Here is a 47,541-nt window from a genome sequence, read left to right as displayed (position 1 = left end):
TTCGGACGAAGGGCCATGGGGAGTGGCCCTCCGGGGGAAGGAATGAATGCCATGAACCGCAATATGATTCGCGGGGAGCGGCGCCACGATCCGTATCTGGGACCCTCGTGTCGGCGACCGCCCGATCGACGCGATCGACACCGGCGCGACAGGCACCATCACCGCACTGGCCGCGTTCGTGGCCGGTGACGAACCTACCGTCCTGGCCGTGGCCCACGACAATGCTCCGGTCCAGTTGTGGGAACTGACCGCCACGGGCGCGGCCGCGCGAACGCTTCCCGAATCCAGCCGCGCGGTAACGGCACTCACTACGGTGCCACACACCGAAGCGCCGCTGCTGGCCAGCGTGAACCATCACGAACAGGCGATCCGCTTGTGGGACATCGCCACCGCGACACTCGTCGGAGTCATACCTACCGGTGAAATCGCCTACCTCACCGCGGTCACGTCGGTCGCAGTCGACGACGAGCGGGTCCTGTTGGCTACCGGCGGATCCGACGCGGTCGTACGCCTGTGGGAACCGCGCGGTCGAGTCCGTCCCGGCCACGATGCACAGCCTCGCGAGGTCGAACGTGACTCCGCGCAGGCCGCCGTCGCCGTGACGACTGTCTTCACCACCGGCGACCGCACGATGTTGGCGTCCGCAGGGTATGACGCCACGGTAAGACTCTGGGACACCGAAACCGGAGAATTGATCGGTCCACCATTGACCGGCCACTACGGGACCGTCACCAGCATCATCAGCCTCGACTCGGGGGGTGGACGCAGTCTGCTGGTCACCGCCGGCAACGATCGCAGCATCCGACTCTGGGATCCTTCCGCTCAGATCCCCGGACGGCAGATATGCCCGCCGCCGCCGTGCCACAGCGGATCGGTCACCGCGCTCGAACGGCTCCAGACCCCGACGGGCGCGCCCTACTGGCCACCGGTGGTGACGATCGCAGCGTGCAACTGTGGGACCCGTTCACCGGTGACCAGTACGGGCCACCGCTGGAAGGGCACACCGGCGCGGTGCGGATGATCACCTCCCTCACATGCGCAGACGGCCCGATTGTGCTCGCCGCGGTCGGGCATGCTGACCACAAAATCCACGTGTGGCAGCCATTGTCGCCACGACCGCGCCGCACTCCCCTGCAAGGCCACCGCGGTACCGTGACCGCAATGGCCGCGGTACCGACCTCCGACGGGCGAATCCTGCTCGTCGCCGCCGGCAACGATCGCACTGTGCGCGTGTGGGACCCCCGCGAGGGCCGTCCGCTGAAGGTCCGTCTCGACACGGCCACCAGCGGCGTGGTGACTGCCGTGACCACGTGGCGATCGCCTGATGGCGCCTCGATTGTGGCCACCGGCGGTGCGGATGGATTCGTGCGACTGTGGACGATACCCACCGGCGAGTTGCTGCAGGTCATCCCCATCGGCACGCTGATCCGTAGCCTGCACACGGCAGGCCCGGCCACCGTGATTGCCCACCTCGGCGACGGATTTCTCAGCCTACAAATGAACTGACTACAGCCCGACATACATGGCTGAGCGAAATGTGCAGTCGGCGTTCGCATATCGGCACCGGGCGCAGGATCTTCCGAGCGCCACATCGTCGTGACAAGCGAACTGGGTACTCCCCCGAATCTCAGACCGCTCAGCCGCGCGATCATCATCGAAGGGAACCTCCCCCCGACAACTAGAGGAACACCACTAACCTAAACCCCACCAGTCACTCTGGTAACACCGGCAACTTCAGTCACACCGACGCTGCTGGGTTCGAACACCGACCAGTCGCCATATTCGCAGGTCAAGGGCACGCAGCCAACACTGCTGCGATATATCAAGAGAAGCCGCAGGTCGCTGACCTGCGGCTTCTTCTAAGGTGGACCTGGCTGGGCGTTATTCCAAACGGGCTGACCTGCAGAAACTCGAGTCCACCTGCGCCAAGATCGGCATCGGACAGCGCTCCGCACGCCCCCGCCGACGTCAGAAGCCTCGCGCGGACCGCCCTCACCAGCCACGCAGAATCGAGCGGCGCCTCAGCCCTGCAACGGTCGAAGAGCTCATCAACGCCTACCGCGCAGGCACCGCCACCGCTCGACTCGCCTCACGCTTCGGCATCTCCAAGACCGCCGTCCTCACGCTGCTGAACAACCGTGAGGTCCCAAGACGCTTTCAGTCGATACCCAGGGACGACATCGACAACGCCGAACGGCTCTACCTTGCTGGCCACTCGCTCGCCAGCTGCAGCCGCCTCACGGGGTTTCCTGCCAGCACCATCCGCGATGCACTGCGCGAACGCGGCACACCCATGCGCGCGCCAGGCGGTCGGCACCGGGGACCGCGTTAGCGCGCTCACTGGTCCGGCGTGTCGACACGCCAAGTCATGAATCAAATTTCTCGCCGTAGCAATCGAACGGCAATCACCTACCGACGGTTCATCGCCACTCGACCACGTCCGAGGACCTCACTATGCCCATCCACACCGATTTCCAGGACAGTCCGACGCAACTGCCCGCCTCCGATCACACCGCGACGACCAGTCCGGGCGGTACCGCGCAGACGAGCCCGCGTGCGCACGCCTACTTCTGGTGGGAACTCGCTACCGCCGCAGCCATCAGCATTACTGGCAACGCCACCCATGCCGCCCTACACGCGCAGGCACTCCCCTTGCTGGCCGCGGCCGTCGCCATCGTGCCACCGATCGCGTTGCTCGCGGCCGTCCACGCCGTCACGATCCTGCTGCGTGCGCACGCCCACACCCGTCTGATCCATGCACTCGCAATCCTGATGACCGTGCTGATCGCAGCCGGCGCATTCAGCCTGTCGTTCACCGCATTACGCGACCTCGCCGGAACAACCGGTGTTCCGGCCACGGAGGCGTGGCTGTGGCCGCTGATCATCGAGGGATCCATGACACAGGCCAGTGTCGCGGTACTCGCCCTCGCCCGTTCACCGCAACCAGAGACATGCACAACGTCCGCTCTGCACACCGCGTCCGCACGGAGCACGCTGTCCACCCCGGAATTGCACCGTGGCGCGGACGTCGAAGTAGTTCGTACGCACCCAAATAGCGGGCCCGGCCATACGATTGCTACGCCCGAAGCTCCGTGCGCGCCCCACGGCAGTCGTCCATGGGCCGTCGGTTGGGCTGAGGTCGCCGCGGCGATCTGTGACCGAGACCCCGCCCGCCGCCGCGACCCTGCCGAGGTCGCCGTCGTCCTGTCGAAGCACTTCGACCAAGGCCTGACCCCCACCCAGATCTCCCACGAGATCCGACGCAGCCGATCCACCATCAGCAGGATCATCAGCGACGCCGCTCCACTGTGTACTCCACACAGTTCTGAATGAGCTTGCCGGACAACGAGTACCGATCTCGCTCCTGGCCAGCGACAATTCGGGAGACAGGACCGTCCTGGTCCAATATGGTGGCGCTCGTGTACTTCAAGGGCGATCCGGGCGACCCGCTCTCACCTTTGACACCCATGTCTCAGGAAGAGATGGAGCAGTCCTACTGTGCCGACGCCGACGAGAGCCCTTCCAGCCTCGCGGACCTCTACGTCGATTTCCATGATTTCGATGACCCCAGGTTCTTGGAGTTCACCAGTAGACTCGGCGCCGCCATCTTCCTCTTTCGAACGATCGGCAAAGCCTCCAAGCACCAGCTCGATCACCTCAGAGCGGTGAAAGACAGTGGGTCGCACCGCGTTCGCGGTTGGGAAGGCGAAAGCGACATGGCGATCGACGAAGACACGTACGCGATCAGCGACGCTGAGATCATCGGGTACGGCGCGGTTACTGTCGCGGCCGTCGCAGCGCTCGAAGCGTTGGCCGAAGACTTGATCACCGTGGATCGCCCGTCGGGTTCCAGCGGCCTGCAGCAGAAGTTCGAGAGACTTCTCTCCACTCTGACGATGAACTCCGACGAGAAGGCTGAGCTACAAGGCGAGGTCAAAAAGCTCGCCAACCGACGAAACAGCTTCGCGCATTCAGTTACAGGTCATCCCTGGCATACCTGGAGAGACCCGGACAAGCCCCCAAAGGAAAAACCGGTCTTTGATACAGAATCCGTCACGGACACCCTCTTCACGGTCGGATCTATCGCAGTGACCATCGACTTGGCTACGTTGGCCAAATTGAACCAGGCGTTGGCCAGCTCCCGGTACATGCCGCGACTGAAGTAGATGCCCGCGGCGTGCATGAAGTACCCCTCAGCCACGTCCGCGTCACCGGATTCAGCCAGCGCCGCACCGTATACGGTGCAGAATTCGGCGTACTCCCATGTCTGCTCGGTGCCGGAGTACGCGCGGCGCAGTGTGTGCAGCAAACGGGCCGCCGCTGCGGACTGCCCGCTGTTGTACACCTTGTCCGCCTGCTGCAGCAAGCGCAGACGTTTCGCGCGTCTCACGGGGTACCGCCCCGGTCGCCGCCAGCTTCACGTCCCCCTTGATGAATGCCCAACCGTTGAGCCTGGTGCATGATCATCCCTCCTGCAGTACGAACGGATTGTCCGCCGTAACCGCCTCCGCCCCTTGAGATCACACAAATTGGGCGCTCCCGAACCGCAGCGCGACTCGATGGCCAGGCTGCAGGAGGCGGGTGCGGACGACCAGGTGGACGTACTCTCCGACCGGCCGCTGCCTGTCCAGCTCGGTGCGGCGGTATGCCCGGCGCACCGCCCTCTTGCAACGCCTGCTGTGTGCGGTCGCGCTGGCCTTGGGTGGTCGTCCGGGCGCCCGGATGACACGGCACCTGGCAGCCACGGTCAGCCGGATGACGCTGCTGCGGCAGATCCGCGCGCTGCCCGATCCGGATCGGGGGACCCCGCGTGTGATCGGCGTCGACGACTTCGCCCTGCGTCGCGGGCACCACTACGCAACGATCCTGATCGACATCGAGACCCGGCGACCCGTCGACGTCCTCGGCGACCGGACCGCCGCAACCCTGGCCGCCTGGCTGCGTGCGCATCCCGGCGGCGAGATCGTCTGTCGCGACCGCGCCGGCGCCTACGCCGAGGGCGTCTCGGACGGAGCGCCCGACGCTGTGCAGGTCGCGGACCGCTGGCACATCTGGCACAACCTCGGCGAGGCGGTCGAGCGCGTCGTGGCCCGATACCGAAAATGCCTCGACACCGAACGCGACACCGATCCAGCGGGCACCGACCGCCAGGAGATCCCGGTCATTCCCGAAGTGGTTGCGCCACCGGCGGACCGGACGGACAAGTGGGCCGTGCGGACCCGCGAACGTTACGCCGCGGTCCACACACTTCTTGCCGACGGCGTGAGCATGCGGTCGGTCGGCGCCCAGCTCGGGCTTGCCCGGGGAACCGTTCGGCGCTTCGCGCGCGCCGCCAACGTCGAGGAGTTGCTGGTCAACACCGGCACCGGGCAGCGCCGGAGTCTGCTCGAGGAGTTCAAGCTCTACTTGCATCAGAGATGGAACGAGGGCTGCACCAACGCCACCGAGCTGTTCCACGAGATCAAGATCGCTGGCCACCGGCACTGGACGGTGGCGCTTCGGCGACGGCCACGGTCATCGGTGCCGCGGCAGGCACTGCCGCGATGGTTTTCGCTCCCACGGTTAGTGGGGGTCGCGGGCGAGGTGGGTGCGGGATCGGCGGGGTCAGAGCGGGGTGGGCGCCGCGGTGGCGGGCGGATCCGTCGCTCAGTCGGTCTCGAACGCTCTGGCCGCTTGCCGCTCCAGGTCGGAGTAGGTCTCCTTGCCGACACTGATGGTGACGCTGTCGATGGTGCCGCCGGTGAAGGTCCCCGGGCTCGGGTATTGCTTGGAGACGTTGTCACCGCTGTCGTAGCCGACGCACAGGCCGTCGCCGGCGAGGGTGAAGGTGCCGGACTGGGCGCGCATCGGTCCAGTGGCGACGGGGTTGTCATCGATGTAGAGCGTGGTGGTGCCGAGCGATTCTCCGTATTGGCCGGCCTTCTCCCGGGTGAATTCCATGCCCAAGGTGTGTTTGCCCGGCGTCAACGGCGGTGAGACGAAGTCCTGCTCGGGTGGAATGCCGAGGAAGTTGTAGGCGTAGTGCAGTGTGCCGTCCTTGATGAACAGCACGTGGCCGCCGAATCTGGAGCCGTGCGCGAAGATCACCCCCTGCGCTTGGGCGGTGAGGTCGACGTTGGCGATGATCTTGTAGGACTTGCCACGGATGTTGACCGCGACCGCCTCGGGGACGGGTGCCGCGTCCGGGAAATAGACGTAGGTGTCCCGTGGCGGCTCGGGATTCGGCCTCTCGACGGCCATTAGCTCGGGTGCCGTGCGGTCGTCGAGGGGAAGCACGAAGTTGTCCTTGGCCTCCTCGTTCCAGGCATCGATGAGCTCTTTCAGCTTGTCCGGATGTTGATCGGCGAGGTTCTTCGATTCCGACCGGTCCTCGTCGACGTGGTACAGCTCCCACTTGTCCTGGTCGAAGTGCCCCTTGTCGCTGATCGGCGCGTGCAGCGCCGAGGCCCTCCAACCGTTCTCCCAGATACCGCGGGTGCCCAGCATCTCGTAGTACTGGCGCTTGCGGGTGGTGGGTGCGTCGGCATTGTCGAAGGTGTAGCGCATCGATACGCCGTTGAGCGGGTACTGCTTGACGCCGCGGTACTCCTTCGGCATCTCCAGCCCGATGATGTCGAGGATGGTGGGCGTGATGTCGATCGCGTGATGGTACTGGTGCCGGATCTGGCCCTTGGCCTTGATTCCCTTGGGCCAGTGGATGATCAGTGGGTCGCAAGTGCCGCCGGAGTACTCCGAATAGCGCTTGAACATCTTGAACGGGGTGGAGAAAGCCACCGCCCAGCCGGTCGGGTAGTGGTTGTAGGTGGCCGGGGTGCCCAGTTGGTCGAGCAGCGCCATGTTCTCGGCGAGGTCGTCGGGATAGCCGTTGAAGAACTTGTTCTCGTTGACCGAGCCGTTCGGGGAGCCCTCACCGGAGGCGCCGTTGTCGGCGCAGTAGAAGATGACGGTGTTGTCCATCTGACCGGTCTTCTCCAGATGGTCGATGATGCGCCCGATCTGCTCGTCGGTGTATTCGGAGAATCCGGCGAAGACCTCGGCCATCCGGGAGAACAGCTGCTTCTCGTCGGCGTTGAGGGAGTTCCACGGCCGCATCGCGTCCGCGGGCACCGCCACGTCCCCGGGCAGCGGGTTGATCGGGGTCAGGGCGGTGCCCTTGGGCATGATGCCCTTGTCGATCATGCGGGCCAGCACCCAGTCGCGGTAGGCCTCGTAGCCGTCGTCGAACTGCCCCTTGTATTTGTCGGCGTATTCGGTCGGGACCTGGTGTGGCGCGTGATTCGCGCCCGGGCAGAACCACATGTACCAGGGCTTGGACGGATTGCTCGACTTCTGGTCACGCAGCATCTTGATGGCGTTGTCGGCCAAGTCCTTCGACAGGTGATAGCCCTGTTCCGGGCTGTAGGGCTGGTCGATGAACCGGTTGTCCTCGACCAGGTCCGGATACCATTGGTTGGTCTCGCCACCGAGGAAGCCGTAGAACCGGTCGTACCCTTTCTGCAGCGGCCATTCCGATCTGCTGCCACCGCTGGAGACGTCCTCCACGGGCACGTTGTGTTCCTTGCCGAGCCAGAAGGTGCTGTAGCCGTTGTCCTGCAGCACTTGCCCGACTGTGGCGCACTGGGCCGGCAGGCGCGCGGCCGAGCCTGGGAATCCGGTGGAGCCCTCGGTGATCGACGCGAAACGGTTGACGTGATGGTTGCGGCCGGTCAGAAAGCAGGACCGGGTGGGTGAGCACAGCGCGGTGGTGTGCCACTGGGTGTAGGTCAGACCGTTGTCGGCCAGCTTCTGCAAGGTCGGCATATTGATCCGTCCGCCGTAGGGCGACCAGGACGCCAGACCGGTGTCGTCGTAGAGGATCACAAGGATGTTGGGTGCGCCATCAGGGGCCTTCTTCAGCTCGAACGGCTTCCAGTCCTGTTTGGAGTCGCGGACGTCGAGTTCGATCTTGCCGTCGAAGCCGTCGTTGATCCCGGTCCCGTATCCGGGTGGCCCGTCGCTGTTCGAGTTGCCGCACGCGGCGAGCAGCGGGCCCGAGACCGCCCCGGCCGCCGCGATGCCGCGCAGCATCCCGCGCCTCGACAGCTTTCCGGTCGGCGCATCGGGATCGGAGCCGGGTCGTTCCGGGGAGTTCTGATCGTCTGCGGTCGCCGTCATAGCCGCAGGTTAGAGCCGAATCGGCGAAACTGTGGGGTGCCACACCGATCGGTCGAACGTATCGGTCGCGGTTTCGGAACCGTCAGTCAATCGCGACGCAGCGGAACCCGAGATGACAGGTGGCGGTGTCCTCGGTCTGGCTCTGGCGCGCCGCCGGCCGGTAGCGCAGGCAGTAGTTCGGCGCGCACAGATACGAACCGCCCTTGATGACGCGGCGTGGGAACCGTTCCCCGGTCGCTGCGCAGTCGTTGCCGGGTGTGCAGCAGTTCCCGGCGGGTTTTGTGTGGTCCGGGCGGAACGGTTCGCGGGTCCACTCCCACACGTTGCCGGCCATATCGAACAGTCCGTAGCCGTTGGGCGGATACGTTCCGACCTTCGTGGTGCCGGGTCGTGCGGCCTGGCCGCGGCCGGGCAAGAACTCCCACGGGAACCGGCCCAGCCAGGTGTTGGCCATCCGGCGTCCGCGCGGGGTGAACTCGTTCCCCCAGGTGAAGGTCGCCTGCTCGAGCCCGCCCCGGGCGGCGAACTCCCACTGCGCCTCCGTGGGCAACTGCTTACCTGCCCACTCGGCGTACGAGACGGCGTCCTCGTACGCCACCTGGGTCACCGGATGATGGCTCCGGCCTTCCAGATTCGTATCCGGCCCGCCAGGATGACGCCAGCTTGTACCCGGAACGTAGGACCACCAGCGTTGCCAGTCGTCCAACGGAACCGGTGCGGTGGGCGGGGTGAAGACCAGCGCGCCCGGGACCAGGGCCGCCGGGGCAGCGCCGGGATAGTCCGCCGGGTCCAGCGGCCGCTCGGCGACGGTCACGTACCCGGTGTCGCGGACGAACCGTTGGAAGGCCACGGTGGTCACCGGGTGAGTGTCGATCCAGAACGGCTCGACCGTCGACGTGTGCACCGGTTGTTCCTCGGGAAAGAAATCCCGGGACCCCATAGCGAACTCCCCGCCGGGCATCCGCGCCATGCTCTTGTGAGATGTCGTGGTACTCGCCGCCACCGGGTCTCCTGTCTGCTCGACCAGATGCGCCCCGCCCAGTTCAGCGCCGGGCCACCGTACTACGCGGTCGCCCGCGGTCCCGGTGCGACGCTGCCTATTCGCGTTGTCGAGGGCTGTGTGCCGCCGTGTTGTTCAGTCCTTGGCGGCCTTGAGGAGGTTCTCGACGCTGGTGAACTTCACGCGCGGGCGGCCCGCGGACTTGCCCGCGGTTTTCTCGGCGACGTCGATGGCCTTCCAGCCGTCCCGGCCGATCTGGTCGGGCTGGCGCTCGGAGAGCAGGGCCTCCAGCGCGGATTCTCGCCCAGCTGTTCTTTGCCTTCTGGAAAGTGGATACATCGATCCTTTCGGCGCGCCGGATGCGGTGACCGCTGCCCGGGCCGCGGGCCCGCGGCCGCACACCCGGTACCGACCCGGATCGTCCCTGTGCACCGGCCACGGTGCGGCGGGTGCGGGTAGCAGGCGTCGGTGAACCGGATCCGATGGTCATCGCAGCCGTGGCGGCGGAGGCGAGGTCGGTGGCCCGCTGGTACCGCTGGTCGGGGTGCTTGGCCATGGCCCGGGCGATCACCGCGTCGATACCGGTCCCGACCTCGGGCCGCAGGAGGCCGAGCCGGGGAGGCGGTTGGGTCAGATGGGAGGCGATCTGCAGTTCGGGACCGGCCACCTGGAACGGAGGACGACCGGCCAGGAGTTCGAACAGCACACGCGCAGGGCATACACATCCGCGTCAGAAGTGATCTGAATCACAGAATTGGACGGTGATCTCGGTTACCAAAACCACCCTTGGCTACCATCCAGCTCCCAACTACTGGACACTCGACTAGGACGCTTCACAAGCGCGTCCCTGCCCGGGAATGGGAATTATGCGTGCAAGAAGGCCAAAAGCCATGCAGTTCAGCAAACTCGTCGTCACCTCGGCCCTCGGCATCACTGCCGGCACCGTGCACGCCGATCCGGCCCCTGCCCCGGCTCCCGGCGTTCTCCGCGGTCGTCGAGCAGCACGGAGGAGCCCAGTTCCGCACCGATCCGACGGGGCGGGCGGCCAGGGCGGCGGCGTCGGTGTTGACCCCTGTTTATGGGGGAGAGGAAGCGCTGGCCGAGACCGAGCGTCTACGCGCGGCGCACAAGAACCTCCGGGCTGGTCGTGACCGTGGCCATGATGGTCGCCCACGGCATCCTCACAGTCCTGAACCACGATGTCAGTCCCGCTATCTCGGGTATCGCCGGACTCGGCCACATCCTGTTGTCCGTCGGTTTCGCCATGTTCTTCCTGTGCCTGTGCGGCCCGATAACAACCACGGCCCGAGTCCGGTGATGCGCGGCAAAACGCGGAGCACGCGGTCGAGCGCTGAGGGGTTGCCGAGCCGCGATCCCTCGCCTTCGCAGGGAGCGCGATACTCACATTCGCGGCACAGATGCGGCTATTCGTGGCGCGCGCTGAAGACTACGGACAGCACGCGCAGCGCGCTGACCCGAATCAGGTTGTACCCGAACATTTCGTGCAAAGTGAGGGTGTCTGTGACCCGAGCGCCGCCCGGGTTTGCCAGCAGCACCACATGATTCCGACGATGCCCGCCAAGGAGCGCCAGCAGCACCAGCAGACCCGTGACCACCGAGCGATCCCGATGATCGGCGAACAGGCTGACGTTGATCGTCACCCGGCCCGCAAATCACTGTCGAGAGGAAGAAAACCGAATGACCCCTACGTCCGTGCCGCAGACCGTCTCGGTTCCGGCGATCCACGCTCGCTCCTGGCTTCTGGTTCCGGGTTCGCGCCCTGATCGGTTCGATGGTGCCATGAATTCGGCAGCCGATGCCGTAATTTTCGATCTCGAGGACGGTGTGATCCCGTCCGCGAAAGTTGCAGCCCGCGAGCATGTCACCGAATACCTCGCGACCGGCGGCGTCGGGTGGGTGCGCATCAACGACGCCACCACTGCGGACTGGAGCATCGATCTCGCGGCGCTCGGCAATGCTGCTGGCCTGAGCGGCGTGATGCTCGCCATGACCGAGTCCGCAGAGCAGGTCGATCGCACAGCCGCCGAACTCCCCGGCGTCCCGGTACTCGCCCTGGTTGAGTCGGCACGGGGCATCGAGTTCGCCTTTGAAATCGCTTCGGCCGATGCCACGATCCGATTGGCCTTCGGCACATGCGAGCGATCGGACTTCCCGCCGGCGGGCCCGGTAGGCGGCCTGCCGGTGCGCGGGCCGACAGTAGCGACGGACCCCGGCCCGATCACTCGGCAGCCGGGCACCGCACCATCCGCAGGTTGTGGGCATGCCGTCACCCATATCCGGACGATACGCCCGTCCTGGCATGGCGGGATCTGGGGCCGGTGTCTTCGAGATTCACCGATGTTCTGTCTCTAAAACGATCGCTTTCGAGATCCGTTGTGCGGCAGACAGCTTCGCTGGATGGATCGGTCTTGGAACCCCGTCTCCGAATCAACGTTTCCAGTGCCCGGGCTGCGGGCCACGCCTCTACGGTCAGCTTCCGGTGAAGCCTGTTCCGGGAGCGTTCGGAAATCGATGGTCAGCCGCCCTTCCTCGCGTATTCGGCGGCGGTGAGCAGGCGGTCGGTAGAGGCGCCCGCCGCCAGCCTGATCTTGAACAGCCATGTGCCGTACGCGTCGGAGTTCACTACCCCGGGAGTGTCGACGGCGTCGGCGTTTGTCGCGATGACCTCACCGGTCACCGGGCTGTAGATCTCGGCGGTGACCTTGACCGATTCCACGACGCCGATGGCCTCACCGGCCATGACCTGCTTGCCCACCGGGGCCAGCTCCAGGAACACGATGTCCGCGAGCGTGTTCTGGGCGGGGTCGGTGATGCCGATCGTCAGCGTGCCGTCTGCCTCGGTGCGTACCCACGCGTGGTCGTCGGTGTACAGGAGGTCGGCAGGAACATTCGACATCGCAAAGCCCCCTCAGGTCTGCAGTGGGATCACTCGGCAACACCATGCCATGGCGGAGCATCCGAGCGTCAGGGCCAGTGGATCCGCAGCCGCGCCGGCACGTCCTCGATCCGGATGTGGTTCACCGACGTGGACGCGCTCAGCGGTGTTGCCCGGCAGCGGCTTTCCCACCAGTAGATCGCCGCGACCGTCGCGTAGGCGGCGGCCACCGCCACCACGGGTGTGAGGATCGCGATTGTCACCAGCAGGGTCGTCGACATGGGCTGCTCCCGCCGCAGAAGGGTCCCCGCCACACTGCGGCCGATATTGCACCCGCGTGACCCCGAATGGTCTGTGCCCCAACACATCCCGAGCCACCGAGCGTGTGGCTCGTCTCACACGATCGGCGGTCGGGGTGTGGCCTGGACGCTCCAGTACGTCCAGGCCACTTCAGCCCCTCGGATGCGTGCCTGCCCAGGTGCGCCGGGGCGCGCCGGCGCGCGGGTGCCGGTCACCGGTCGGGGTATGCGTGTCGCCGCCGGTGACAAGGGGTGCAGCAGTTCCGCGCGGCAGCCGAGCCTTGGCCTGCACCACACGAGCCGGGCTGACACCGGCGCCGGGTAAGACGCCGGTAGGCAAGATTGTGAAACACCGGTCGCCGCTACGCATCCCGAACAATGTCGGCAAGCACGGACGGTCGCCGATCCGGCAGAGGCGGTCTGTGGCCCCGCCCGGCCTGCGAGAGAAGAACCGGGCGGGGGTGGGTATGCACTCCTGGGTATCCCACTCCACAGATGGCCACCAGAGGGGAGGTGACCGAGAAATAGCGTAGGCGCGACGGCCTGATCAGGCCTTTCGCCACGCCGCTGCGGAGTGGCGGCCTGCCTCGAGCCGGGTTGGGACAACGATGGCCGACCGCCCGCGCACGGTCTCGACCGCGATCCGACGCCATCGTCCATGGGCCAGACGTACACGCCGGTCGACACGGCCGGGAACGCCACGGTGTCCGCGCCGAGTTCGTCTGCCACGCACAAGGATCCGCGGTAGCAGGAAGCCAGCGCCCAATAGGTTGCCCCCAGTCGGAGCCGTTCAGGTGGGGATCTGCGCGCTCGGCGCGAGGTAGCCCGCACCCCACCGACAGATCACAAAGCCCCCGGCGAAGGACCACACTCACCCCGCCACCACGGCTGTGGGCCCTGCCTTTCACGCGGTGTGCAGGGCCGCGGTCACCTTGCGAGTCATGTCGTTGACGACGGGGCCGGGCTGACCGTTGTGGCTCGCCTGGGCGGCCGCCTCGACCGCGACCAGCACGGTGGTGCGGAAGTTGTCGGCCTCGGCGGGATCCTGCCGCTCGAGCAGGGCTGTCGCGGCGGACAGGGCCGGGAGAACCTGGTCGGCGAGGTCGGCGACGGTCTTGCCGGACAGGTGAATGTCCTTGGACTTCGCGCCCAGTACGTGTCCGATCTGACCGGTGGCCGACGACAGCGCGAGGGAACCGGCGGTGGCGGCCTTGTGGGGCTTGTCGGAGGCGGCGGCGAGCAGGGAGACGGCACCGTAGGCGGCAGAGCGGATGGTGGCCTTGTCCTGGTCGGTCAGGGTGAGTGCGGCAGACATGGTGTGCTCCTTCGAAATCTGTTGTGGCAGTGGCCCGGATCCGGTGTCGGGTCCGGGCCCGTTCTGTTCGATGCGCCTACTTTGTCCGGCGCGGCTGACACCGCCCTGATGGCGACCTGACACGGTCGCTGACGGAAGGGATTTCTCGACACAACTCAGGGCAAGGGGTGCCATCCCAACAGCATCAAGGCGTTCGGAAAACGATCGATGCGAGCAATCCGCTGGCACAGCGGCGTCGAACTATCGAACGGTGACATGCGTTATCGGTCGAGGGGGAGTGCCCGAGTGCAGTGTTCATCAGCGGCCGGGTCAGCCGCTGCGGTGGTGAGGCCCACGTCGTCATCGGCGCACCGCGCCCGGTCACCGGGTCCGCCCACGGTGACAAGGTCTGCCACGTCGAAATCCGCTGGGCCGACACCATTGTGCGGCTGCACCCGCGACCGGGGTCCACGCGGGCGGCACTGGACAACGCGCTGGGTGAGGTCACCCGGCATCTGGGCATCGACCTACCGGGGTTGCTCGCACACGTCGCGATCGGGCCCGCGGTGCACGAGCCCCAGATCTGGTAGCCGCGATACACCTTCGGTTGCGTCGTTCGCGGCAGAGCCTCGAATCCGCCCTCAATTCGGCGAGTTCTGCGGGAACCCTCAATTCGGGGATTTCTACGACCTTTCGTGCCTGAGCACTCTCGGTTCGTGCCACCTGCACGTTGTCCGGGTCCGAAGTAGCCTTCGTGCACAACGTGGCGTGTTCCCCTGGCGCGGTGACGACGTATCAGACAATCAAGACAGCGAAAACCCAACGGTACGGGCATCTGGAACTCGGCTTCACCACTGAGGTGTCCATGCCGGAGGGCAAGCTTTACTGGCTCCACCCGGACCTGTGGAATCCGGTCCCGCCGGATCCCTCGGGTGAGTGGCGGTCGCTGGGCACCATGTTCTGCTTCAGCACCGGTGAAGAGCCCCTCCTCATGGTCAAAGACCACTCCCCACAACGTGACCTGCTGGTCCCGCCCGCGCGCTTCGAACTCCTGGCCACTGTCGAGCACGCATTCATGCGGTACAAGGTGTGGCGGCCGGTGCCGCCGTCAGACGAGTACGTCGCCCTCGGGATCTACGTCACCGGGCCCGACGCCACCCCCTCGACCAATGCGGTCGTGTGTGTGAAGAAGAACCACAGCGGCCGCACTTACGCCGCGGGGAACTGAGCCAACCCGTCTGGCCTCACCCCCTCTACGACGGATTGCGCTTCAACCTGACACCGCTGTATCCGCACGGCGACACCGAAGAACACCTGATCCTGCCTGCCGGCACGGTGTCGTACACGCCCGTCGCCGATCCCTCACCGACCGCCACCACCTGGGTCCTGGATCTCCCGGCGGTGGTGGAGAAATTCGAGGGTCCCGACACCCCGGACCTGGAGAACTACAACCCGCCGCCGGAGACGACGGTGATCACCGACCGGGTGGTGACGGTGCCGTTCGCCTGCCGTGGTGTCGTCGAACGGCTTGGCCCCGGTCAGCAACTCCCACAGCACCACGCCGAGGGAGTAGATGTCGGCGCGGGTGTCCAGATCCTGGGCGGCTCGGTCGAAGCCGGGATGGCAGGCCTCCAACTGTTCCGGTGACATGTACGGCAGCGAGCCACCGAAGTAGGCGACCGGGTTGGCACCGGCCACTGTGCGGCTGAAACTGATGTTGAAATCGGCGAGTTTCGGCACACCCTCAGCGGTGAGCAGCACATTGGCAGGCTTGACGTCGCGGTGTAGCACGCCGTGCGCATCGGCGTAGGCGAGCGCCTCGGCGAGTCTGCGCCCCAGCCAGGCGACGGTCTCTGGCCACGACAGCGCGGCGATCTCCGCCCGCACGCTGGAATCGGTCGGCCGGATCTCGCCCTTCTCCTCCATCGCCGCGTCTACCGCGTCGAGCAGCAGCTGACCGCTGCGCTGTTCGGGCGGGGTGACCCGCACCCCGCGCAACACGCCCAGCAGCGTCCCGCCCGGCAGGAACTGCATGTAGAGCAAGCGCAGGCGGCGACCACCGGGCGCCTCCAACGCCGGCTCGTCGAGCAGCCGCTGATCGAAGACCCGCACGATGTAGTCGTGGTCGAGCTGCGCCAGCGTTTGTGGTTCGGTGCCGCGGTCGGCGGAAATCTTGACCGCCACCAGCCGCTGCAACGACCGTTGCCAGGCCAGGAACACTCGCGCGAACGCCCCGTCGCCCAGCTCGGTGAGCAGCTCGAAATCGTCGATCCGCTCACCGATTGCGATGCGGTCCAGGCCGGCGGACCCGGTATCTGCGCTGGTGCGGGTCGCCTTCCCAGACCGGGTGATCGAGTCGACGGAGGTCGCGGCGGTAAGTTGCGGGCTGCCCCGCCGCATGCTCTGATCCTCGTCGTCGGCGTCGAGCAGCTCGCGCAGCTCCGCCGCCTGCTCGGGATACTCCCGCAGGGATTCGCGCAGATCCACCTGTTCGCCACTCTGGCGGCGGATTACGAACTCCTCGTACACCAGGCTGGCCGGAATCCGCTCCGGCCGCAGTTCCGGGAATTCGGAACAGTATTCGCGCAGTCGTTTGCCCGTGGGCACGGCGTCGGAGCCGCCGGGGCGGGTCCCTGCCGGTGTGCGCAGCCACCGATGCCGCAGATCGATTCGGATCAGTTCGATCAGCGCACCCAGGCGCACGCCCGGCAGATAGTCCGCGATGACCGGCGGTCGGGCGTCGGCTTCCCACGCCGCAGCGAAAGCGGTCACCGCACCGAGTTCGATTCCGGCCGTTGGCCGCATGAACCATCCCCTCAGTCGGAGCTGTAGCTCATATCCGCACCTATCCGACCCGGACCCCGCGCCGGTCGGCCGCTGGGTCAGGCGGATGCAGTGCGCCGCACCCGGCACCATCATCCCGGATGAGATGCCAGAAACTGCTCAGCGGCGCACGCGTGTGGGCGTGAGGAATGACCTGGTAAGGACCGCGCAGCCGATAGTGGCTACCCGCCGGTACCTTTGGAAACCACCCACAACCCGCGGCAGTCGAATAGGCGAACTCGCCATTCTCACCCCCTCGTCAGCGGCGCAGGAGCAGCCGGTTCGCGCCGGGCCCGGGAAGTACCTCGCGGGGTACACCCTCACCCAGCACCGTGCACCGCCGGGCTGTGGCTCGCAGGTAGATGGCACGGTTTCCGCGGTGTCAGGCGCCGCCGGTATCGGTGTGGGCGGCGGTGGTTGCTCTTGTGGTCAGGGCTATCGCGGCGGCGAGGGCTGCCAGGAGTGCGCCGAGGGTGAGCAGGCCAGTGTTGAGTGTGGCGGCGGTGGCGATGATTCCGACGAGAAGCGGGCCGCCGGCGTCGCCTAGTTCGCGGCCGAGTTCGGCGGCTCCCGTGGTCTGGCCGATCCGTTCAGGTGGGCTCGTCGCGGCCAGGTGCGCGAATCCGAGGGGGGTGATGAGTCCGGTACCGGCCCCGATGATGACCGCAGCGCACACCGTCCCCGCTGTTGCGGGCAGGGCCGTGGCGATGGCGATCCCGATCGCGGCCAGGAGCAGCCCGGCTGCCATGCCGGATCGATCCTGTAGCCGTCCGGTGTCGCGGGCGCGCCCGGCGCGTGGTTGAACGAGCGCGGCGGTGGCGGCGAGCAGCGACACGACAGCGCCGGTGGCCAGCGGTCCCAGGCCGTGGCGGGCACCGATCGCGGGCAGGAATCCGACCCCGACCGCGAGCGCGGCGGTGGCTCCGGCCAGGGCGGCCGTCGGGCGCAGGAACGGGCCGCTGGTGAGGCGGCGGGCCAGATCCAGCACGGTCTGACGGGTTTTCGGCAGCACCTCGACAGCAGGCACGGCGAGCGCCGCCCACACCGCGACCGCGACCGCGAGCACCGCGAGGGCGGTGAACAGCAGGCCGTAGCCGCCCGCGGCGACGAGGATGCCGCCCAGCAGTGGGCCGAGGGTGTAGCCCAGGCCCTTCCATGCGCCGTAGCTGCCGAACGCGTGCCCGTGTCCGCCGGCCGGGGTGAGCCGGGCGACCATCGCCCCGGCCGCTGGAGAGAACGCGGCCGCGGCCGCGCCTTGACCGAACCGCGCGACCCCGACCAGGCCTGGATTGCCGACTAGCACGAACGCCGCGGACGCGACCGCGAACGCCACCAGCCCGCCGAGTAGCACCCGCCGTGCCCCGACGCGGTCGGACAACGTTCCGAAGACGGGTTTGAGCAGCACCTCCGCGCCGTCGTAGACGGCCAGCAGCAGCCCCAGGGTGAGCAGGCTCGCGTGCTGTTCGCCGGTGTATCCGGCGAGGCTGGCTGCGATGCTGTGCGCGCCGAACGCGGTCACGAACCCGGCCGCGTACAGCGGCAGCAGCCGTGCCCGGCCGGTATCGGTTCGGCTGCCCGGGATCGCGGTCATCGCGATTGTTGCTGCGCGGCAGCGGGTTCGGCTGCGGTGTCGGTGAGCAGTATGCGCAGTGGAGTACGAGCGAGGAGGGCCAGCAGCCGTGTCGTGAGTGGTCGTGTCAGGTAGAACCCGACCAGGCTGACCGTGGCCCCGAGGGCGAGGCCCGCGAGGACGTCTTGGGGGTAGTGCGCGGCGATGTACACCCGGGCGAACGCCATCACGACCGCAGCCACTGTGGCGAGCACCGCGAGTCGCCGGTGCACCAGCCACAGCCCGGCCGCGGCCGCGCCGGCCATGACCGCGTGGTCGCTGGGGAACCCGGCATCGGTGTTGCAGTGCAGGATCACGATGTCGTGCAACGCATTACACGGGCGGGTCTCGTCGACTGCGGCGGCGATCGGCTGGTTGATCACCAGCGCGATCGACATGCCCAGCGGCGCCCACACCGCCGCCACCATCGCAGCGGGATCGGCGTCGCGGCGGGCGATCCACCATCCGGCCAGCAGCAGCACCGCGAAAAGCACGACACCGTCATTGGCGTAGCCGGACACGATCGGATGCAACCACGGGGTATCGCGGGCAAAGTCGTTGATGTCGTAGAAGATTCGTGTGTCCACGCTCATCGGGGTTCCCTCGGGTCCAGCGGTCGGTTACATCTGGTGCAGGGCCTGGAAAACCCGCTCGGTGTAGTCGGCCAACCGATCGGCGCAGTGCTCGAGCCGCTGCCCGGCCTCGGCGGCCGCGGGGGCACCGAACACGTCGCGGGCCTTGATGTCGCGATGCCAGCGCCGCAGCCGTTCCAGGCTCTGCTCCTCTTCCTCGAGCTCAGCCATCGTGAACTTGGCCTTGGCGATCTCCTTGTCGATCTCGGCATCGAACCCGCCGCAATCAGCCAGGAACTCCGCCCACTCCTCGCTCCGCTCGGCGGTGAACATCGCCTCCAACCGCATGGTGTCGGTCTCGGCGTGGCCCGATGCATCGAGCACCAGCACCTCACCCTCGCCGCGTCGAGCCAGCTCGATCACCCGCGCGACCCCGTCGGCGAACACCGGGACATCGGGCACCACCCACACACCCTGGCCGACCTGCAAAGCACCCACACGGCGCAGTTCACGCCACACGGCCACCCGATACCGCGACGGCTCGGTCGGCACCCGGACCAACAGCACCAGCCACCGCGCCACCGCTCGAATCTCTGTCACGACACGAAATGTAACAGACGTTACTTTAATGTTGGTATCGGAGGACACATCGTCTCGTAGGGATGAAGTTCCAGGCGCATTCGCGAAGTTCCACAATAGATAGATCGATCTAGTATTGTGCCTCTGACACCGAGGCCGCATCAGCGCCTCGCCGGAAGTCACGTGATCAGGAAGCACAGGAAGCAGGGAAGATCGATGGCACTACTGGATGGAAAGATCGCAGCCGTCACCGGGGCGGGAAGCGGTATCGGCGCGGCTTCGGCCACGTTGATGGCTCGCGATGGCGCCGCGGTCGTCGTCTCGGACATCAATACCGCGGGCGCCGAAGCCACCGCCGCCGCAATCACCAAAGCCGGTGGTCAGGCCGTGGCCATCACTGTCGACATCGCCGAAGATGAGCAGATCGCAGCCATGGTCGAACTCGCAGTCGAGACCTTCGGCGGACTCGACATCCTCCACAACAATGCCGCGCTCGTCGACCCGAATTTCATGCGGCACGACACGACCGTCGAAGACATGGACGTGGAAGCCTGGGACCGCGTGATGGCCATCAACGTCCGCGGGCCGATGCTGGGATGCAAGCACGCAATCCCCGAGATGAAGAAACGTGGCGGGGGATCCATCATCATGACGTCGTCGGTCGGGGCCCACCACGCGACCGTCAACCAAACGGCGTACGGCGTGTCGAAAGGCGCGATCGATTCCTTGATCAAGTACGTCGCTACCGGATTCGGCAAGCATGGGATCCGTTGCAACGGTATCGCTCCCGGCGTCGTTCTCAGCGAAACAGCCTTTGCCTCCCTCCCGCCGGCCATGCGCGACATGCATCTCCTGGCCCAGCCGACGAAGCGACTCGGCGTGCCGGACGACATCGCAGAAATGGCGGTCTTCCTCGCCTCCGACAGGGCCGCCTACATCAACGGCGTGACCATTCCCATCCACGGTGGGATGACGATCATCAACCCGCATCAGGTCGAGCTGTGGGCGCACGCGGAAGAGCTCGTGCCCTTTCCCGAAGCCCGGTGAGGATTAGGTGTACTGACCATCGACGTCGGTGACGGCGTGGCGAGCTGACATGGCGAAGACCTCCGAGTGAAGTGCGAGCTGTCGAGGAACGCATTCACTTCCGGAGGTCTTCGTGTCCCAACGTAATACCCCGTTGTCGGAGTTGGGCCGCCGAACGGTTCCAAGTCGCACCCACCACCGCCAAACGTTCGCCGTTCGGAAAACGATTTTCGAACAGTGGTCTGCCTCAGCCACAGACGATCAGCCGGGTCAACTGTGGCTTCGTAGTACACCCGTCCCGCGATGAGCTGTTGCGGCAGGATGATGCTGTGCCGCAACGAGACCCGAAACTAACGATCCGCACCGGCAACGATTCCGGCGAGCCGCTCGCGCCCGGGCGGTGGTCACCGCGCCGGCGGTTACGGACCATCGCACTCACGACGACTGTCGTGGCCGTGACAGGTGCCGCACTGGCCATCTCCTGGGTACGGGCGCACACTGCTCATCCGCACTCCAACACCATCTGAGGTTCACCCCGAACGGTGGACAGTTGGTTAGGCAGCTTCCGTTGTGGCTGTCAGGGATTGCTCATAGCGCAGAGGGCTGAGCATTCCGATCGCGGAGTGGCGTCGAGTGCTGTTGTACCAGTCTATCCAATTGCCAACTGAGGCAACGGGTTCGGTCTTCGTTGGGTAGACGTGCCGGTAATAGTGCTCGTGCTTGAAACTCGACCAGAACGATTCGGCAGGACTGTTGTCCCAGCAGATCCCGGTCTCACCCATCGACCGCCGAAGCCCGTGTCGGGCACAGGCGTTCGCGGTAAGCCCGGCGGTGAACTCGCCACCGCGGTCCGAATGTAGCACCGTACCCTCGGGGCGGTAACCACGTGCGGCCACCGCTGCGTCGATGGCGGCGGTGACCATGTCAGCGCCGATATGGTCGGCGGTGATGTGGGCGAGCACGCGGCGGGAATGCCCGTCGCGGATCGCGCACAAGAACATGTCACCTTCTCCGCAGCTCAGATAGGTGATATCGGTCAACCAGACGGCATCGAGACGGCCCTGATCGAAGGTCCGGACCACCAGATCCGGCGGGAACGACGCGGCCGGATCGACCATCGTGGTGCGGACTTTGAAGGTGCGCGGGCTGATGCCCTCGATCCCGATCTCGGCCATGATCTTGGCGATGGTCTTGGCGGTGACCGTCTCGCCGCGCTCGCGCAGCTCCGCGGTGATCCGTGGTGACCCGTAGGTGCCGTGCGAGTCGGCGTGCACGTCGAGGACCTTCACCGTCAGGTCCGCACGTCGCTGTTGTCGCGAGGTGAGTTCCTTTGCAGCCCTGCGGTTTCGCCACTGATGGAAGCCAGATGCCGCTACGTCCAGCAGGCGTGCCATGCGGGTGATGGAGAACCTGTGCGATGCCTGCCCGGTGCCGGCGATCTGGGTGACATCGGGGCAGGCGTACTTCGCCGTCAGAGCGAACCGTTGCGGTTGTTCTGCATCGCGGCAAAGTACGCCGAGACTTTTTTTCAGGAACGCAATGTCTTTGTCCTGCTCGGCAACTCGCCGCCGTAAGGCCAGTAGTTCGGCGCGTTCGGCCGGATCCAGGGGCGTGTCACCGTGTGCTGCGGCGGCCTCGCTGCGGCGGCGTTCGTCCTTGACCCAATTGCTCAGAAGGCCCTCGTCACGCTGTAATGCGTATTGCCGTGCTCACCGCACATCTCGAATCGATCGACACGATGACCCAATGCAATTGCCTTGTCCAGCAGTCCGAGTCTGGCCAAGGACATCACGCCCGCGTACCAGAGCACGTAACAACCGCCGTATTGCGTGCCACGCGCACTCCTGGCCTCGTATACGGTGGCGTCGAAGCCGCTGTTACGCAGCGCGATCGCTGCACTGGCACCGCCGATCCCGCCGCCGATTATCAATATTTTTCCGTTACCTGAACGCACAATTCCCTCCGAAGAACGCGAGGCCCGATACCGGGCTCGTCATCGCGCCGATTTCCGTCCTATGAAAAATCGGAACCATTAGCATGCAATATGCGCCCCACACAAGCGGGCTCCGATTTCAAATACATCCAAATACTTGATTTCTCGTCTCGAGCAGAAGTAGAACACCGTTCTACAGTAGCTGTCAACGAATGGTCGGGCTGCTCGCCTTCGTGCTGCGCCTCAGCTGTGGTCCTGGAGGGCGATATAACGGTGCAGCCGACGCAGCGGCGCGGGGGCGTACCAATTGGTCCTGCCCAGGAGGCTCATGGCGGCAGGTACCAGGATGCCTCGGATCAGCAGGGCGTCGATCAGGATCGCCAGACCTGTGCCGAGACCGAACATTTGGATGAAGCTGACCTTCGACACACCGAATGCGAAGAAGCTGACCGCGAGCAAGCCGGCGGCAGTCGAAACGATCCGCCCAGTCTTGGCCAGGCCGTGGATAACTGCGTCGGTCGTGGCCGCACCCTGGTCGCGCAACTCCTTGATGCGACTGGTGAGAATTACCTCGTAGTCCATGGACAGCCCGAACGCGACACAGAACAACAGCACGGCCATGGCGGTGTCGGTGGGGCGTGGAGTGAATCCGAGCAGCCCACTCAGATGTCCGTCCTGGAAGATCCACACCATGGCGCCCAGTGCGGCGGAAAGGCCGAGAGCGTTGAGTAGCAGTGCGCGCAGCGGCTGTACGACGCTGCCGGTGAAGGCGAACAACAGCGCGAACGTGGTCAGGACGATCATCAGAGCGGCGATGGGGAGCCGGGATCCGATCGAGGACTCGGTGTCGATCTGCTGGGCGTCGACGCCGCCGACCAGCGCGACGGTGCCGGCAGGAGCAGCAACGGCACGTACTGAACGCACCAGATCGCCTGCCGCAGTGGATTTCTCGTCGAGGTCGCTGGCGACCGTGAGTCGCTGCAAGCGCGGCTGGGCGACGCTGGTCGTCACGCCGGTGACGCCGGGCAGTTGTGATACTCGGGCGGCGTAGTCGGCGATCGCGGATGTTGTTGCGGGACCATCGATCACGACGTCGACGGAGGCATGACCGAAGCCGGCGAACCCGTCGTGCAAGGTGTCAGCCACCTGACGGCTCGCGGCATCGGCGGGCATCACTCGCTCGTCGGGAATGGAGAATCCGACTCCGAGCAATGGACCGGCCACCAGCGCGAGGATCGCGACGACCGGCAGCGCAGCCGCGATCGGACGCCTGGTCACAGCGGCGGCGAGCCGGCCCCAGGCCGGAGCGTCCGAGCCGCGGTGAGCGTTCGACCAGGGCAGCGACCAGGCATTGACCCTACGGCCGAGAACCGCCAGCAATGCGGGCACGACGGTGAGCGCGCTGATCGCGGCGATGGCGACGACGCCCATGCCCGCGTACGCGAATGACCGAAGGAAGAATTCGGGGAACACCAGCAGTGCCGCCAGCGCCGCGACCACGGTGGTCGCGGAGAACACGATGGTGCGTCCGGCCGTACGCAGCATCGTCGCGACGGCTGCGCGCACGTCCGCGCCGCCGGAGAGCTCTTCGCGGAACCGTGCGACCAGCAGCAGGGCATAGTCCACCCCGAGCGCCAGCCCGAGTGCGGTCGTGAGATTGACCGAATACACCGACACCGCGGTGATTCGGCCCAGTAGGTCGAGTTCGGCGAAGGTCCCCAGGATGGCGACCACGCCGAGGATCAGCGGCACCAGCGCGGCCACCACGCTGCCGAAGGCCAGCACCAGCAGGATCAGGGTGAGGGGGATCGCGATCGATTCGGCGAGCCCGAGGTCTTTGGCGACCTGATCGTTGACGTCGTGTTGCACTGCGGCAGTTCCGCCGGCGCCGACGGTGATCGGCCCGCTCGCCCCCCGGTATCGCTCGACGAGCACGGCGGCACGTTCGCTGACCTGGCCAGCGTCGCCGTCGATGTGCGCGACGACGATCCCGTTGGCGCCGTCCCGAGATTTCATGGCCGGCGCGGCCGTTGTCCAGTACGAGGCGACCTGACTCATCCCGGGCTCCGCGGCCACCCTCTCGGTGAGTTGCCGGGCGGCATCCGCGACGGCGGGGGTGTCCACCGTGCCGCTGTTCGCGTGCACCATGAGCACCAGATTGGTTTGACCGCCGAAGTGATCGTCGATGGCGGCCGCCGCGCGGCTCGATGCCGCTGCCGGGTCGTCGAAACCGCCGCCCTGCAGCTTGCCGAACGCCCCCGTACCCAGGAAGGCGGCAGCGATGAGAATGAGGACACTGAATGCGAGAACCGTACGGGCCCTTCGATATAACAAGCCCCCCAGTCTGCTGGCTCCATCGATGTCGGGTGTTGGGGCGGACAGGAGTTGGTCAGACATGACTGGCGTTTCCCATCAGGTACGTGGTCGTGCATGGGCCCGGATTCGGGAGAGCATCCTTGCTATAGAACAACGTTCTACTAGAGCCCGACGGGCTGTCAACCCGGTCGACCGCGGAAAATCCGAACTCGCCCACCACGCGAAAACCGCTGCGGTCGAGTACATCTCGACCGCAGCGGCTTCGTATTCGAATTATGAACCGGCCGGTGTTGGCACAGGCCGTCAGCGGACGGGATCGAACTGTTCAACCTCGCCGAGGTGCCGATCACACGATATCGGTATCGCGGCAACACGATCCCCAACCCCTGGACCATGGCCGACCACGCCTGACGGCAGATGCCGTGGAGAGCCCGATGCGTGGAGACACGCACGCCGGGTTCGGCGAGCGGCCCGTAGAAACGGACTGGTGGCAACACCGGCACCGCGCTACGGGCCGACTCAACCAGGAACCCCCGGTCCCTGTCGCGTGAGATACCCAATCGAGCCCCAGGACCGAAGTACATCAGCCTGGGGCTCGCTCGGGGGTAATCGCCCATGTTGATCGCTCAGCATGCTTGACGGCCAGACACTACATGCGCCACACCGGTTATCGCGCCAGCCGTGATCTGCGACACGCACACCGTCCAGTGTCGATTGGCGGCTGCCGGCGTAGTGCACGTCGCAGGCATGGCCACATGGGCGATGCATCAAGGCCCATCGAAGCGAGGGAATCCGTCGCGGCCGCGGATTGGGGCTTGCGGGGGATTTTGGCCAGGAAGCCCGCCAGCGCTCAGCAACAGGTGCCCGTCGCAAAGCTGAGTCGCCCAGAGCCTGCGGTCAGATCCCTGTGCGACTGGACAGTGCCGACCCCGAATCGAAGAGCGATTTCGGACGATCTATCAGCGTCAGGACGATCGATCAGCGCAGCCTTCTGAGGTTCCTGAAGCTGGAAGAGAAGGACCTACAACCAACTTCAACATGCACAACACAGTTCAGCATACGGCTGGCGCATCAAGTCCTCAGCTCTGTTGCATGAACCCATGACAATCAAGCCTGGTACGCCCAACGTCTATTCCACCGGCGGTCGTCACAGGCTCGGGTTTCACGCATACGAGCGTCACCGAGAAGGCGGAGGACAGACCAACGCCGCCAGGATGTGTGCGTGGCACAGCAAATGCGATGAATGGCAAGTGATCCCATGGCCAAACTTGCCCCTTCCCGACACCGCCACCGCTGGGCGTTCGTGCGCAGGTCGTGAACCCCATTGCCATCCATAGCTATCTTTTAGCGAAACGAATCCTCTTGCAATGCAAGGCGAAAACAAGAATCTTGGAGGGCGCTCCGGTCAACAGCTAGGCCGTAGCAACACCAAAGCGCCCAACAGGCGAGTACGGGATGTCTAGCCGCGGTGAGACTCCGATCGGCGACAGACGTGAGCACCGCCTGGTCGTGGACAGCGACAGGCGTGAGCCACCGGATCTTCGCAGGCTCAGCCGCGCCGTCATCGCGCTGGCGAAGGAATCCGAATCAGCTGAGGAGGAACCGTGAAAGCTGCCGTGACCGCCGATCCGGCCGTCGCGTACCTGCGAGTCTCGGACAAGAAACAGTTGAACACCGCCATCGACATCGACCCGGACGGCAATTCGATTGCGACCCAACGCAGCGTCGTCGAAAAGCGTGCCGACAACCTTCCTACCCGGATCGTCAAGGAGTTCGTCGAGCCAGGAGTATCGGCCAACTCCGTCGAGAACCGGCCCGTGTTCCAAGAGATGCTGGCCTACCTCAACGAGCACCCCGAGATCAAGTACGTCATCGTCTATGCCCGGTCCCGCGCCTTCCGCAACTACATCGACGCCGCGGTCACCAAGCGCCAGCTCGACAACATGGGCGTGAAGCTGATCTCGGCTCGGGAAGACTTCGGCGAAGGTATCTACGCCGACATGATGGCCGCCATCACTGACATCTTCAACGACACCCAGAACAGGCTGTCCGGCCAGGACATCAGCATCAAAATGCTGAACAAGGCCATGAGCGGCGGCACCTGCAGCCGAGCCAAACTCGGATACGTCAACACCCGCATACTGTTCGAAGGCCGCCAGGTCAACACCATCAAGATCGACAACGACCGTGCACCGCTCGTCGTGCAGGCCTGGGAACTCTATGCAACCGGTGAGCACGGCCTCGACGATCTCGAAGCGGCAATGGCCGACCTAGGGCTGACTTCTCCTCCGACCAGCCGCTACCCGGCACAACGACCAGTATCCGCCTCAACCCTGCACAACATGCTGCGCGACCCGTACTACATCGGCTACGTCACATGGAAGGGCCAGATCTATCCCGGGCGCCACGAACCGCTGATCAGCCATGAACTGTTCGACCGCGTTCAGGATGTGCTCCGCCAGCGCAGCGCCAATGGGAACCGCGACCGGGTTCACAACCACTACCTCAAAGGGTTCCTGTTCTGCACCCGCTGCCGCGACCAGGGGCATACCTCACGGCTGGTGTTCAACCAGTCGACCAGCCGCAACGGCAGCAAGTACACATACTTCAAGTGCCGCAGAAGCAAAGAGGGGTTATGCGATCTCCCCTACCTCCCAGTCGAAATGGTCGCAGAGGCCGTGGCCGAGCACTATCGCACACTGCAGCTCTCGACATCCTTCGCCACCGAGACCCGAAGGCTCCTCGAAGAAGTCGTCGCCGACGAACACACCACCGTCCGCGACCGACACGCCAACCTCAACCGTCAACTGAAACAACTCGACGCCAAGGAAAACCGCCTGATCGACCTGCTCGCCGACGGCTCGATGCCCCAAGCAAAAGTCCGCATGAAACTGATCGACATCAAGACCCAACGCAAACGCCTCGAAGCCGCGCTCACGAACACCTCAGAAGAGCTCACCATCGGCGCGGGAGTCCTCCGGCACGCCTTGGACCTCGTTGCCGACCCCTACGTCCTCTACCGCGACGCCAACACCGACATCCGCCGCCTGCTCAACGAAACCTTCTACCAACGCTTCTACATCGACGACCATCAAGACACCATCGAACCGACGATCAGCGACGAGAAAACCGACCTGTTCGCCGCCCTCCATCAAGCCGGCCACGCCTGCACCAGTCCCCCACCGCACAGAAAGCAGAAAGGGGCTTACTCGAACCAGCGAGCGGACGCCGGTTGGAATAAGCCCCTCATGGTGGTTCTAGCTGGGATCGAACCAGCGACCCCTCGCGTGTGAAGCGAGTGCTCTCCCGCTGAGCTATAGAACCGTAGCTCGTCGCTCGAGGCGACTGTCCGGTTCGGGGTCTCCCCCGCTCCGGCTGAAAGAACATTAGCGCGTCCACCTACCGTCACGCCAAATCGGGTGCACCATCGCTCGCTGCGGCGCGCGGTAGCCGACTCGGTCGGCGTCGGCCGCAGCGTCGAATTCCGCTGTAGTGAGGGCTATTTCAGCGGCAGCGACGTTCTCTTCGACGTGGGCGACCATGTCCAGATCCGCAGGAGCGAGCCGGCGCTACGGCGAACCGAACAGCTCGGCGACCGCGGCCACCGTGACAGACCGGGTCAGCCAATCCGACAGCCGCTCCAGATCAGCGCATGCCAGAATCCGCTCACGGGCGGCGCCGTCGACCTCGATCCCCCGAGCGGCCAGAACCGTGAGAATTGCCGAAGCCTCCCCCTCGGCCCGGCCTTCGGCCACGCCCTCGGCCTTGCCTTCCGCCACGCCTTCCGCATGACCGATCGCCTGGTGGCGCCGGGCGAATTCGCTCTCCCACCGGTAGTTCTCGACCGAAATCGACATGATAGCCTCCAGCTCGATGCGGGCTGCCTCAGGCAGTCGCGCGCTGATGTAGTCATAGTAAATCAGGCCCCTCTCGGGCCCGAAGGTCTCGAGCGCCCGCAGCACCATCTCCAGTACCGGGCGCCGCGACTCGTCTTGCACATGCCCAGGAGCTGACAGCAGTACCAGTTCGGGCCATTCTCGCGCTTGGTCCGGATCGGTGACCGGCCCCAACCGCCCCGGCCAGTACGTGATCGGCGTGAAGACGAAACCCGGATGGCCGGTCTCGATCGGTTGTCCGACAGCCGCCGCGACTCGCTCGATCGGACAGTAAGCCAGTAGCACGACCGGACACCCCAACCGCTTGCGCAGGTTGGTCACATACTCGGGCCAACTCGACCGGATCCGCGCGAGTTCGTCGGCGGTGCAGGTGTTCTGCACCTCCTGGATGATCGCGTATTCGGGCCGCTGCGGGTTGCCGCCGACCAGGGCGACATCCAGGTGCAGCTCGAGCGGTCCGAGGACGGTCACCGTCTCCGGTCCCAACCGCCAGCACGCGTCCTCTGGAACGGGTAGGCCGAAGACGTCACGGGCCACCTTCGCGGCCAACTCCGGTCGCTCCCGAAACAGTTCCAATGGCACCTCGTGGTTGTTCGACGGCATGGCGCGGACGATAGGGCTATCCCCGCGGCGGCATGCCCTGAACGCGCATCCGATGACTGCCCAGTCCGATTCTCGGCGTGTCCGTGCCCGAGACGAATCTGCCTGTTGCACAGGAATACTGCGCTATTCGAGTACACCACTCCACCGCTGGCGCCAAAGCCTCCGATAAGCGCCTCGAAAACGCCGATACCTGGGCGCCAGGTGGTCTCGGGCCGCGACACTGCACTCGCGGACCGCCTGCCCTCGGCGATCGCACCTTCCGAGAAGACCGGCGCCAGGGTAATCGTCTGCACTGGTGGGGCATTCGCGGGCAGCGGTCCGGCCGCACGCCGAAACACGGCCGTATTTTTCTGGATACATGGCGGCGCCTTCGGCCGGTGTAGTTTGCCAGGGTTACGGTGCCCGAGCGATCGGGTGCAGATTCACCACGGAGGATCCAATGAAGTTGCGTATTGCTGGAGTACTCGGCGCTGCCGCGGTGGCCGGGATGGTGGCGGTGCTGGTGCCCGCGACCGCGGGTGCGTCGACCGGCACCCTGGTCTCGAACGGCAGGGTTCTCGTGAACCCGTCCGGTTGCGTCCGGATCATGCTCACCGACCTGGACACGACCACCGTGACGAACTCGACCGATCAGGACGCCACCTTCTACGCCAGCATCGACTGCTCGGGCGATCCGATCGGCATCGTGGCGGCCGGAGCGGCCGGCACGCCCCCGATGGCCGGCAGCTTCTCCATCAACTGACGACTGCGGACCTGGCCAGTGCATCGCGCCTGGCCAGGCTTCGGTTCCCCGATGACCCTCACGGCTCGGGGCAGGGGCGCCGAGGGCATGAAGACGACCGGGAGCGCCGTCAGGGCGCGATGGAACGGTCGTGGCCGCCAAGGCAATTCGGGGCCCGGGGGGACCGCCGACGGGGCCAACCGTGGGCGGCCGATAACCTCCGCGCCGGAAACCTGGTGCCGTTTGACCGAAGCCCAGGCGGGTATCGCGAATACGAAACAGATCGCGCCATACCCGGGAGGTCGAGAACCGTGGAAATCGCAAAAGGAACGCGTCTGGTCCCCATCCACGACACCGCGCTCGGTGCTCCCATTCAGGTCACTGCGGTGCGGCACAACCCGATTCCGTACATGGAGGTTCGACCTATCGGCGGCGGCCGCGTGTGTGCGGTATCGCTCAGCGATCTGCAGCGGGATTTCCGCATCCTGCGCAAAAGCGTTTCGGCCGAGAATGATTCGACCAAGGGATAGCTTCTCGGCTCTGGATCAGTCCGCCGTCTCGATACCACATCGCTGCACCGGGTCAGGCTCAATACCACGGTGGCCCGGCTGGACGTCAGACGATCGGCTCGCCGATGTCGGTCGACGGGAAGGAATCCCTTGCGAGACTTCACGTGCGGGCGGTGCGGACAGCGATTGTCGTTCGAGAATTCTGTCTGCCTGAGGTGCGGTGGGGCGCTGGGGTTTCACCCACTCAGTCGCACCATGCTCGTCCTCGATACGCACGGCACGACCACTGTCGACGGTCGGCGCTGGCGGACATGCGGCAATCTGCAGCGCGCCCGGTGCAATTGGCTGGTCCCAGCGGCAACCGGGGCCGGCGGTGAATTGTGCTCTTCGTGCCGGTTGACCCGAACCCGGCCCGCGGACAACGACTCCCCGGCGCTCGCCCAATTCGCCGAAGCCGAGACGAGCAAGCGGCGGGTGATCTTCGAGCTGAACGAACTCGGGTTGCCGATCGTCGGGCGAGACGAGGATCCCGACCACGGCCTGGCTTTCGATCTGTTGTCCAGCGCGGGTGAGGAGGTGACGACCGGCCACCACAGCGGGGTGATCACGCTGGATCTCGCCGAAAGCGACGATGTGCACCGCGAACGGCTCCGCGTATCGATGGACGAGCCATACCGGACGCTCGTGGGCCACTTCCGCCACGAGCTCGGCCACCACTACCAGCAGGTCCTGGTGGGCGACGGCCTGCGGGAGCCGAGATTCGAAGCACTGTTCGGCGACCCCGACCAGGACTATGCGGCCGCTCTGGACCGGAACTATCGGATCGGCCCGCCACCGGACTGGCCGGATCGGTTCGTGTCCGCGTATGCCGCAATGCATCCCGTCGAGGATTGGGCCGAGACCTTCGCCCACTACCTCCATATTCGTGAAACCCTCGACACCGCAGCAGCATTCGCGATGACCCGGGAAAGCACCCGATCAGAAGTGCGGCTACACGCCAACACCGGTTTCGATCGGCTCATCGAGCACTGGCTGCCACTGTCATGGGCCCTCAACCAGGTCAACCGGTCGATGGGCCACCCCGACCTCTATCCCTTCGTCCTGGCCCCGGCGGCACTGGACAAGATGCGATTCATCCACGAACTGATCGGCCGCGCAACAGCTTCGGCAACTCGGAGATTGCGTACTCATGATGATTCGGCGGCGACGTGGTCCGCGGGGGCGTCGTCGCCGACATAGGCCGACCACAACGGGCAGTAGGGGCCGTCGATCTCGAGAAGGTCGGCGTGGCGGCCGGTTTGCAGCAGACGGCCGTCGCCCATCACGATGATCAGATCGGCGTCGGCGGCGGTGGCCAGGCGGTGGGCCACGACGATGGTGGTGCGGCCTGCGGGAGAGATACTGCCGCACAGCAACATTGCGCCAGGGCAAGGTGCCGTGCTCGACGACGGACCCGGCCGGGCCGTCCACCCAGCCGCCGATGGGCGACACCCAGCCCGATGACGCGTTCGGTCAGCTCGTCCCGCAGCCGCCGCACCTCGGCGGCGGCGGACGCCAGGATCACGTCCGGATCCAGGCCGAGATGCGGCGCCCGATGCGAAAGCCGCACGGTTCCGGCGATATCGAGCACCGCGACCGTGCAATGGTCGGCGGCGATGTGCAGCCCGAGCACCACATTGCCCGCGACGTTCAGCACCAGCGGCGAATGTGGGCGGCCCATCCCGCCCGGCCCGGCCGTCTCCGGCAGCTCGGTCAGCAATCCCGCCGCGGCCAGCGCCCGCACCTGCGAGGTCACGGTCGCCGGCGACAATCCGGCCACGCGGGCGATGACGCTGCGCGGCGCCGTGCCCTCGGCGAGCACGGCACGCAACACCGCCCCCGCGCTCTTGTCCCCGGTCACCATCGATTCCTCATCTCACCCCACCGAGCCGGGACATGATCGATTCCCCGACGGCAGAGTGGCTCGATCGGCGCCATCAGCGCAGCGGAAAACCCTGCGCCGCAAGCTGGTCACGCAGCCGGTCGCGGCCTGTGAGCGCGGCGGCCGAGCCGAGCCGGGTCAGTACCCGGTCGATCCAGGAGTGCTCGAGGTTCTGCTCGGCGTAGAACGCCGCGATCCGGGTCTCGTACTCGGCCAGATGCGCGCCGAGCCCGGTCGCGTCGTAGGTCTCCTCGTGCAGCACCGCGGCCTGCGGCAGCCGCGGCTTGACGCGGGCATCCTCGCTCGGGTCCGGGATGCCGACCACGAGGCCGACGACCGCGAACACGCCTGGTGGCAGGGATAATTCAGCCGCAACCTGCTCGGGGTTGTTGCGGATCGCGCCGATATAGACGGTGCCCAGGCCCAGCGATTCGGCCGCTGTCACCGCGTTCTGTGCGGCCAGCGCCGCGTCCAGAAACGCCACATAGCTGGACTCCAGGTAGTCGGCTCCATCGAGCGGGGCCCCGCGCTCCGCGGCCAGTGCTCACAGCCGGGCCAGATCCGCCGTCCAGACCAGCAGTACCGGCGCCTGCCGGATATGGTCCTGATCCCCGGCGAGCGTGGCCAGTCGCGCCTTGCGTTCCGGATCTCGGACCGCGATCACGCTCCACGCTTGGAGATTGGAGGATGTCGGCGCCGACTGGGCTGCCGAGACGAGCAGGCGCAAGATGGCGTCCGGCACCGGATCGGCCAGATAGCGACGGATCGAGCGGTGCTCGTGCAGCACCCGCAGCACCGGGTTCCATTCCGGGGCCGGGGTCGGTGCGGGGTCGCGGTAGCGCTGTGCCACCAACTGATCCGCGGAAGCAGAGATCTGGGTCATGGGGCGTATCGTGACCGCCGCGCGGGGCCAAGTCAGGTATTGACCGCAGCTCGAGCCGAATACCACGCAACCGGCGACGAGAACTGGACGATCGTCGTATCCCCAAACCCCGAGCCAAGGCTTGCGAACGAGTTGAAGGAATTCCTTCGTGCGCCCGTACCGCCGCGCCTGATCCTCTTCGCCCTCCGCCGGGACATGAATTCCCGCCGATTCCAGCGCTGCACAAGTCGGCGACGTCCGCGAGGACCCACCCGGGCTCGGCCTGTTGCCTCGATCGCAGCGCGAGCCGGTCTATGCCCAATGCCATTGTGCTCCACGGTATTTCCGCAGGATCAGCCTGATCTCAACCGTTGACCACCGCGACCGGGAAGGACGAAGGTGCCTGAGGGGAGCGCACGCCGATCCGGCGTGACACGCGAGGACGAACGGAAACCGAGGATTATGGCATCGACACCATTGCACCTGGGCGCGGCGCTGGACGGTGCGGGCTGGCATCCGGCGGCCTGGCGGGAACCGAACTCCCGGCCCGCGGAGCTTTTCGGAGCCCGCTACTGGACCGATCTCGCCGCCACGGCCGAGCGGGGACTGCTGGATTTCGTGACCATCGAGGACAGTCTGACGGTGCCGCAGGCTCCCGACGGCGCCGTCGACCGGGTGCGCGCCCGGCTCGACGCCGAGTTGATCGCCGCACGCCTCGCACCGGTCACCCGCCACCTCGGACTCGTCCCGGTGGTGACCACCACCCACACCGAGCCGTTCCATGTCGCCACGGCGATCGCCACGCTCGACTACACCTCGCGCGGCCGGGCCGGCTGGCAGACCCGGGTGTCGGGAACTGCCTCCGAGGCAGCCCATTTCGGACGGCGCACCATCGACGGCCTCACCACCGCGGAGTTGGCCGAGGCCGTGACCTCGGGCCGATTCCCGCCCGCCGCGCACGAGTTGTTCGACGAGGCCGCCGATGCCGTCGAGGTGGTGCGCCGATTGTGGGACAGCTGGGAGGATGACGCCGAGATTCGCGACGTCGCCACCCGGCGCTTCATCGATCGAGACAAGCTGCACTACATCGACTTCCGGGGGCGCTTCTTCAGCGTGCGCGGCCCGTCCATCACCCCGCGCCCACCGCAGGGGCAGCCGGTGGTGACGGCGCTGGCGCACGCGCCGCTGATCTACGAATTCGCCGCCCGCGGTGCGGATCTGGTGTTCGTCACCCCGACGCACGACGCGGGTCCCGCACCGATCGTGCGCAAGGTGGCGGAGGCGGCCGACCGGGTCGGGCGGGTCGGCGAACCGCTGCGGGTCTACGCCGACCTGGTCGTCTTCCTCGACACCGCCGACGCCACCGGAGCGGAACGCCTGGCCCGCCTCGACGATCTCGCCGGTACCGAATTCGTCTCCGACGCAGCGATTTTCACCGGCAGCGCGGACGCCCTGGCCGATCTGCTCGCCGCCTGGCACGACGCCGGGGTCCACGGCGTGCGCTTGCGGCCGGGTGTGGCCGTCGACGACCTGAGCGCCATCGCCGATGTCCTGGTGCCGGTCCTGCAACGCCGCGGCCTGTTCCGAACCGGCTACGCCGAGACCACCCTGCGTGGGCTGCTCGGCCTGCCCACCGCCGTCCCCAATCGATACGCGAACGCCTGAGTGAGGCCACCCATGAGCACATCCCGTAAACAGGTCATCCTGGGCGCCTACCTCGGCGGCGTGAACCATCACACCGCCTGGTGGCATCCGCAGGCCGGCAGCCAGATCGATTTCGGCACCTTCGAACACACCGCACGCACCGCCGAGCGGGGAAAGTTCGACTTCTTCTTCCTCGCAGAGGGACTCATCCTGCGCGAGCGCGCCGGTCGGATCTTCGATCAGGACATCATCGGCCGCCCCGACACGTTCACCGTGCTGGCCTCGATCGCCGCGGTCACCGAGCACCTCGGACTCGCGGGCACGATCAACGCCACCTTCAACGAGCCCTACGAGCTGGCCCGGCGGTTCGCAAGCCTGGATCACCTCTCCGGCGGCCGGGCCGCCTGGAATGTGGTCACCTCCTTCGACGCGTTCACCGGGCAGAACTTCCGGCGCGGCGGGTTCCTCGATCCCGCCGACCGCTATGCCCGCGCCGAGGAAACCCTGAACGCGGTTCGCGCACTGTGGGATTCGTGGGCCGAGGACGACCTGGTGGCGGACAAGAGCACCGGCCGGTTCCTGGGCCGCGCCGACGCCGGGACGTTCTCCTTCCGCGGCAGCCAGTTCGACATCGAAGGCCGGATCACCGTTCCGCGCAGCCCCCAGGGGCGGCCGGTGATCCTGCAGGCCGGTGTCTCACCACAGGGCCGGGCCTTCGCCGCCGCGAACGCCGACGCCATCTTCTCCCCCTACGGCAAGCTGCCGGAGGCGGCCGAGTTCTATCGCGACATCAAGGCGCGCGCCGTGGCCGCCGGCCGCTCGGCCGACGACATCAAGATCCTGCCGTCGGCAAGCTTCGTGCTCGGCGACACCGAGGCCGAGGCGGTCGAGAAGTATCACGCCATCCGGAACGAACAGGTCACCGGTCAGACCGCACTGATCCTGCTGGAACAGATCTGGAACCGCGACCTGTCCGGCTACGACCCGGACGGCCCGGTGCCCGCCATCGATCCGGATCCCGATGCCCCGCCGATCATCCAGGGCCGCGCGTTCGTTCATCAGGACCGTTTCGCGACCGTCCGACGACTGCGCGAGGTCGCCGAGGCGAAGAAGCTGAGCCTGCGCGAGGTGGTCATCGACCAGTTCGAACGCGGACCACTGTTCGGCACCCCGGCACAGGTGGCGCAGCAGATCGATGATTTCGTGAGCAACGACGGCTCGGACGGCTTCATCCTCGGTTCGCATCTGGTGCCGTGGGGCCTCGACGAATTCGTCGACCGGGTGGTGCCATTGCTGCAGGACCGCGGCGTGCTGCGCGCCGACTACACCGGAACCACCCTGCGCGACAACCTCGGTCTCGCACCCGCGGCTCTCACACCTCGGGCAGCGGCGGCGAAGGTGTGAAGACGACCGGGAGGGCGGTCAGGGCACGATGGAAAGGTCCTGGCCGCCAAGACAATTCGGGGCTCGGGACCGCCAGCTGGATCTCCGGGAGAGCGTCGAGCAGCTGGTCGACGGCCTCCTGGGCGATCAGATAGGCCAGCGAATTGGCGGGGCAGGAGTGCGGGCCCGCACCCCAGGCGAGATGCGAACGGTTACCCGCCAGCTCCTTGTCGCGAATGGCCGGATCGGTATTGCAGGCCGCCATGCTGATGACGACCGGTTGGTGCGCGGGCAGCCAGTAGTCGTCCAGGAGAACGGGCCCGGGCGGAAAGCTGATGCAGAAGTTCGCCATCGGGGGATCGTCGAAGAGCACCTCGTCGAGCGCGTCCCGGGTGGACAGACTGCCGCCCAGCGCGCTGCCGCGGAACCGGTCGTCCACCAGGAGCAGCAGCAGCGTATTGGCGATCAGATTCTGCTGCGGCTCGATTCCCGCGCCGTACAGCGTGGCCAGCTGGTGCACCATTTCGGTCTCGCTCAGCTCGGCGGGATGGCGGAGCATGCGGGTGGTGACGTCGTCGCCCGGATGCGCTCGCTTGTACAGGGTCAGCCGCAGCAGAGCGTCCACGAGCAGCTTGTTGCCCTGTTCCGCGCCGACGCCCTCGAAAATGGCGCGGAAACCCTCCGCCGCCTGCCCCGCAATGTCCACCGGGCAGCCGAGCAGGTGGTTGAGCACCCGGAATGCCAGCGGAAAAGCGTAGTCGCGCACCAGATCTGCCGACCCGGACGTACAGAACGTATTGATCAGCGACACCGCGACCCGTTCCACCGTGCCCTGCAGACCGTACTGATCGATTCCGGCCAGCCCGGCAATATTGATCCGCCGGTACCGCGCGTGCTCGATTCCCGCGCTACGCAAGGCATTCGGCCGCCACTGCATCATCGGCAGGGCCGGACAGTCGGCGGGAACCCCTGCCTGCCACTCCCGTGGATCGGCGGGAAAACGGTCCGGATCGTTGAGAATCCTTACCGCCGTGCGATATCCGAGCACGAGCGTGGCCGGCACCCCGGGCGCCAACTCCACCGGAGCCAAGGCCCCGAACTTGTCGCGCATCTCCCGATAGACCCGGTGTGGGTCGGCCGCGAACTCCGGCGTGTAGATGGGCACCCGCGCACCGGCGGCATCGACTACCGCGGCATACCGGCCGCCGGCGGTCGGCACTGACTCTGACATCGAACCCACTCCACATACTGCGCAGCACTCCACCGACGCCCGGCACCGCACGTCCCGGACCCGGACCGAGGTGTCACCCTACCGACGCGAGCGCTCCCCCGTGTACCCATCGCGATCTTTTCCGCGCGGCGTGTGCGACCGGGGGAATCCGGCCGGGTTCGACGAAATCATTGACAAGGGTGATCCGGAGTCGCAGGCTTTACGAGGCGCAATTGTTGTCTCGACAGTTGCTGCGGAATCCGGTTGTCAGTGATCGTCGCCGAAGCGGCGGGGAAAGCTGCACAGCGCACGGAGATTCGGCGGACGCGGTGTCATCCGCGTCCGATCTCATAGTTCGGACGGAACCTACCGATGCGGAGGTTGAAATGTCTGATCGCAAGGGCCGAAAACCCAGCCAGACGGCAAACAAGGCCAAGCAGGGCATGAAGGACCAGGGCCAGCGCATGGAACGTGACGTGGACCGGCTGGCCGACGACGCCAAGCGCGATATGGACCGGTTGGGCGACGGCATGAAGCGAGAGGGCCAGCGGGCGCGGTCGGACATGGAGGACCGAACCAAAGAGATGAAGCGAAAACTGCAGCACCACTAGCGCTGCCGCTCGACGATGGCCGGTCCATCGGACGATCTTCGATGGACCGGCTATTCCACCAGCTCGAAGACGAAATCGCTGGTGCCGATGCGGATTTCGTCACCGTCGGATAGCACCGCGCTGTCGCTGATCCGCTCACCGTGCACGAACACCCCGTTGGACGATCGCAGGTCGCGGATCACGAAGCTCAGGCCGGTGTCCACGATGACCGCGTGATGGCGGCTGACCTTGCCGTGCGAGAGCACCAGGTCGTAGTCCGGTAGCCGTCCGATGCACAGCGCAGTGGACCCGAGGCGGATGACCTTCCCGGTGTCGTCACGAAGCGAGCCGGAATCGAAGACGTTCGCTGGGCATGCGCTGTCCACTCCGAGGATTGCCGCTGGGCCGCACCCGCATGATCACATCGATTATCCCTCGCCGAGCAGCGAACCGGGGGCGCCTGCATCGGTGCAGCGCCCCCGCTCACTCGCTGGCCGGAGGTACGCCTGGTCCTGGCCGTGCGGCGCGGCCGCGGTGGCAGCGCGCATTGCTTCGGTGGCGATGGGCGGCCCGGCCTCGGTGTCGCCCAGGATCGTGGCGGCCGACCGCTGCTCGGTGCTGTCGAGCGCATCGCGGGCGGCGCGGGCCAGCTCGCCCGCTGTCCGGTAACGGTCGGCAGGCTCCCTAGCCATGCCGCGCGCGATCACCGCATCGAACGCCGCCGGAGTTCCCGGATGCACCACGCTGGGACGCGGAATCGGTTCGAACAGATCGTCACTGAGCCCCGCCTCGGCACTGCCACCGGGGTGCGGGCGGGCGCCGGTGAGGCATTCGTGGAGAACACACGCCAGCGAACAGATGTCAGCTCGGCTGGTGATCTCATTGTCCTGCAGGACTTCTGGAGCCTCGTAGCCAGAGACTCCTGCCCGGGTGTCCCTGTCGGTCGATCCGGAACCGGCGACCGAGCGGCCGATACCGAAGTCGACCAGATAGGCGAAATCGTCGCCGCCGACAAGGATATTGGCGGGCTCGACGTCGCCGTGGATCAGCCCGTCGACATGCGCCGCATCCAGCGTCCCGCCGACACCGCCCGCGGCGACGATCCGCTCGGCCGGATCAGCGTCCCCGGCTCGGCCTTGGACCAACGCTGCCGAAAACCGAAAAGGGCCTCATCTTCACCCTGAATTGGTGAAGATGAGGCCCTTCTGGTGGGCCTATGCCTGCAGCGCCGGCTGATCGGCGGGCAGGTTCGGTGTCGCGGGTTCCAGCGCACCCACCAGGGCACCAACCCCCGCCCCGATTGCGGAACCGACCACGGCCGCAGGGATCGCGAAGACTGCGGCACCGATGGCAGCGCCGATTACCGGTACGACCACCAAGCCCGCCGGGAGGAAGGGAATACCGGAAATGAAACCGGCGACGGCACCGACCATCGCACCGGTGGAGGTCAACGGGCTGGAAACGATCCCCGCCACCACATTGCCCGCAAGTGCACCGGCCAGAGCATCGGCGGCCATGCGGTCCGACCGCGTCGGAGCGAATCCGACCGAGTCGAATCCCTGGGCCAGCATGGCCTCCGTCTGCCCGTAGGAGTCGTTGATCCCGTCGGTGAACCCGGGGTCGACCCAGTCCGGCCGGCCGACCGAAACAGAGCCGATGCGAATGGTCCCGTCCGGCGCCTGGATCGGCGCGACGGGCGGGGCGAGGGCCGTTGGCAGGTGCAGACTGGACGGGTCGACCGGGGCGAGGCGGCCGTCAGGAACGGCCCGCTTCCCGCTCATATCGTTGCGACTGGTCGCCGTTGGCGGATTGGTCGCATCCGCCGACGCCGGGGAGACCTCCAACATCGCCACCGACAGCGGAACCGTCGCGAGGACCAGTAGTGATCCAGCACGCCCGAACCGCCGGGTCGAACGAGCGAGATGGTGTTCTGCCATGAATGACCTCTCTGTCGACTTCTGATGAGTTGTGCAAGAGATTCGAACGGCACGCCGGGCGGATACGGACGCCCAAGAACTGCGTGCGCCGATCGGCCATGCCTTGATCCCGCTTCATCACCAGAACGAGGGCATGACTATGGCGAATCGGCGGCGCAAGACTCTCGTCGTCTGCGCCGACTGCCATGGCGCTATCGTCTTATCGCACGTTGCGCTAATCCGACCTCAGGTCAAGCCTCGGCGACCCGAGCTGCTGCGGAATCGGCAGATATCGACTGTCTAAGGGATTTCGGACGCATATCGGTCCAGTTCTTCTCGATGTATTCCATACAGGCGTCTCGGCTGTCCTCACCGAACGTTCGATGCCACCCGTTCGGGATATCGGCAAAGCTTGGCCACAGGCAATACTGTTCTTCGTCGTTGATCAGAACGGAGAACCTGCCGTCTTCGTCATCGAATGGGTTAGTGCTCATTCTCGCCTCACAATTGCAGCATTTGATTGCGTCGTGTAGCAGGTGGCCAGGAGCAAGACAATCATCCCTGGCGCGTACATGGCATGTACGCACCAGGGATGACTCGATCAACACCATCGTCATCTCTGTCCGCGCGAGTCGATACTTCCCGCAGATCATGCCTGCGAACTGCACGGTGTTCCGTACCGCGCGATGCACGGATGGGAACCGACCGGAAACCTAACCACCGTGGACCAGGACGTCAAGCACTGCCACATGGCGGGCGTGTCACATGGCTTGTTCGTGCAAAACGGACAAACTCCGAACATTGGACATAAGGTGCGCACCAGGGGGATCGGCGCGACGAGAATCGCCACCAACCGCGAAGCCGGCCACCGCTGTGTTCAACGCACTCCTTGCGATCACCGGGGCCGGCGAAGCCGGTTCACCGCGGCCGCGCATCGGGCGCGCAGCAATAGGGCCATTATCCAGCTAACACAACAGGATGGGTCTGGCACCTGTCGATCCATCCCGCACGCAGGGTGACTGGCACGTTTGCTGGAATCCCAGAACCGAGGCTGCGGGTGCTTTGTCCGAATAGAGACGGTCACCAATCCGACAAACAGGAAACCTTTCCTCTTTATCCATCAATTATCGCCCAATAGCTGTAATGTGGCGAATGATCCGCTATCCCCCTCAGGCGGATCCTGACGTTGTGGAACGAACGCCCTTCTGCGCTCCGCAACGTCGCGGTGGTGTCGTCTATCCCCGACACCACCGCTCGGGGGGGGAAACATGTTCACCGATCGTGTTTGGGCAAGTCTAGGTGCCGATTGCATGGACGGAGCGCAGTGTACGCCGAGCACGTAACATTCAACGATTTCCGGGTTGTCTGGGTTACCGAAAGATCTACCTTCATTGCCTACTGTGAACGCTATCCGGGACTGTTCGCCAAAGACCCCTGGTCAGCGGTGCGCGCTAGACGGAATCTCGAGGACCTGGCCCGCAATGTGCTGGTGTGCAGCGACCTCTCGTGAGTTCCGCACGGTGGTGCGCTTTAGTCCGTATAAATACACCAAACGGCACTTCATGCGGAAAAAGATTCCGATGCCACTATTGAATGACCCACCGTCGGAGTCGCCGACATATCCCCTGGACAGCTTCGGCTCGTGTTCGGAGGCCACTCGATGAAAGCTGTGATCACATGAGCATTGTGATGATCGCCGAGGTGATTTCCATCTGGACGCTTCTGGGCCTGTTTTTCGGCTGGGCCATGATGGGTGGCAGACGCTGACCGCTTCGAGGACGGTCCTCAATCGGACAATTCGATCAAAACAACCCGGCTGGGTCGGATTCCATTCGCATCGAGGTCGCGCCGGCCGCCGACTCGAGGTTCTGCCGCAGAGCGCCGGATCGGCGGCTGGACTCGCCCAGTCGGTCCAACCCCCGAGACCCGCCAGGAATTTCAAGGATTTGATGCGACTTAATCCTGCAAATCCATAGCCAGCCACGACCGAACGGCTAGAGTCATCTGCTATGAATTCTGAGGGTGCGGACATGCGGGCACTGCGACGTGCGCGGACGGACCGGGCTAACGGCAGCACGTGGGCGGCAGCGAGATCGCAGACGGTCGCAGATCTGATGTCGGCGCGCCTGCGGAAGCGCCAGAGCTACCCGTCGGCCATCACGGTGGTCTGCGACGGGTGTTGCTATTGCTCGGTGAGATCCGAGACATCGGGGCGCGTGCGGTCCGGATCCGCGAAAGAGCTGAACACACTCGACGATTCCCGGTGGTCTGGTGAACTCGCCACCGTATTACCCTTCCGTCGCCCGATGCCGATGAACGATTGCCGATGAACGTCGTGGCCGCGGAGGGGTCTCCAAGATCAGATTCTCGCTGGGACCGAATTGCATGAGGTCTTCGCGGTCAGAGATTGTCCTTGAACTCCACAATCGATGGTGGTGCCCCTAGACGAATCACCCCCTGGCGTGCACCCTGACCAATATTCACATTTTGCCCGTTTTGCACGAATAAGCCATGTGACACGCCAGCATGTGGCAGTGCTTGACGTCCTGGTCCGCGGTGGATAGGTTTCCGGTCGGTTCCCATCCGTGCGTCGGTTACGACCGCGATTTCAGCGGCTACCGAATATCGCGCGGTTCGCGGGCCTGATGTGCGGGGGTGTCGACTCACACAGTCCGAACGTCTATAGCACAGAGCGGATATAGGTATTCCATACAGGCGTTCGGCTGCCCTCGCCGAACGCCCGCAAGTTGCCGAGGCTTGACTCGAGATCGAATTAGAAAGTACGCGCGAAAATTACACTCACCACCGGCGGCTGTGGCGTAGGAGCTGAAATTCTCTTTCCACATGAAAGGCGTTCGATGAGCACAGGCAAACATAGAGCCCCACACCAGCCCCGATACAAATTGGTGTCGTTGGCCGTCGTGGGAGTCGTTCCAGTGACGTTGGGGCTGGCGGGAACCGAGCCAGCGAACGCCGCTCCCACTGAGAGCACCGAAGTGTCGCAGTCCGACCAGCCTCAACAGGACCAGCGTCTGGCCGACCCGGCCCGGCCCGGCCAGACTCAGCCCGAAGGATCGCAGCCTGACCGGCTCCGGGGCGACCAGCCTCGACCTGACCAGCCGGTGCAGTGGCCCGCGGCGGAAGCACCCAATGTGCATCCGTACCAAGGCCTTCGGATTCCAGATGACACGCTGAGTTCGCTGCAGTGGGCGCGTCCGATGCCGGAAAACAAGTACCTCGCACCCTTGGGAGAGTTGCATGCGCCCGTACCGGTAGCCCCGGTGCCGCCGATCGCGCCCCCGCCTGGCAAATTGCGCTTCGGTGACGTGCAGGTCGATTCACCGGAGTGGCTGAATCGTGAGCAGGCAATCCAGCTGAACGATGGCGCCGCCCAAGCCGAGGCGGCCACGGCAACCTTCCTCGACTCGATCGGAATGGAGCGCAGCCGGTCTGACCGCGTCGCAGGAGAAATTATTGGCGGCGCTGCGGTCGGCGTAATGGCAGGGGCAGTGGCGGCCAGCCCCTTCGGGCTGTTCGGTGGGGTCGTCGGTGGCATGATGGGCACGGCGATCGGCCTGCCATTTGCGCCGATCGGCCTTGCGGCGGTTCCTGTAGGCGCTGCTTACGGTATGGCACTCATGGAGGTTCCCATTGCGGCCATCGGTGCCGGCATAGGCGCATCTCTCGGTGCGGCGCATGCACTCAGCGCACCGCCGCGGGCGGTCGGCGATTGACACCCGGTAGACGGCCCGTGGGACCGCTGTCATACGAGGATCGAACCGCCTCGAGCACGGCCCGGCAGGGAACGACCCGCGTGCGGGATCTCCAATCCGCAATCGACGCATAGGGATTCACCCCACCTGCTCCTGCCGCTCAGTAACTCGGAACCCCCAGGTTTCAGCCACGTAGGCGAGCAGGGGCTACGGTCGCCGCGGGCTCTGCGAGCCGGTGTCGGCCACCGGCCGAGGGCGCCACTGCGACAGGGCGCACGACTGTGGGTGTGTCCAGCAGAACGTGCAGACGGGCGATGAAGGCGTCGATGATCTCAATCGCATAGCTAATTCCGAGATATCGGTGACCTTCCGTGCCTGAGCACTCTCGATTCGTGCCACCAGCGCGGTATTCGGGCCGCTCCAGGACAGGATCTCGATACGGTGCTGTGCGGGTGAGCCGATCGTGGAGCGTAGCGAGAGTCCGGGTGCGGTTATCGCGCCGCATTCTCATTTCGGATCATCCGGCCGGGGTCACAGTGGACGGCTCCGGAATCGATGCCCCGCTTCGCCGACTCCGAGCGGTGCATCGTGCTCGGCGGCTGAGTGGATCGACCCGCAGACTCTTTCGATCCACTCGGCCTGAGCAGCAATCGAACCGTCACGGTGGAAATGGTCGCTCGAGGGGAAGTACAGGAGTGCAGATGTTCATCAGCGGCCGGGTCACCCGCCGCGGCGGTGAGGCCCATGTCGTTATCGGTGCACCGCGGCCGGTCGCCGGGTGCGCCCAGGGTGACAAGGTCTGCCACGTCGAAATCCGCCACGCGGACACCATTGTCCGGCTGCATCCCCAGCCGGGTTCCATGCGGGCGGCACTCGACAACGCGCTGGGTGAGGTCACCCGGCATCTGGGCATCGACCTACCGGGGTTGCTCGCACACGTCACGATCGGGCCCGCGGTGCCGGTGCCCCGGGTCGCACGGCGCCGTCACGGACAGCGTCGAAGCACGCGTGCGTGAACTTTTCGGGGTAGTCGTATCTCGGCGGTGACGGCTATGTCGCGTTTGGGTTTGCTGGAGGTTGTCCGAAGCGTCGCCGGGTGCAGTGAACCGTGACATGCTTGATTACGGGGCTTCGTGTCGGTAACCCTCGTCGGCGGGAATTCCGGAAGTCGGTGCGGTGATGCGATATCCGATCGGACCATCCTGGGAGCCGGGCACCTGCCCGAACGCGCCCGGCACGGTGCCGGAGCAACCGACCTGCGCAGGTCACCTGCACTACATACGGGGCGGGCGTGAGTAGCCCACGGCTACCGCTGACGCCCGGGGCGACGTTCGGGAAGTATCGGCTGCGGCGGTTGATCGGTTCCGGCGGAATGGGCAGAGTGTTCGAGGCGCTCGATACCACCAAGGGCCGGGTGGTCGCCTTGAAAGTGCTGCCCGAACAACTGGCCGACGACCCGGTCTATCGGGCTCGGTTCCGGCGCGAATCCCACATCGCCGCAGTGCTGCAGGAGCCGCACGTCATCCCTATCCATGACTACGGCGAGATCGACGGGCTGCTCTACATCGACATGCGGCTGGTGCGCGGCGAAAGCCTGGGCACCGTGCTGAGAACCGCCGGCCCCCTGCCACCCGAGCAAGCCATCGCGGTGATCGGCCAGATCGCCGCCGCGCTCGACGCCGCACACCACGAAGGCCTGATCCACCGCGACGTCAAGCCCGACAACATCCTGCTCACCCACGACGGTTTCGCCTACCTGGTCGACTTCGGCCTGGCCAATACGAACACCGACGAACGCCTGACCCAGACCGGTTCGGCGATCGGGTCGTTCAACTACATGGCACCCGAGCGTTTCCAATCCGGCCCGACCACGGCGACTGTCGATGTGTATGCCCTGGCGTGCGTGTTGCACGAATGCCTGACCGGCACCCGCCCCTACCCGAACGACGGCAGCGACGCCGCCGTCATGCACGCACACCTATTCGAACCTCCACCCCGACCGAGCACCCGCGCACCGGGAGTACCGGTCGCGATCGACGCTGTCGTTGCTCGCGGCATGGCGAAGTCGGCCGATCAGCGCTACACCGGCGCCGGCGAACTTGCCGCCGCCGCCCGCGCCGCACTGGCATCCTCGCCCAGCGACGCCGAAGACGGCAGTGCCACCGTCACCGTCGACGGCGAGCCCACGGTTACGGCGCGTTCCACACCTGTGGCGACCTCCACACCCGAGGCCCGAGCCGTGCCGGCGGGCAGACGCCGGCCACGCCGCCTCTGGATCGCCGCTGCCGCTGCCGCGGTCGCGGTCCTGGCCGCCGCGGCCGTCGGCGCCTGGCCGCTGCTCCACAAGTCCGCATCACCAACGACAGGGCCGGCGAAAGCCGAATTCACCGACGACGATGTCACCCTGCTGAAAATCCTGCCCGCGGCGTACAGCCGCAACACTTGTCATCACCAGAACCCGGGGACCTACGGGGACAAAGCCCATCTCGCATGCGACGGGATTGCCGAAATCAGTTCGGCCAGTGGCGATTTCCATCTGTTTCCCAATGCCGATGCACTACACCTGACCTACCGCCTCGTCAGCCGCGATCTACACGCCAGCAGCTGTCCGGGCGATCCACCCGGCCCCGACGGCCCCGCGACGAAGGCCGGCAGGGAGGTCGGGCGGATGGCCTGCTTCACGCGTGCGACGACGACACCACCGACACCGGCGCTGATCCAGACAAACGAGGCGGCCTTCGTCATAGCGGTTTTCTTCTTCGACGAGTCGGCCGGCGGCAGCGCCGCATTGGCCTATCAGGTGCGCGACAAAGGAGACGGGAATTCGCTTTTCAAGACCACTCCGGCAGACCCTGACTTCTACACTCCGGCCGACCGCGCTCTGCTCGCCAAGCTCCCCGCCGCCTACAACCCACGGTACTGCCGACACGTCGAACCCCCCTCCAACAATGTGACCGCCGCAGCTTTCTGCTTCGGCAACGAGTCCGGTGTACCGTTCGCAGCCTTCTCGCAGTCTCCCGACCATGCGGCCGCGAGCCGGGTTTTCGATTTCTTCAGGATCCTGCTCGACGGCCACGCGTGCGGGGATGCGACAGTTCCCGACCAATCGTGGATTCGAAAGGGCACGACGGTCGGCCGGTTCGCCTGCGCCACCGATCGATCAACCGGGCAGCCCTTTCCGTCGCTCCTCGCTGTGGATCAGAGCGCTGATACCGTCATCGGCTTCCTATCCGACCGGCCCGATTCCCCCTACAACCGTCCCAAGTCCGAACAGGAATTGGTCGACTGGTTCAAAAGGAACTTTCAGTAGACGCCGGTGTCCGGGGCCGCGGCATGACGGCTCTCGATCCCGCCGCCTCGCTGCGATGCGCCAGCGCCCCCAGCGCGCGGCATTCTGAGCGGCTGCAACCCTCGACATACTGAAAGGGGCCTACCCGAACCGGCGGGCGAACGCCGGTTCGAATAGGCCTCTTCTGGTGGTTCTAGCTGGGATCGAACCAGCGACCCCTCGCGTGTGAGGCGAGTGCTCTCCCGCTGAGCTATAGAACCGCGGGTTGTCGCCGAGGCGACTGTCCGGACCGGCGTTTGCGATGCCGCTCGAACGAGAATGAAGATTACACACCCGGTTGCTGTCACACCAAATCGCGTGCACAACAGCGTAAAACTGAGGTTTCTGAGGGCGGTGTGATGGGTGAGGCTTCACCGGCGCGTTGCCGAAGCGACACGGACCCGTCGCCCGGGCGCGGTGGGATGGATCGCGATCCGTGCCCACCCGGCCCTCCCCGCCCCGGAGGACCGGCGGAACTACATGCCTGTAGTTCAGATTTACCCCCTCCTACCAGGCGATTTGTTACCTGCGCAGATCGTCGGCTAATGTTCTCTCTCGTCAGCGGGACAGCCGAAAGGCGCCCGGGACGAAATGCGGATGTAGCGCAGCTGGTAGCGCATCACCTTGCCAAGGTGAGGGTCGCGGGTTCGAATCCCGTCATCCGCTCGAGAGGCCAACACGGCCTGCTTGGCGGTGTGGCCGAGTGGTGAGGCAACGGCCTGCAAAGCCGTGCACACGGGTTCG

42 protein-coding genes, 4 tRNA genes and 7 pseudogenes (1 of these 53 cut by a window edge) are annotated in these 47,541 nt (G+C 65.8%); 25 read left to right on the top strand and 28 right to left on the bottom strand.

Annotation, left to right across the window (positions count from 1 at the left end; genetic code table 11):
* Positions 1-208: 208 nt before the first annotated feature.
* From ACWEQQ_RS32730 to ACWEQQ_RS32710, 5 genes and pseudogenes are all read left to right on the top strand, one after another.
* Entirely contained in the window at positions 209-1,021 is an 813-nt protein-coding gene (locus ACWEQQ_RS32730) for a hypothetical protein (RefSeq protein ID WP_452350956.1), read from the top strand.
* A complete protein-coding gene (locus ACWEQQ_RS32725; RefSeq protein WP_452350962.1) occupies positions 919-1,506 on the top strand; it encodes a WD40 repeat domain-containing protein in 588 nt (195 codons plus the stop codon). Before ACWEQQ_RS32730 ends, ACWEQQ_RS32725 begins: the two co-directional genes overlap by 103 nt.
* Positions 1,507-2,454: 948 nt before the next feature.
* Positions 2,455-3,333: a DUF2637 domain-containing protein gene (locus ACWEQQ_RS32720; protein WP_452350955.1), complete on the top strand. Its 879-nt coding sequence runs from the start codon at positions 2,455-2,457 to the stop codon at positions 3,331-3,333.
* Positions 3,334-3,419: 86 nt separating this feature from the next.
* A complete protein-coding gene (locus tag ACWEQQ_RS32715; protein WP_452350954.1) occupies positions 3,420-4,166 on the top strand; it encodes a hypothetical protein in 747 nt (248 codons plus the stop codon).
* 556 nt (positions 4,167-4,722) lie between these two features.
* Positions 4,723-5,109 (top strand): annotated as a pseudogene (locus tag ACWEQQ_RS32710) (ISL3 family transposase); the annotation flags it as partial.
* A gap of 537 nt (positions 5,110-5,646) precedes the next feature.
* Here ACWEQQ_RS32710 and ACWEQQ_RS32705 read toward each other — a convergent pair.
* The 3 genes from ACWEQQ_RS32705 to ACWEQQ_RS32695 form a co-directional block, all read right to left on the bottom strand.
* On the bottom strand, positions 5,647-8,154 hold the full coding sequence (locus ACWEQQ_RS32705; protein WP_452350953.1) for a sulfatase-like hydrolase/transferase: 2,508 nt from the start codon (positions 8,152-8,154) through the stop codon (positions 5,647-5,649).
* Positions 8,155-8,236: 82 nt separating this feature from the next.
* Positions 8,237-9,124 carry a formylglycine-generating enzyme family protein gene (locus ACWEQQ_RS32700; protein ID WP_452350961.1) on the bottom strand — a complete coding sequence of 296 codons (888 nt, stop codon included), beginning with the start codon at positions 9,122-9,124 and terminating at the stop codon, positions 8,237-8,239.
* 165 nt (positions 9,125-9,289) lie between these two features.
* Positions 9,290-9,493, bottom strand: a complete 204-nt coding sequence (locus ACWEQQ_RS32695; protein ID WP_452345426.1) for a hypothetical protein — start codon at positions 9,491-9,493, stop codon at positions 9,290-9,292.
* Positions 9,494-10,024: 531 nt separating this feature from the next.
* On the opposite strand from ACWEQQ_RS32695, the pseudogene ACWEQQ_RS32690 reads away from it, so the two are divergent.
* Positions 10,025-10,288: pseudogene (locus ACWEQQ_RS32690) on the top strand (oxygenase MpaB family protein); the annotation flags it as partial.
* Positions 10,233-10,472, top strand: coding sequence for a DUF2871 family protein (locus tag ACWEQQ_RS32685; protein ID WP_452350952.1), 240 nt, complete (start codon positions 10,233-10,235; stop codon positions 10,470-10,472). The pseudogene ACWEQQ_RS32690 and the gene ACWEQQ_RS32685, both read left to right, overlap by 56 nt.
* A 106-nt stretch (positions 10,473-10,578) precedes the next feature.
* Here ACWEQQ_RS32685 and ACWEQQ_RS32680 read toward each other — a convergent pair whose 3' ends face one another.
* Positions 10,579-10,815, bottom strand: coding sequence for a hypothetical protein (locus tag ACWEQQ_RS32680; RefSeq protein WP_452345424.1), 237 nt, complete (start codon positions 10,813-10,815; stop codon positions 10,579-10,581).
* Between the two features lie 52 nt (positions 10,816-10,867).
* On the opposite strand from ACWEQQ_RS32680, the gene ACWEQQ_RS32675 reads away from it, so the two are divergent.
* Positions 10,868-11,527 carry an HpcH/HpaI aldolase/citrate lyase family protein gene (locus ACWEQQ_RS32675; protein ID WP_452350951.1) on the top strand — a complete coding sequence of 220 codons (660 nt, stop codon included), beginning with the start codon at positions 10,868-10,870 and terminating at the stop codon, positions 11,525-11,527.
* Positions 11,528-11,690: 163 nt separating this feature from the next.
* Here ACWEQQ_RS32675 and gcvH read toward each other — a convergent pair whose 3' ends face one another.
* The 4 genes and pseudogenes from gcvH to ACWEQQ_RS32655 form a co-directional block, all read right to left on the bottom strand.
* Positions 11,691-12,071 carry a glycine cleavage system protein GcvH gene (gene gcvH / locus ACWEQQ_RS32670; RefSeq protein ID WP_452350950.1) on the bottom strand — a complete coding sequence of 127 codons (381 nt, stop codon included), beginning with the start codon at positions 12,069-12,071 and terminating at the stop codon, positions 11,691-11,693.
* 68 nt (positions 12,072-12,139) lie between these two features.
* Entirely contained in the window at positions 12,140-12,331 is a 192-nt protein-coding gene (locus ACWEQQ_RS32665) for a hypothetical protein (protein WP_452350949.1), read from the bottom strand.
* Positions 12,332-12,896: 565 nt separating this feature from the next.
* Positions 12,897-13,108 (bottom strand): annotated as a pseudogene (locus tag ACWEQQ_RS32660) (macro domain-containing protein); the annotation flags it as partial.
* Positions 13,109-13,253: 145 nt separating this feature from the next.
* The gene (locus ACWEQQ_RS32655) at positions 13,254-13,664 is read right to left on the bottom strand and encodes a hypothetical protein (RefSeq protein ID WP_452350948.1); all 411 of its coding nucleotides are present in this window, start codon (positions 13,662-13,664) and stop codon (positions 13,254-13,256) included.
* Between the two features lie 290 nt (positions 13,665-13,954).
* Between ACWEQQ_RS32655 and ACWEQQ_RS32650 the strand changes: the two genes are divergently transcribed.
* Both ACWEQQ_RS32650 and ACWEQQ_RS32645 read left to right on the top strand, forming a co-directional pair.
* Positions 13,955-14,233: a hypothetical protein gene (locus ACWEQQ_RS32650; RefSeq protein ID WP_452350947.1), complete on the top strand. Its 279-nt coding sequence runs from the start codon at positions 13,955-13,957 to the stop codon at positions 14,231-14,233.
* A 194-nt stretch (positions 14,234-14,427) separates the two neighbouring features.
* The gene (locus tag ACWEQQ_RS32645) at positions 14,428-14,871 is read left to right on the top strand and encodes a Vps62-related protein (protein ID WP_452350946.1); all 444 of its coding nucleotides are present in this window, start codon (positions 14,428-14,430) and stop codon (positions 14,869-14,871) included.
* A gap of 233 nt (positions 14,872-15,104) precedes the next feature.
* On the opposite strand, the pseudogene ACWEQQ_RS32640 reads toward ACWEQQ_RS32645, so the two are convergent.
* The 4 genes and pseudogenes from ACWEQQ_RS32640 to ACWEQQ_RS32625 form a co-directional block, all read right to left on the bottom strand.
* Positions 15,105-16,448, bottom strand: a pseudogene (locus ACWEQQ_RS32640) (serine/threonine-protein kinase); the annotation flags it as partial.
* 400 nt (positions 16,449-16,848) lie between these two features.
* Complete coding sequence (locus ACWEQQ_RS32635; RefSeq protein WP_452350945.1) at positions 16,849-18,057, bottom strand: MFS transporter; 1,209 nt, start codon at positions 18,055-18,057, stop codon at positions 16,849-16,851.
* A complete protein-coding gene (locus ACWEQQ_RS32630) occupies positions 18,054-18,668 on the bottom strand; it encodes a phosphatase PAP2 family protein (protein ID WP_452350944.1) in 615 nt (204 codons plus the stop codon). The genes ACWEQQ_RS32635 and ACWEQQ_RS32630 overlap by 4 nt, the downstream gene beginning before the upstream one ends.
* Positions 18,669-18,695: 27 nt before the next feature.
* Entirely contained in the window at positions 18,696-19,247 is a 552-nt protein-coding gene (locus tag ACWEQQ_RS32625) for a Chromate resistance protein ChrB (protein WP_452350943.1), read from the bottom strand.
* Positions 19,248-19,442: 195 nt separating this feature from the next.
* Between ACWEQQ_RS32625 and ACWEQQ_RS32620 the strand changes: the two genes are divergently transcribed.
* On the top strand, positions 19,443-20,273 hold the full coding sequence (locus tag ACWEQQ_RS32620; RefSeq protein WP_452350942.1) for an SDR family NAD(P)-dependent oxidoreductase: 831 nt from the start codon (positions 19,443-19,445) through the stop codon (positions 20,271-20,273).
* Positions 20,274-20,806: 533 nt separating this feature from the next.
* Here ACWEQQ_RS32620 and ACWEQQ_RS32615 read toward each other — a convergent pair.
* The 3 genes from ACWEQQ_RS32615 to ACWEQQ_RS32605 form a co-directional block, all read right to left on the bottom strand.
* Positions 20,807-21,925, bottom strand: a complete 1,119-nt coding sequence (locus ACWEQQ_RS32615; RefSeq protein WP_452350960.1) for an IS3 family transposase — start codon at positions 21,923-21,925, stop codon at positions 20,807-20,809.
* On the bottom strand, positions 21,922-22,206 hold the full coding sequence (locus ACWEQQ_RS32610) for an NAD(P)-binding protein (protein ID WP_452345008.1): 285 nt from the start codon (positions 22,204-22,206) through the stop codon (positions 21,922-21,924). Before ACWEQQ_RS32610 ends, ACWEQQ_RS32615 begins: the two co-directional genes overlap by 4 nt.
* 222 nt (positions 22,207-22,428) lie before the next feature.
* On the bottom strand, positions 22,429-24,519 hold the full coding sequence (locus tag ACWEQQ_RS32605; RefSeq protein ID WP_452350941.1) for an MMPL family transporter: 2,091 nt from the start codon (positions 24,517-24,519) through the stop codon (positions 22,429-22,431).
* A 261-nt stretch (positions 24,520-24,780) separates the two neighbouring features.
* On the opposite strand from ACWEQQ_RS32605, the pseudogene ACWEQQ_RS32600 reads away from it, so the two are divergent.
* Together ACWEQQ_RS32600 and ACWEQQ_RS32595 are read left to right on the top strand one after the other, a co-directional pair.
* Positions 24,781-24,912 (top strand): annotated as a pseudogene (locus tag ACWEQQ_RS32600) (reverse transcriptase domain-containing protein); the annotation flags it as partial.
* Positions 24,913-26,105: 1,193 nt separating this feature from the next.
* Positions 26,106-26,906, top strand: a pseudogene (locus ACWEQQ_RS32595) (recombinase family protein); the annotation flags it as partial.
* 228 nt (positions 26,907-27,134) lie between these two features.
* On the opposite strand, the gene ACWEQQ_RS32590 reads toward ACWEQQ_RS32595, so the two are convergent.
* The 4 genes from ACWEQQ_RS32590 to ACWEQQ_RS32575 all read right to left on the bottom strand — a co-directional run bounded on the left by ACWEQQ_RS32590 (position 27,135) and on the right by ACWEQQ_RS32575 (position 29,000).
* A complete protein-coding gene (locus ACWEQQ_RS32590) occupies positions 27,135-27,413 on the bottom strand; it encodes a hypothetical protein (protein WP_452350940.1) in 279 nt (92 codons plus the stop codon).
* A gap of 33 nt (positions 27,414-27,446) precedes the next feature.
* Positions 27,447-27,665, bottom strand: coding sequence for a hypothetical protein (locus ACWEQQ_RS32585; RefSeq protein WP_452350939.1), 219 nt, complete (start codon positions 27,663-27,665; stop codon positions 27,447-27,449).
* Between the two features lie 85 nt (positions 27,666-27,750).
* Positions 27,751-27,825, bottom strand: a tRNA-Val gene (locus ACWEQQ_RS32580).
* Between the two features lie 245 nt (positions 27,826-28,070).
* A complete protein-coding gene (locus ACWEQQ_RS32575) occupies positions 28,071-29,000 on the bottom strand; it encodes a hypothetical protein (protein ID WP_452350938.1) in 930 nt (309 codons plus the stop codon).
* Positions 29,001-29,439: 439 nt separating this feature from the next.
* Here ACWEQQ_RS32575 and ACWEQQ_RS32570 point away from each other — a divergent pair, with 439 nt between their 5' ends.
* The 3 genes from ACWEQQ_RS32570 to ACWEQQ_RS32560 all read left to right on the top strand — a co-directional run bounded on the left by ACWEQQ_RS32570 (position 29,440) and on the right by ACWEQQ_RS32560 (position 31,469).
* Positions 29,440-29,742, top strand: coding sequence for a hypothetical protein (locus ACWEQQ_RS32570; RefSeq protein ID WP_452350937.1), 303 nt, complete (start codon positions 29,440-29,442; stop codon positions 29,740-29,742).
* 290 nt (positions 29,743-30,032) lie between these two features.
* Positions 30,033-30,251 (top strand): hypothetical protein, encoded by a 219-nt coding sequence (locus tag ACWEQQ_RS32565; protein ID WP_452350936.1) that lies wholly within the window; start codon positions 30,033-30,035, stop codon positions 30,249-30,251.
* 129 nt (positions 30,252-30,380) lie between these two features.
* Positions 30,381-31,469 carry a zinc-binding metallopeptidase family protein gene (locus ACWEQQ_RS32560; RefSeq protein ID WP_452350935.1) on the top strand — a complete coding sequence of 363 codons (1,089 nt, stop codon included), beginning with the start codon at positions 30,381-30,383 and terminating at the stop codon, positions 31,467-31,469.
* Here ACWEQQ_RS32560 and ACWEQQ_RS32555 read toward each other — a convergent pair.
* From ACWEQQ_RS32555 to ACWEQQ_RS32545, 3 genes and pseudogenes are all read right to left on the bottom strand, one after another.
* A complete protein-coding gene (locus tag ACWEQQ_RS32555) occupies positions 31,418-31,600 on the bottom strand; it encodes a hypothetical protein (protein WP_452350934.1) in 183 nt (60 codons plus the stop codon). The genes ACWEQQ_RS32560 and ACWEQQ_RS32555 overlap by 52 nt on opposite strands.
* Entirely contained in the window at positions 31,561-32,130 is a 570-nt protein-coding gene (locus tag ACWEQQ_RS32550) for an ROK family transcriptional regulator (RefSeq protein WP_452350933.1), read from the bottom strand. The genes ACWEQQ_RS32555 and ACWEQQ_RS32550 overlap by 40 nt, the downstream gene beginning before the upstream one ends.
* Before the next feature lie 76 nt (positions 32,131-32,206).
* Positions 32,207-33,034, bottom strand: a pseudogene (locus ACWEQQ_RS32545) (NADPH-dependent oxidoreductase).
* Positions 33,035-33,475: 441 nt separating this feature from the next.
* On the opposite strand from ACWEQQ_RS32545, the gene ACWEQQ_RS32540 reads away from it, so the two are divergent.
* Positions 33,476-34,678 carry an LLM class flavin-dependent oxidoreductase gene (locus ACWEQQ_RS32540; protein ID WP_452350932.1) on the top strand — a complete coding sequence of 401 codons (1,203 nt, stop codon included), beginning with the start codon at positions 33,476-33,478 and terminating at the stop codon, positions 34,676-34,678.
* Between the two features lie 12 nt (positions 34,679-34,690).
* A complete protein-coding gene (locus ACWEQQ_RS32535; RefSeq protein WP_452350931.1) occupies positions 34,691-36,061 on the top strand; it encodes an NtaA/DmoA family FMN-dependent monooxygenase in 1,371 nt (456 codons plus the stop codon).
* Here the strand turns inward: ACWEQQ_RS32535 and ACWEQQ_RS32530 are convergent.
* Positions 36,030-37,271, bottom strand: a complete 1,242-nt coding sequence (locus ACWEQQ_RS32530) for a cytochrome P450 (protein WP_452350930.1) — start codon at positions 37,269-37,271, stop codon at positions 36,030-36,032. The two genes, ACWEQQ_RS32535 and ACWEQQ_RS32530, sit on opposite strands and share 32 nt — an antisense overlap.
* A 365-nt stretch (positions 37,272-37,636) precedes the next feature.
* On the opposite strand from ACWEQQ_RS32530, the gene ACWEQQ_RS32525 reads away from it, so the two are divergent.
* Positions 37,637-37,861 carry a hypothetical protein gene (locus tag ACWEQQ_RS32525; RefSeq protein WP_452342655.1) on the top strand — a complete coding sequence of 75 codons (225 nt, stop codon included), beginning with the start codon at positions 37,637-37,639 and terminating at the stop codon, positions 37,859-37,861.
* A 50-nt stretch (positions 37,862-37,911) separates the two neighbouring features.
* Here ACWEQQ_RS32525 and ACWEQQ_RS32520 read toward each other — a convergent pair whose 3' ends face one another.
* The 3 genes from ACWEQQ_RS32520 to ACWEQQ_RS32510 form a co-directional block, all read right to left on the bottom strand.
* A complete protein-coding gene (locus tag ACWEQQ_RS32520; protein ID WP_452350929.1) occupies positions 37,912-38,226 on the bottom strand; it encodes an FHA domain-containing protein in 315 nt (104 codons plus the stop codon).
* 42 nt (positions 38,227-38,268) lie between these two features.
* A complete protein-coding gene (locus ACWEQQ_RS32515; RefSeq protein ID WP_452350928.1) occupies positions 38,269-38,985 on the bottom strand; it encodes a serine/threonine-protein kinase in 717 nt (238 codons plus the stop codon).
* Between the two features lie 69 nt (positions 38,986-39,054).
* Positions 39,055-39,777, bottom strand: a complete 723-nt coding sequence (locus ACWEQQ_RS32510) for a hypothetical protein (RefSeq protein WP_452342654.1) — start codon at positions 39,775-39,777, stop codon at positions 39,055-39,057.
* Between the two features lie 133 nt (positions 39,778-39,910).
* On the opposite strand from ACWEQQ_RS32510, the gene ACWEQQ_RS32505 reads away from it, so the two are divergent.
* Positions 39,911-40,060: an HNH endonuclease gene (locus tag ACWEQQ_RS32505; RefSeq protein WP_452342665.1), complete on the top strand. Its 150-nt coding sequence runs from the start codon at positions 39,911-39,913 to the stop codon at positions 40,058-40,060.
* Here the strand turns inward: ACWEQQ_RS32505 and ACWEQQ_RS32500 are convergent.
* Positions 40,008-40,250, bottom strand: a complete 243-nt coding sequence (locus ACWEQQ_RS32500; protein ID WP_452350927.1) for an MbtH family protein — start codon at positions 40,248-40,250, stop codon at positions 40,008-40,010. The two genes, ACWEQQ_RS32505 and ACWEQQ_RS32500, sit on opposite strands and share 53 nt — an antisense overlap.
* Before the next feature lie 2,442 nt (positions 40,251-42,692).
* Here ACWEQQ_RS32500 and ACWEQQ_RS32495 point away from each other — a divergent pair.
* From ACWEQQ_RS32495 to ACWEQQ_RS32485, 3 genes are all read left to right on the top strand, one after another.
* Positions 42,693-43,490, top strand: coding sequence for a hypothetical protein (locus ACWEQQ_RS32495; protein ID WP_452350926.1), 798 nt, complete (start codon positions 42,693-42,695; stop codon positions 43,488-43,490).
* 680 nt (positions 43,491-44,170) lie between these two features.
* The gene (locus ACWEQQ_RS32490) at positions 44,171-44,485 is read left to right on the top strand and encodes a hypothetical protein (RefSeq protein ID WP_452342651.1); all 315 of its coding nucleotides are present in this window, start codon (positions 44,171-44,173) and stop codon (positions 44,483-44,485) included.
* Between the two features lie 275 nt (positions 44,486-44,760).
* On the top strand, positions 44,761-46,779 hold the full coding sequence (locus ACWEQQ_RS32485; protein WP_452350925.1) for a serine/threonine-protein kinase: 2,019 nt from the start codon (positions 44,761-44,763) through the stop codon (positions 46,777-46,779).
* Between the two features lie 164 nt (positions 46,780-46,943).
* Here ACWEQQ_RS32485 and ACWEQQ_RS32480 read toward each other — a convergent pair.
* Positions 46,944-47,018, bottom strand: a tRNA-Val gene (locus ACWEQQ_RS32480).
* 372 nt (positions 47,019-47,390) lie between these two features.
* Between ACWEQQ_RS32480 and ACWEQQ_RS32475 the strand changes: the two genes are divergently transcribed.
* Together ACWEQQ_RS32475 and ACWEQQ_RS32470 are read left to right on the top strand one after the other, a co-directional pair.
* Positions 47,391-47,463 (top strand) — tRNA-Gly (locus ACWEQQ_RS32475).
* Positions 47,464-47,486: 23 nt separating this feature from the next.
* Positions 47,487-47,541 (top strand) — tRNA-Cys (locus ACWEQQ_RS32470) (it continues 16 nt past the right edge of the window).

This window comes from Nocardia sp. NPDC004123 (assembly GCF_053603795.1).
Note: the sequence above shows the minus strand (reverse complement) of the source record. Positions and strands in the feature narration are given on the sequence as shown.

Coding starts and splice junctions, on each gene's coding strand:
- ACWEQQ_RS32540 (WP_452350932.1), top strand. CDS start 33,476: ATGGCATCGACACCATTGCACCTGGGCGCGGCGCTGGACGGTGCGGGC.
- ACWEQQ_RS32500 (WP_452350927.1), bottom strand. CDS start 40,250: ATGAGCACTAACCCATTCGATGACGAAGACGGCAGGTTCTCCGTTCTG.
- ACWEQQ_RS32630 (WP_452350944.1), bottom strand. CDS start 18,668: ATGAGCGTGGACACACGAATCTTCTACGACATCAACGACTTTGCCCGC.
- ACWEQQ_RS32530 (WP_452350930.1), bottom strand. CDS start 37,271: ATGTCAGAGTCAGTGCCGACCGCCGGCGGCCGGTATGCCGCGGTAGTC.
- ACWEQQ_RS32510 (WP_452342654.1), bottom strand. CDS start 39,777: ATGGCAGAACACCATCTCGCTCGTTCGACCCGGCGGTTCGGGCGTGCT.
- ACWEQQ_RS32720 (WP_452350955.1), top strand. CDS start 2,455: ATGCCCATCCACACCGATTTCCAGGACAGTCCGACGCAACTGCCCGCC.
- ACWEQQ_RS32665 (WP_452350949.1), bottom strand. CDS start 12,331: ATGTCGACGACCCTGCTGGTGACAATCGCGATCCTCACACCCGTGGTG.
- ACWEQQ_RS32705 (WP_452350953.1), bottom strand. CDS start 8,154: ATGACGGCGACCGCAGACGATCAGAACTCCCCGGAACGACCCGGCTCC.
- ACWEQQ_RS32695 (WP_452345426.1), bottom strand. CDS start 9,493: ATGTATCCACTTTCCAGAAGGCAAAGAACAGCTGGGCGAGAATCCGCG.
- gcvH (WP_452350950.1), bottom strand. CDS start 12,071: ATGTCGAATGTTCCTGCCGACCTCCTGTACACCGACGACCACGCGTGG.
- ACWEQQ_RS32620 (WP_452350942.1), top strand. CDS start 19,443: ATGGCACTACTGGATGGAAAGATCGCAGCCGTCACCGGGGCGGGAAGC.
- ACWEQQ_RS32535 (WP_452350931.1), top strand. CDS start 34,691: ATGAGCACATCCCGTAAACAGGTCATCCTGGGCGCCTACCTCGGCGGC.
- ACWEQQ_RS32505 (WP_452342665.1), top strand. CDS start 39,911: ATGACTATGGCGAATCGGCGGCGCAAGACTCTCGTCGTCTGCGCCGAC.
- ACWEQQ_RS32635 (WP_452350945.1), bottom strand. CDS start 18,057: ATGACCGCGATCCCGGGCAGCCGAACCGATACCGGCCGGGCACGGCTG.
- ACWEQQ_RS32700 (WP_452350961.1), bottom strand. CDS start 9,124: ATGGCGCGGATGCCCGGCGGGGAGTTCGCTATGGGGTCCCGGGATTTC.
- ACWEQQ_RS32655 (WP_452350948.1), bottom strand. CDS start 13,664: ATGTCTGCCGCACTCACCCTGACCGACCAGGACAAGGCCACCATCCGC.
- ACWEQQ_RS32490 (WP_452342651.1), top strand. CDS start 44,171: ATGTTCATCAGCGGCCGGGTCACCCGCCGCGGCGGTGAGGCCCATGTC.
- ACWEQQ_RS32525 (WP_452342655.1), top strand. CDS start 37,637: ATGTCTGATCGCAAGGGCCGAAAACCCAGCCAGACGGCAAACAAGGCC.
- ACWEQQ_RS32575 (WP_452350938.1), bottom strand. CDS start 29,000: ATGCCGTCGAACAACCACGAGGTGCCATTGGAACTGTTTCGGGAGCGA.
- ACWEQQ_RS32685 (WP_452350952.1), top strand. CDS start 10,233: ATGGGGGAGAGGAAGCGCTGGCCGAGACCGAGCGTCTACGCGCGGCGC.
- ACWEQQ_RS32570 (WP_452350937.1), top strand. CDS start 29,440: ATGAAGTTGCGTATTGCTGGAGTACTCGGCGCTGCCGCGGTGGCCGGG.